The organism is Olsenella phocaeensis (assembly GCF_048189965.1).
Taxonomy (GTDB): Bacteria; Actinomycetota; Coriobacteriia; order Coriobacteriales; family Atopobiaceae; genus Olsenella_I; species Olsenella_I phocaeensis.
Genome location: NZ_DBEZHV010000011.1, coordinates 166044 through 221186 on the forward strand (window position 1 = coordinate 166044; position 55143 = coordinate 221186).

General features: G+C 66.6%; 58 protein-coding genes and 1 pseudogene (2 of these 59 running past the window's edge). 26 read left to right on the forward strand and 33 right to left on the reverse strand.

Translation table 11 applies throughout. From position 1 onward, the window contains the following. The 3 genes from ACMPH2_RS05785 to ACMPH2_RS05795 all read right to left on the reverse strand — a co-directional run. A protein-coding gene (locus ACMPH2_RS05785) for a type IV toxin-antitoxin system AbiEi family antitoxin domain-containing protein (protein ID WP_159430834.1) crosses the window boundary here: on the reverse strand, positions 1-321 show its 5' portion. The gene continues 285 nt to the left of window position 1, outside the view; only the first 321 of its 606 coding nucleotides appear in the window; the start codon lies at positions 319-321; its stop codon lies beyond the left edge, outside the window. Between the two features lie 191 nt (positions 322-512). Beyond that, the gene (locus ACMPH2_RS05790) at positions 513-935 is read right to left on the reverse strand and encodes a TOBE domain-containing protein (RefSeq protein WP_417118879.1); all 423 of its coding nucleotides are present in this window, start codon (positions 933-935) and stop codon (positions 513-515) included. Positions 936-1128: 193 nt separating this feature from the next. Further along, positions 1129-2118, reverse strand: a complete 990-nt coding sequence (locus ACMPH2_RS05795; RefSeq protein WP_417118880.1) for an AraC family transcriptional regulator — start codon at positions 2116-2118, stop codon at positions 1129-1131. Positions 2119-2266: 148 nt separating this feature from the next. Here ACMPH2_RS05795 and ACMPH2_RS05800 point away from each other — a divergent pair, with 148 nt between their 5' ends. The 4 genes from ACMPH2_RS05800 (at position 2267) to ACMPH2_RS05815 (ending at position 6106) form a co-directional block, all read left to right on the forward strand. Beyond that, positions 2267-2881, forward strand: a complete 615-nt coding sequence (locus tag ACMPH2_RS05800) for an MptD family putative ECF transporter S component (protein WP_009278825.1) — start codon at positions 2267-2269, stop codon at positions 2879-2881. Then, positions 2882-3586 (forward strand): energy-coupling factor transporter transmembrane component T, encoded by a 705-nt coding sequence (locus tag ACMPH2_RS05805; protein ID WP_417118881.1) that lies wholly within the window; start codon positions 2882-2884, stop codon positions 3584-3586. Further along, positions 3583-5061 carry an ABC transporter ATP-binding protein gene (locus tag ACMPH2_RS05810; RefSeq protein WP_417118882.1) on the forward strand — a complete coding sequence of 493 codons (1479 nt, stop codon included), beginning with the start codon at positions 3583-3585 and terminating at the stop codon, positions 5059-5061. Before ACMPH2_RS05805 ends, ACMPH2_RS05810 begins: the two co-directional genes overlap by 4 nt. A gap of 532 nt (positions 5062-5593) precedes the next feature. Further along, complete coding sequence (locus ACMPH2_RS05815; protein WP_417118883.1) at positions 5594-6106, forward strand: GNAT family N-acetyltransferase; 513 nt, start codon at positions 5594-5596, stop codon at positions 6104-6106. Between the two features lie 159 nt (positions 6107-6265). On the opposite strand, the gene ACMPH2_RS05820 is transcribed toward ACMPH2_RS05815, so the two are convergent. The 5 genes from ACMPH2_RS05820 to ACMPH2_RS05840 all read right to left on the reverse strand — a co-directional run bounded on the left by ACMPH2_RS05820 (position 6266) and on the right by ACMPH2_RS05840 (position 10601). Continuing rightward, positions 6266-7078: a class I SAM-dependent methyltransferase gene (locus tag ACMPH2_RS05820; protein ID WP_417118884.1), complete on the reverse strand. Its 813-nt coding sequence runs from the start codon at positions 7076-7078 to the stop codon at positions 6266-6268. Positions 7079-7286: 208 nt separating this feature from the next. After that, entirely contained in the window at positions 7287-7988 is a 702-nt protein-coding gene (locus ACMPH2_RS05825; protein ID WP_471752468.1) for a transglutaminase-like domain-containing protein, read from the reverse strand. After that, entirely contained in the window at positions 7985-8452 is a 468-nt protein-coding gene (locus ACMPH2_RS05830; protein WP_417118885.1) for a hypothetical protein, read from the reverse strand. The genes ACMPH2_RS05825 and ACMPH2_RS05830 overlap by 4 nt, the downstream gene beginning before the upstream one ends. 179 nt (positions 8453-8631) lie before the next feature. After that, complete coding sequence (locus ACMPH2_RS05835) at positions 8632-9897, reverse strand: sensor histidine kinase (RefSeq protein WP_417118886.1); 1266 nt, start codon at positions 9895-9897, stop codon at positions 8632-8634. Beyond that, entirely contained in the window at positions 9894-10601 is a 708-nt protein-coding gene (locus ACMPH2_RS05840) for a response regulator transcription factor (protein ID WP_009278816.1), read from the reverse strand. Before ACMPH2_RS05840 ends, ACMPH2_RS05835 begins: the two co-directional genes overlap by 4 nt. A gap of 235 nt (positions 10602-10836) precedes the next feature. Between ACMPH2_RS05840 and ACMPH2_RS05845 the strand changes: the two genes are divergently transcribed. Genes ACMPH2_RS05845 through ACMPH2_RS05860 form a run of 4 tightly spaced genes read left to right on the forward strand, consistent with a single transcriptional unit; the run spans position 10837 to position 13620 of the window. Further along, a complete protein-coding gene (locus ACMPH2_RS05845; protein WP_009278815.1) occupies positions 10837-11736 on the forward strand; it encodes an ABC transporter ATP-binding protein in 900 nt (299 codons plus the stop codon). Next, complete coding sequence (locus ACMPH2_RS05850) at positions 11736-12482, forward strand: ABC transporter permease (RefSeq protein WP_417118887.1); 747 nt, start codon at positions 11736-11738, stop codon at positions 12480-12482. Before ACMPH2_RS05845 ends, ACMPH2_RS05850 begins: the two co-directional genes overlap by 1 nt. Before the next feature lies 1 nt (position 12483). Next, entirely contained in the window at positions 12484-13218 is a 735-nt protein-coding gene (locus ACMPH2_RS05855; RefSeq protein ID WP_417118888.1) for an ABC transporter permease, read from the forward strand. Positions 13219-13278: 60 nt separating this feature from the next. Continuing rightward, entirely contained in the window at positions 13279-13620 is a 342-nt protein-coding gene (locus tag ACMPH2_RS05860; protein WP_062530677.1) for a YxeA family protein, read from the forward strand. Positions 13621-13708: 88 nt separating this feature from the next. Here ACMPH2_RS05860 and ACMPH2_RS05865 read toward each other — a convergent pair whose 3' ends face one another. Next, a complete protein-coding gene (locus ACMPH2_RS05865) occupies positions 13709-14266 on the reverse strand; it encodes a GNAT family N-acetyltransferase (protein WP_197414943.1) in 558 nt (185 codons plus the stop codon). A gap of 125 nt (positions 14267-14391) precedes the next feature. After that, on the reverse strand, positions 14392-15405 hold the full coding sequence (locus tag ACMPH2_RS05870) for a helix-turn-helix transcriptional regulator (RefSeq protein WP_062530676.1): 1014 nt from the start codon (positions 15403-15405) through the stop codon (positions 14392-14394). Between the two features lie 185 nt (positions 15406-15590). Here ACMPH2_RS05870 and ACMPH2_RS05875 point away from each other — a divergent pair, with 185 nt between their 5' ends. Genes ACMPH2_RS05875 through ACMPH2_RS05895 form a run of 5 tightly spaced genes read left to right on the forward strand, consistent with a single transcriptional unit; the run spans position 15591 to position 22062 of the window. Next, entirely contained in the window at positions 15591-16313 is a 723-nt protein-coding gene (locus ACMPH2_RS05875; RefSeq protein ID WP_083558384.1) for an energy-coupling factor transporter transmembrane component T family protein, read from the forward strand. Next, positions 16310-17851 (forward strand): ABC transporter ATP-binding protein, encoded by a 1542-nt coding sequence (locus tag ACMPH2_RS05880; RefSeq protein ID WP_417118889.1) that lies wholly within the window; start codon positions 16310-16312, stop codon positions 17849-17851. Before ACMPH2_RS05875 ends, ACMPH2_RS05880 begins: the two co-directional genes overlap by 4 nt. A gap of 26 nt (positions 17852-17877) precedes the next feature. Continuing rightward, complete coding sequence (locus ACMPH2_RS05885) at positions 17878-18504, forward strand: MptD family putative ECF transporter S component (RefSeq protein WP_417118890.1); 627 nt, start codon at positions 17878-17880, stop codon at positions 18502-18504. 2 nt (positions 18505-18506) lie between these two features. Then, positions 18507-20315, forward strand: coding sequence for an ABC transporter ATP-binding protein (locus ACMPH2_RS05890; protein ID WP_072500534.1), 1809 nt, complete (start codon positions 18507-18509; stop codon positions 20313-20315). Then, complete coding sequence (locus tag ACMPH2_RS05895; protein ID WP_417118891.1) at positions 20308-22062, forward strand: ABC transporter ATP-binding protein; 1755 nt, start codon at positions 20308-20310, stop codon at positions 22060-22062. Before ACMPH2_RS05890 ends, ACMPH2_RS05895 begins: the two co-directional genes overlap by 8 nt. A 98-nt stretch (positions 22063-22160) precedes the next feature. On the opposite strand, the gene ACMPH2_RS05900 is transcribed toward ACMPH2_RS05895, so the two are convergent. From ACMPH2_RS05900 to ACMPH2_RS05915, 4 genes are all read right to left on the reverse strand, one after another. After that, positions 22161-23255: a glycerol dehydrogenase gene (locus tag ACMPH2_RS05900; RefSeq protein WP_314640399.1), complete on the reverse strand. Its 1095-nt coding sequence runs from the start codon at positions 23253-23255 to the stop codon at positions 22161-22163. 170 nt (positions 23256-23425) lie between these two features. Continuing rightward, positions 23426-23653: a hypothetical protein gene (locus ACMPH2_RS05905; protein WP_417118892.1), complete on the reverse strand. Its 228-nt coding sequence runs from the start codon at positions 23651-23653 to the stop codon at positions 23426-23428. A 155-nt stretch (positions 23654-23808) separates the two neighbouring features. After that, positions 23809-24303: a type II toxin-antitoxin system VapC family toxin gene (locus ACMPH2_RS05910; protein WP_417118893.1), complete on the reverse strand. Its 495-nt coding sequence runs from the start codon at positions 24301-24303 to the stop codon at positions 23809-23811. Next, positions 24303-24701, reverse strand: a complete 399-nt coding sequence (locus tag ACMPH2_RS05915; protein WP_072500664.1) for a hypothetical protein — start codon at positions 24699-24701, stop codon at positions 24303-24305. Before ACMPH2_RS05915 ends, ACMPH2_RS05910 begins: the two co-directional genes overlap by 1 nt. A 415-nt stretch (positions 24702-25116) precedes the next feature. On the opposite strand from ACMPH2_RS05915, the gene ACMPH2_RS05920 reads away from it, so the two are divergent. After that, complete coding sequence (locus ACMPH2_RS05920; RefSeq protein WP_417118894.1) at positions 25117-25482, forward strand: YbaN family protein; 366 nt, start codon at positions 25117-25119, stop codon at positions 25480-25482. A 166-nt stretch (positions 25483-25648) separates the two neighbouring features. On the opposite strand, the gene ACMPH2_RS05925 is transcribed toward ACMPH2_RS05920, so the two are convergent. Together ACMPH2_RS05925 and ACMPH2_RS05930 are read right to left on the reverse strand one after the other, a co-directional pair. Continuing rightward, positions 25649-26326 carry an SdpI family protein gene (locus ACMPH2_RS05925; protein ID WP_417118895.1) on the reverse strand — a complete coding sequence of 226 codons (678 nt, stop codon included), beginning with the start codon at positions 26324-26326 and terminating at the stop codon, positions 25649-25651. A gap of 6 nt (positions 26327-26332) precedes the next feature. Next, positions 26333-26593, reverse strand: a complete 261-nt coding sequence (locus ACMPH2_RS05930) for an autorepressor SdpR family transcription factor (RefSeq protein ID WP_009278798.1) — start codon at positions 26591-26593, stop codon at positions 26333-26335. Positions 26594-26896: 303 nt separating this feature from the next. On the opposite strand from ACMPH2_RS05930, the gene ACMPH2_RS05935 reads away from it, so the two are divergent. After that, on the forward strand, positions 26897-27118 hold the full coding sequence (locus tag ACMPH2_RS05935; RefSeq protein ID WP_009278797.1) for a helix-turn-helix transcriptional regulator: 222 nt from the start codon (positions 26897-26899) through the stop codon (positions 27116-27118). 64 nt (positions 27119-27182) lie between these two features. Beyond that, positions 27183-27905: a HipA domain-containing protein gene (locus ACMPH2_RS05940; protein WP_082719518.1), complete on the forward strand. Its 723-nt coding sequence runs from the start codon at positions 27183-27185 to the stop codon at positions 27903-27905. 15 nt (positions 27906-27920) lie between these two features. On the opposite strand, the pseudogene ACMPH2_RS05945 reads toward ACMPH2_RS05940, so the two are convergent. The 6 genes and pseudogenes from ACMPH2_RS05945 to ACMPH2_RS05970 all read right to left on the reverse strand — a co-directional run bounded on the left by ACMPH2_RS05945 (position 27921) and on the right by ACMPH2_RS05970 (position 35019). Continuing rightward, positions 27921-28399 (reverse strand): annotated as a pseudogene (locus ACMPH2_RS05945) (YaiI/YqxD family protein). Positions 28400-29131: 732 nt separating this feature from the next. Continuing rightward, positions 29132-30298, reverse strand: coding sequence for an ABC transporter ATP-binding protein (locus ACMPH2_RS05950; protein WP_417118896.1), 1167 nt, complete (start codon positions 30296-30298; stop codon positions 29132-29134). Between the two features lie 3 nt (positions 30299-30301). Further along, on the reverse strand, positions 30302-31282 hold the full coding sequence (locus ACMPH2_RS05955; protein WP_062530645.1) for an ABC transporter ATP-binding protein: 981 nt from the start codon (positions 31280-31282) through the stop codon (positions 30302-30304). 1 nt (position 31283) lies between these two features. Next, positions 31284-32213: a nickel transporter permease gene (nikC, locus tag ACMPH2_RS05960; protein ID WP_471752470.1), complete on the reverse strand. Its 930-nt coding sequence runs from the start codon at positions 32211-32213 to the stop codon at positions 31284-31286. 5 nt (positions 32214-32218) lie between these two features. Continuing rightward, a complete protein-coding gene (locus ACMPH2_RS05965; RefSeq protein ID WP_314639142.1) occupies positions 32219-33235 on the reverse strand; it encodes an ABC transporter permease in 1017 nt (338 codons plus the stop codon). Positions 33236-33411: 176 nt separating this feature from the next. Beyond that, complete coding sequence (locus ACMPH2_RS05970) at positions 33412-35019, reverse strand: ABC transporter substrate-binding protein (RefSeq protein ID WP_417118898.1); 1608 nt, start codon at positions 35017-35019, stop codon at positions 33412-33414. Between the two features lie 373 nt (positions 35020-35392). Here ACMPH2_RS05970 and ACMPH2_RS05975 point away from each other — a divergent pair, with 373 nt between their 5' ends. Both ACMPH2_RS05975 and ACMPH2_RS05980 read left to right on the forward strand, forming a co-directional pair. After that, entirely contained in the window at positions 35393-35680 is a 288-nt protein-coding gene (locus ACMPH2_RS05975) for a type II toxin-antitoxin system RelB/DinJ family antitoxin (protein ID WP_009278789.1), read from the forward strand. A 2-nt stretch (positions 35681-35682) separates the two neighbouring features. Continuing rightward, positions 35683-35961 carry a type II toxin-antitoxin system YafQ family toxin gene (locus ACMPH2_RS05980; RefSeq protein ID WP_009278788.1) on the forward strand — a complete coding sequence of 93 codons (279 nt, stop codon included), beginning with the start codon at positions 35683-35685 and terminating at the stop codon, positions 35959-35961. 134 nt (positions 35962-36095) lie between these two features. On the opposite strand, the gene asnS is transcribed toward ACMPH2_RS05980, so the two are convergent. Continuing rightward, positions 36096-37502: an asparagine--tRNA ligase gene (gene asnS / locus ACMPH2_RS05985; RefSeq protein WP_072500098.1), complete on the reverse strand. Its 1407-nt coding sequence runs from the start codon at positions 37500-37502 to the stop codon at positions 36096-36098. 157 nt (positions 37503-37659) lie between these two features. Here asnS and ACMPH2_RS05990 point away from each other — a divergent pair, with 157 nt between their 5' ends. Then, the gene (locus ACMPH2_RS05990) at positions 37660-38139 is read left to right on the forward strand and encodes a GAF domain-containing protein (RefSeq protein WP_009278786.1); all 480 of its coding nucleotides are present in this window, start codon (positions 37660-37662) and stop codon (positions 38137-38139) included. Here ACMPH2_RS05990 and ACMPH2_RS05995 read toward each other — a convergent pair. Further along, a complete protein-coding gene (locus tag ACMPH2_RS05995) occupies positions 38136-38612 on the reverse strand; it encodes a pyridoxamine 5'-phosphate oxidase family protein (RefSeq protein WP_009278785.1) in 477 nt (158 codons plus the stop codon). The two genes, ACMPH2_RS05990 and ACMPH2_RS05995, sit on opposite strands and share 4 nt — an antisense overlap. Positions 38613-38758: 146 nt before the next feature. Between ACMPH2_RS05995 and ACMPH2_RS06000 the strand changes: the two genes are divergently transcribed. The 4 genes from ACMPH2_RS06000 (at position 38759) to ACMPH2_RS06015 (ending at position 41400) form a co-directional block, all read left to right on the forward strand. Next, a complete protein-coding gene (locus tag ACMPH2_RS06000; RefSeq protein WP_009278784.1) occupies positions 38759-39253 on the forward strand; it encodes a methyltransferase family protein in 495 nt (164 codons plus the stop codon). 150 nt (positions 39254-39403) lie between these two features. Continuing rightward, a complete protein-coding gene (locus tag ACMPH2_RS06005) occupies positions 39404-39943 on the forward strand; it encodes a flavin reductase family protein (protein WP_417118899.1) in 540 nt (179 codons plus the stop codon). 78 nt (positions 39944-40021) lie between these two features. Then, a complete protein-coding gene (locus ACMPH2_RS06010) occupies positions 40022-40831 on the forward strand; it encodes an alpha/beta fold hydrolase (protein WP_417118900.1) in 810 nt (269 codons plus the stop codon). Beyond that, positions 40822-41400 carry a methylated-DNA--[protein]-cysteine S-methyltransferase gene (locus tag ACMPH2_RS06015; RefSeq protein WP_471752469.1) on the forward strand — a complete coding sequence of 193 codons (579 nt, stop codon included), beginning with the start codon at positions 40822-40824 and terminating at the stop codon, positions 41398-41400. The genes ACMPH2_RS06010 and ACMPH2_RS06015 overlap by 10 nt, the downstream gene beginning before the upstream one ends. Before the next feature lie 146 nt (positions 41401-41546). On the opposite strand, the gene ACMPH2_RS06020 is transcribed toward ACMPH2_RS06015, so the two are convergent. Then, positions 41547-42272, reverse strand: a complete 726-nt coding sequence (locus ACMPH2_RS06020; RefSeq protein WP_009278780.1) for a B3/B4 domain-containing protein — start codon at positions 42270-42272, stop codon at positions 41547-41549. A 423-nt stretch (positions 42273-42695) separates the two neighbouring features. Here ACMPH2_RS06020 and ACMPH2_RS06025 point away from each other — a divergent pair, with 423 nt between their 5' ends. The 3 genes from ACMPH2_RS06025 (at position 42696) to ACMPH2_RS06035 (ending at position 46356) form a co-directional block, all read left to right on the forward strand. Next, positions 42696-43700: an alpha/beta hydrolase fold domain-containing protein gene (locus ACMPH2_RS06025; protein WP_009278779.1), complete on the forward strand. Its 1005-nt coding sequence runs from the start codon at positions 42696-42698 to the stop codon at positions 43698-43700. A gap of 112 nt (positions 43701-43812) precedes the next feature. Next, positions 43813-45198: a class II fumarate hydratase gene (fumC, locus tag ACMPH2_RS06030; protein ID WP_417118901.1), complete on the forward strand. Its 1386-nt coding sequence runs from the start codon at positions 43813-43815 to the stop codon at positions 45196-45198. Positions 45199-45201: 3 nt separating this feature from the next. Next, on the forward strand, positions 45202-46356 hold the full coding sequence (locus ACMPH2_RS06035) for an NAD(P)-dependent malic enzyme (protein WP_417118902.1): 1155 nt from the start codon (positions 45202-45204) through the stop codon (positions 46354-46356). 592 nt (positions 46357-46948) lie between these two features. On the opposite strand, the gene ACMPH2_RS06040 is transcribed toward ACMPH2_RS06035, so the two are convergent. From ACMPH2_RS06040 to ACMPH2_RS06075, 8 genes are all read right to left on the reverse strand, one after another. Further along, a complete protein-coding gene (locus ACMPH2_RS06040; protein ID WP_417118903.1) occupies positions 46949-47377 on the reverse strand; it encodes a 6-pyruvoyl trahydropterin synthase family protein in 429 nt (142 codons plus the stop codon). A gap of 9 nt (positions 47378-47386) precedes the next feature. Beyond that, on the reverse strand, positions 47387-49048 hold the full coding sequence (locus ACMPH2_RS06045; protein WP_417118904.1) for a regulatory iron-sulfur-containing complex subunit RicT: 1662 nt from the start codon (positions 49046-49048) through the stop codon (positions 47387-47389). Continuing rightward, positions 49027-50115, reverse strand: a complete 1089-nt coding sequence (locus ACMPH2_RS06050; RefSeq protein WP_009278774.1) for a DNA polymerase III subunit — start codon at positions 50113-50115, stop codon at positions 49027-49029. The genes ACMPH2_RS06045 and ACMPH2_RS06050 overlap by 22 nt, the downstream gene beginning before the upstream one ends. Positions 50116-50191: 76 nt before the next feature. Further along, positions 50192-50911, reverse strand: a complete 720-nt coding sequence (gene tmk, locus ACMPH2_RS06055; RefSeq protein ID WP_417118905.1) for a dTMP kinase — start codon at positions 50909-50911, stop codon at positions 50192-50194. Between the two features lie 51 nt (positions 50912-50962). Beyond that, positions 50963-53500, reverse strand: coding sequence for a DNA topoisomerase I (locus tag ACMPH2_RS06060; RefSeq protein ID WP_062530625.1), 2538 nt, complete (start codon positions 53498-53500; stop codon positions 50963-50965). After that, on the reverse strand, positions 53501-54298 hold the full coding sequence (gene tatC / locus ACMPH2_RS06065) for a twin-arginine translocase subunit TatC (protein ID WP_062530623.1): 798 nt from the start codon (positions 54296-54298) through the stop codon (positions 53501-53503). Between the two features lie 2 nt (positions 54299-54300). Then, positions 54301-54942, reverse strand: coding sequence for a Sec-independent protein translocase subunit TatA/TatB (locus ACMPH2_RS06070; protein ID WP_062530621.1), 642 nt, complete (start codon positions 54940-54942; stop codon positions 54301-54303). A 9-nt stretch (positions 54943-54951) separates the two neighbouring features. Beyond that, on the reverse strand, positions 54952-55143 hold the 3' portion of the coding sequence (locus ACMPH2_RS06075; RefSeq protein ID WP_062530619.1) for an STAS domain-containing protein. The gene runs 126 nt beyond the window's last position; only the last 192 of its 318 coding nucleotides appear in the window; its start codon lies beyond the right edge, outside the window; the stop codon is at positions 54952-54954.

Consider the following 55143-nt stretch of genomic DNA (forward strand, 5'->3'; position numbering starts at 1 on the left):
GGAAAACGTAATAGGCTCGGGCTTCAACTCGCCCAAGCCATGGAGCCATGCAGCAGTCCCAAGAGAGGCTACACAGCCGCTCTCGTCGAAAGGCCTGAGATGTGCGGGGGTCGCCGGATTCGTCGCGAGCCACGCGGCATACACGTCCTCCTCGCGAATCGAGGGAGCAGCCGCGGCCCTGAACACACCCCACGCAACAGGTTCAATCTGACCATGCGAGGCAAGGCGCGAAAGCGCCATCCTGTCAATTCCGAGCGATGTCGCCTGCGCAGAGGTAAACAGCCCCTTCTGCGAGGAGCTGATGTCGTTGATTATGTTCAAGGCATCCAGCACTTTCATGCTGCAATTGTAACATTAAAAAGTTACAATTGCAGCAACTTTTAGGCCCTTGCCTGTCTCCTGCACCCTCCTACGCTTAAGCAAAGCCTCCCCCTCCTGCATCCAGGAGGGGGAGGCTGTCCGAACCCTGCCCGAGGACGTCCGTCCCAGGCGCGTCTTACGCGAACCGCGCCCTAGTCGACTGCCACGAGGACGTCGGTCGCCTTGATGATGGCGACCGCCTTCATGCCCTCGGTGAGACCGAGCTGCTTGACGGCCTCGTTGGTGATCGACCCGGTGAGTCGGTTGCCGTCGGCGTCCTCGAGCGCCACGGAGGCGTTCACAGCGCCGAGCTGGGCCTTGACGATCGTGCCCTCGATCTGGTTGCGGGCCGAAAGCTGCGGGAGCTTCTCGGTCGCGAACATGACGTTCGTGGCCTTGATGACGGCCTGGCACTCCTTGCCCTCGACGAGTCCGAGCTCCTTCACGGCCTCCATGGTGATGTCGGACTTGATCAGGCTCTGGTCGCCGAACGAGATGGTCACGACGGCGTTGACGGCGCCCTCCCGCACTGCCTTGACGGTACCCTTGATCTGGTTGCGCGCGCTGATCCTCATGATGCCTCGCTCTCTCTCGAAAAACCGAATGCCACTTGGCGGCAAGGTGCCCGCCACTGCCCCGAATGCCGGACCGGCGGACGAGCGCCGGCAGCCCCGTGACGTGACACCAGCGTATCGCCTCGACATCGAAGGGCACCCGTCTGCGGAGCCTCCCTCCACCCGTCCTCCACCTCCGGCAGGTGCCGGGGGCTCAGCGATTGGGCTCGCCGCCCTGGCAGCGCCGGGCGACGACCGACTTCCTGAACTCGCTCGGGAGCATCCCCACCTCGCGCTTGAATACCGCCGAGAAGCGCCCCGCGCACGCGTAGCCGACGGCATGCGCTATCTGCCCTATGGTGAGGTCGTCCCGACGCATCAGCTGCTCCGCCTGGCTCATGCGTCGGCTCTGGACGTAGCCGATGACCGTCATGCCGGTGACGAGCTTGAAGGTCGACTTGAACTTGGTCGGGCTCATGCATGCCATGGCCGCGAGGTCGGGGACGCGCAGGTCCGCCGCGCAATGGTCGTCGATGTAGCACACCACGTCGTGTATGCGCTCGCAGTCGGCGGGACTGGCCGCCCTGCGGCTTCCGGGTGCCTCCCGCCTCGTCCTCTCGACGATGAGGCTCATCGCCTCGAGCACCTTGCCCCCGTAGAAGAGCTTGCTGCGGCCCTCGTCGCCCGGCCGGGGCCAGAGCCCCGAGAGCAGGGCCTTCATCTCGGGGAACTCGTCGTTGCGACCCAGCGAGACGAAGGCCTTCTCGACGTTGCGGAACTTCCCCTCGTACTCCAGGTCCAGGAAGCGCGCCGAGAACTCCGGGGTCACCTCGATCGAGACGCTCTGCACGGGGATGCCCCCATGGGCGACTCCCCTCCACGGGCCTCCCCCTATGCTCTGACCCCATATGCTGTTGGGCCTGAGCTTGCGATAGGGGCTGAACTCCTCGCCCGCGATCGACCTGAACCAGGTCACGGTGAGGTACCTGGGCGAATCGAAGTTCATCACGAAGTCGTCCCTTATGACGAAGTCGTGGATGCTGACGCTCCATGGCTCGTCCTCCGGGGAAAGGGAGTGGAACCAGCCCTGGCAGCGCTCGTTCCGCACCCGATACGAGCGCCAGAGCGGGCCGAAGCCCTCCGGCGAAGGCTCCCTGGAAAACCCCGCGGCAATCAGCGCCCGCTCCTGCAACGTAACCTTCACCGGTCGTCCTTTCCTCCTATGCCGATGGGACGCAAACGAGCGAGGATTGGACGGGAAACCCTCGAACATGCTGCCGCTTCTCCCGCCCTTGCATACACTCGCAAGAGAAAGTTAGTGTCATATAACATGATATGAAAGGACATACGTGATGGAGCAGGAGAATCTGATGGCGGGAGGCGGCGGCCTCGCCGCGCGCGACCTTGTCACTACGGGCATCTTCTCGGCGCTCTACCTCGTGTTCATGATGGTGGGGGGCATGTTCTTCGCCTCCAACCCCGTGCTCACGTTCTGGATGCCGGCCGCATCCGCGCTTCTCACGGGCCCCGTGTACCTGCTGCTCGTCGCAAAGGTTCCCAAGCACGGCCCGCTGGTCGTCCTGGGGGTCGTCGAGGGGCTCGTCGTGTTTGCGACGGGGATGTACTGGGGCTGGTCGGTGGCCTGCGTCGTCCTGGGGGTCGTCGCCGACGTCGTCGCGGGCGTCGGGGGCTTCAGGAACAAGGCGCTCAACCTCGTGGCCTTCGTCGTGTATTCCCTCTCGCCCATGGGGTCCTACCTCATGCTCTGGGTCGACCCGAGCGGATACGCCTCGTACCTCGTGGGCAAGGGGGCCGAGCAGGCATACATGGACACGATGTTCTCGACAGCCACGTCCTGGATGCTGCCGGCGATGCTGGTCGCGACCGTTGCGTGCGCGGTCGTCAGCGGCCTGGTGGGCATGCGCCTCCTGCGCCGCCAGTTCGCGAAGGCCGGGATGACGGCCTAGATGGGGGAAGCGCGTCACCTCGACCCGCGCACGAAGCTCGTGGCGCTGGCATGCATGGCCGCCTCCGTGGCCCTCGCCCCGAACATGGCCTGCGAGCTCCTGCTCATGGCGCTCGCAGCCTCCTTTGGGGCGGCCCTTGGCAAAGGCGGGACCAGCGTGCTTGCGCTGGCCCTGTATGCGGCCCTGCTCGTCGGTGCGCAGCTCACGCCGCTTCTGGGCAACGTGGCGCTGCGCACCCTGTTCGCCTCGTTCCTTCTCCTCCTGCGCAAGGTGTTCGCGTGCGGCCTGATGGCCTACGCCACGGTGTCCACGACGCACGTGAACGAGCTCATGGGCGCGCTGGCACGCATGGGAGCGCCGCGCAGCGTGACGATTCCCCTTGCCGTCGCCCTGCGCTATGCGCCGACCATACGCGAGGACTGGGGATTCATACGTGACGCCATGCGCATGCGAGGCGTGTCGCCAAGCCCCCTGGGGTTCGCGCGAGCGCCGATGCGCACCATCGACTGCGTCTACGTCCCCCTGCTCATGAGCGCAAGCCGCACCTCCGACGAGCTTGCCATGGCGGCGGTCGCACGAGGCATCGAGAACCCCGCGCGACGCACGTGCTACCTGCACTTTGAGATGAGGAGGCTCGACTTCGTGTTGGTTGCGGGCTTCGCGGCCGTGACGGCAGGCATGCTTGCGCTGAGGCTGGCATCATGATTGCCTTCGAACATGCCTCCTTCACGTATGGAGCGCCGCCCGGCCTAGGGCGGGCGGATGTCGAGGACGTGACGCTCTCCGTGCGGGACGGCGAGGTGGTCGTGCTCTGCGGTCGGTCGGGCTGCGGCAAGTCGACCCTGCTCAGGCTCGCCAACGGACTGGCGCCCCGATTCTTCCCCGGGAGGAAGTCCGGGAGCGTCGCCCTGGATGGCACCGGCGTCGACGAGCTCGCCACCTGGGAGATCGCCCAGAGGGCAGGCTCGCTCTTCCAGAACCCGCGCACCCAGTTCTTCAACGTCGACTCCACGGGCGAGGTGGCATTCGCGCTGGAGAGCGCGGGGTGGCGCGAGGACAGGATTCGCTCCCGTGCGGGCGAGACGTTCGACGAGCTGAGCATCGTGTCCCTTGCCGACCGCAGCATCTTCGAGCTTTCGGGCGGAGAGCGCCAGAAGATCGCCTTTGCGAGCATCTGGGCGCTGCGCCCCACGAACCTTCTGCTCGACGAGCCGACGAGCAACCTGGACCTGCCCTCGATCGACGACATGGCACGCCTCGTGCGCCATGCCAAGGAGAGGGGCTGTGCGGTCCTCGTGGCGGAGCATCGCCTCTCGTGGCTCTCGGACGTCGCCGACCGATACGTCTACCTGGATGGCGGCAGGGTCCAGCGCAGTATGGAGGCGGCCGAGTTCCTGTCGCTCGACGCGCGGGAGGTCGAGCTCATGGGCCTGCGCGCGCGGGAGGCGGGCGGCATGGTCATTCCGCCGGACGCGCGTGACGATGCGCCTCGCACGGGCCCTCCCCTGCTCGCGGCACATGGCCTCTCGCTCTCCCGCGGTTCCGTCCCCGTTCTGAGAGATGCCGATATCGAGCTGGATGGGGGCGAGGTCGTGGCCCTCGTGGGCAGGAACGGCGCGGGCAAGACCACCCTCTGCAGGTCGCTCTGTGGGTTCGAGCGCAAGGCGGAAGGCGTGGTGGCTGTCGACGGGGCAAAGGCCACGCGCAGGGAGCGGACGCGCATCTCCTCCATGGTGTTCCAGGACGTGAACTACCAGCTGTTCGCCGAGAGCGTCGCCAGCGAGGTCACGTTCGGGCTGCCCACGCGTCGGGCCAGGGACGTCGACGTCTCGCGGCTCCTGTTCAACCTGGGCCTCGGGGGACTTGACGACAGGCATCCCGCCACGCTCTCGGGAGGTCAGAAGCAGCGCCTTGCCGTAGCGGCCTGCGTTGCAGCCGACAAGCGCGTGCTCGTCTTCGACGAACCCACGAGCGGGCTCGACCTGGACGGCATGCGCCGCGTCGCCCGGCTGCTCAAGGCACTGGCGCAGCAGGGCCGTGCGATACTGGTCGCGACACACGACCTGGAGCTCATCGCCTGCGCCTGCACGCGCTGCCTGTACCTGGAAGGAGGCGTCGTGCTGCCCGTGCCCGCAGAGCAAGGTGAGCTTGGGCGGCTCGTCCACGTCGGCCGAACGTGACGGAACGGCCGAGGTGGCGCTGACGCGCAACCCGGGCGCAAGGCCGACAACGCCCAGCGCGCCTGCCGCGGCACCAACAACGTCAAACGCGTCTGCCGCAGCGCCGACGACGTCAAACGCGTCCGAAAACTTGACGACGACGTCAAACGCGTCTACTGCAGCTCTGACAACGCCAAACGCGTCCGTAAAATCGCCGACGACGTCAAACGCGTCTGGCCATCGACAAAATCCCTGGTCAGATTCTGTCCCCAGACGCGTCGGACGCTTTCGAACGAAATCCGGACGCGATGGACGCTTTCGAGCAATACCCGAACGCGATGGACGCTTTCGCAGAAGAGACACGCGCCTGCCGCAACGAACGACGCCTTGCTATAATCCGGCAGACAACACATCGGAGGACAGTACGCCGTAGCGTAGGGGGTCGTGGGTCCAGCGGACCCGCAGGCCGCCTGTCAGAGAAGATGCCGGGTGAGCCCGGGTGTCGCGCATTGACGTGTGCGGCACCCGGGCTTCTCACATAAGGGAGAAGACCATGGACGTCACGCTCGAGCCGCTGCAACCACAAGACACCGATGCGTTCGCCGCAGAGATGCAGGAGGCATTCCAGCTTGCCGTGGATGCGGTGAGCGACGACGAGCCCCTCCCCGTGCTGCCCAGGCAGGACATCGACGAGTCCCTCGCAAATCCAGGCGCAGTCGCCCTGGTCGCCACCTGCGAGGGAAGACGCGTTGGTGGCACGGTGCTGTTCCTCGACGAGAAGACTCATGAGCACGAGTGCGCCCTCCTCTATGTCAGGGCGGACGCGCACGGCAGGGGAATCGGAGCCACACTCTGGAAGGCAATCGAGAAGCGCTATCCCGACGCGCTCGCCTGGAAGCTATGCACACCCTACTTCGAGGTGCGAAACATCAACTTCTACCTGCGCAAATGCGGCTTCCACATCGTCGACCTGGTCAGCGACCCAGAGACGGGGTCAAAGCGCTCCGACGGCGAGAGGGACCTCATGTTCTCGTTCGTGAAGCGCCTCGACGGACGCTGGGAGTAGGCAGGGCGCATGCGACAAGGGAAGTCGCCCGGCCCTCTCGCAACGTTACGTCCTGAAATTTGATGTAAAACGCAAAAACTAGAACGTAAAAACGATTGATGCAACACTTTTAAGGACGTCAGCCACCGAGAGGACCGTGTCTCACGCTGCCCAAAGGGGTCAGGAAAGCCCCAGGTGGACCATCTTCACCATACCCAGCAGATCCGAGACGCGCATGCTCAGCTTGGTCGAGAGCCTGAGACCCACCTTGCTGACGTGGCAGTAGAAGTTCTCCTCCGCCAGGACGGTCACGTTGCCGCCCACCTTGGAAGCCAGCTCGCGAGCCGAGTCGACGTAGAAGAACATTCGGGCATCCTCGTGCCCGACCGTCTTCATGTACTTCTTTCGCATCATGAACATGCCGGACTTGCTCACGGCGTCGAAAAGAAGCTGAATGTCGCCTTTGCCCTGAAGCATGCGAATCAGGCCCAGAACCTGCTCCTCCTCGAAGTAGTAGAACAGCCCGCTCGCCGTGACCAAGAGCGGCGCGCCGGAATGCTCCCTCCTGACCCGCTCGAGCCAGTCCTCCTCGAACGCACCGCCTGCTATGTAGTGCTCGCGACCAGTCTCGGGCAGAATCGTCCTGCGGTAGTCGATGACGTGAGGCAGGTCCACCCCATACCACGGGGCATGACCGTCGTCGCGATAGTAGGTCGTCTCGAGACCGCAACCGAGCTGCACGATTACGCCGTCGGGCCTGTCCGCAAGGAAGTTGGCGATGAAACGGTCCATGTTCGCTGAGCGCACTGCAGAAGCCAGGTATGTGTACTGCGTCTGGGAGTCGTTCTCCACGACCTCCCGAGGAAGATGCGCCTTCAGCCCCAACGCCTTCCTGTCGTAGAGAATCGACCTGTGGTTCTCGCTTGCGTAGATTCTGCCGAGCATGGGAACGTAGAGGGTGTCCTCCACCACGCCGAGCTGCCTGTCTGCCATGTTCCCGGCACCTCTCTTCCCCACCGTCTTGGCCGTGCGCTGCGACCACATGCACATTCTAGATCTGGAATGCGCACTCTGCAGCAAACTCGCAGCTCAGAGGAGAGAGGCGTACATTCCAGATTTAGAATGCGCACCTCCCGCCCACTTGTCCCCTTGATCGGCAGCCATTACCAGAAGCTTGCCACCGTGGTAGCGCCCGAGAAGCTCAGGAATCCCGTATCTTCCTTATGTTGCGATTCATCAGGTGCCTCCCGAGGTGCCTGTACGCGAAGGCCTTGATTCCCGAGATCTCCTGCCGATGGTCCTGCAGCAGCTCGTCCGGAGAGTCAAACACCCCGAGGTCCTGGACGATGCCCTCGCTCTGTATGTACGTGTCGTTCCTGTCGAAGTCGACGGTCGGGTGCCGGAAGTCCCTCACCGCAACACCGTAGCCGCAGAAGGGGCCGGTGCAGCCCGCGAATCGCCCCTGCAACCCGGACAGGTACCCCCGGTCCAGGATGAAGCCCTCGAGCTCGTACCATCTGCCCTCGAAGTGCACCTCTACCCAGCTGTGCAGTATGTGCTGGGGCGCCCTCCTGTAGACGAAGCCGGTCATCGCCCCCTTCTGCAGCTGCTTGTCTATGGCAAAGCCATGGACCCGGCAGGGAATCCCACAGGCACGCAGCAGGGCCATGAGGAGGGTGCCCTTCGTGTTGCATTGGCCGTATCCGTCCTCAAGGACCTTTGACGCCGGGATGCCGTCGTCCACGTTGTATCCAAACGCGACGTCGTCCCTCACGAAGCCATAGATGGCCTTGAGGCGGTCGAACTCGCCGAGCTCCCTCCAGCCCCTGGCCTCTATCAGCTCCCGAATGGACGGGTTCGAGTAGTCCAGCATCGCCGTCTCCTGCAGATACCGACTCGTCACGCGCGCCCACCTCCCCGCTCGCAGGGGGACGACCCCTTCCTGACGGCAAGCGCACAGACGACCAGCACGACCGGGAAGACGACCCCCGCAAGCACCCCCGTCCGCAGGTCGTTGCCGAAGTGCTGGGACACGTTGCCGACGAGCGACGGCCCCACGGACCCGCCCAGGTCTCCCGCCAGGGCGAGCAGGGCGAACATGGCCGTCCCTCCCCTGGGCATGGCCCTCGACGAGATGCTGATGGACCCCGGCCACATGATGCCGACCGAGAAGCCGCACAGGAGGTCCGTCACCAGCTGCAGGAGGAAGAAGGCAGTCGAGATCAGCGCGAGCTGCGAAAGCCCGAGCCCGTACGTCCTATGGAAGGTCACGTAGAGGAGGGGTGCGAAGTTGGCGCAGATGGCCTGGGATACGAAGCCCAGGTAGCATGCCAGGAGCGTTCGTCCGTACGCCTTCTTTGGTGGCATGGGCCCCTCTCCCCCCGAAGCTGTGCAGCCGTCACTCCCCTATATCGTCCACAACTGCTGTCAAATTTGGGAATGCAATTCCCAAATTTGACAGGTGAGACCCGATTGTCGTCTGGCGGCAGCCGGGCGCAGCCTCACAGGGCCGACGGCGGCACCCCCGTCCCTCCCACCCGCACCCGTCATGCACGCCGTGCGACGATCGGAAGCTCCACGGTGCAGCTGCACCCGCCCCGCTCGTCGTTCGCGAAGCCCGCCCGCCCGCCATGGGCCGCGGCGATGCGCCGCACGATGACGAGCCCCAGCCCGTGCTCGGGCAGCTCGTCTCCCGGGCGGTGCCTGAGCGTGGAGAGCGTCTCTGCGCCAAAGCCGCGTCCGTCGTCGCTCACGGTGAGCACGCAGCGTCGTCCGAGCGCCGTCCCGAGCAGCCCGCCGCGCACGTCGAGCGACACCCTCACGTGACAGCCCTGCGGGTTGTGGCGGATGCTGTTGCCCACGAGGTTCGTCACCATACGCCTCAGCAGAGCCTCGCTGCCCCGCAGGCAGGCGTCCTCGGCCGCCGGGGACACGTCAAGCTCCAGCTCGCAGCCACCCGCTCCCCCGTCCAGGAAGCCTGCCACCACCAGGCGCAGGACCGCCGCAAGGTGCATCTCGCGGGCGTCGACCGGCTCCATGGCGTAGCGCAGGCGGTTCACCGTGTTGAGGTCAGAGAGCAGCTCCGCCGTCTCGCGGGACTTTGCCACGATGCGCTCGGCCCGTGCCCGGTCGGGCCCGTCGAGCCGCTGGCTCCCCGCCAGCTCGCTCGCGTCCGCGACGACCACCGCGAGGGGCGTCCGCACGTCGTGCGAGACCGCCGCCACCCACTCGTTGCGGGCGTTGTCGCGCTGCCTCCACGACCGGCGGGCAAACAGGCGCGCGAGCACGACGAGCACGACGAGGTCGGCAAGGAAGACCACCGGCAGGAGCAGGACGGTGGCGCCGAGCGACTTGATGCTCGAGCTCACGGAGTACTTCCAGACTGAGTTCCTCGGCGCGCCCACCACCACGAGCCCAGCTCCGTACCGCCAGCAGGACACGGGGTAGTCGCTCAGGTACCAGCGCGAGAAGGACGCGACGTCCGCCAGCGCGTACGAGGCGGGCACGTCCGCCGGGACGTCGAGGCCCCAGGCCACCTGGCCGCCCGCGTCGATGAGCAGGGCCCAGCAGCCGTGGTCGCGCAGCGCCTGCGTGACGTCCGCCGAGAGCGCGTAGCTCCCGTCCTGCCCCGTGAGCGCCCGGGACACCTCCTCCGCCTCCGGACCTACGCCCTTGGCGTCCGCGAAGTCGGACGCGACGAGGGAGAGGCCCATGATCAGGACGTTGACCGCCAGGATGGCCGCGGCACCGACGACGCAGGACGCGACGATGCCCAGGCCGCCCCGCACGCGTGCGTGTGCCAGCCCCCTCACCTCGAGCCCCCACCCAAGAGGCGATAGCCCAGGCCACGCACCGTGACGACCCAACGCGGATGGGAGGGGTCGTCCTCCACCTTCTCTCGCAGGCGGCGCACGAGAATCGCGAGGGCGTTGGCATAGCCGAACTCGTCGCCGTAGACGCTGCGGCACAGCTCGTCGGTCGTCACGATGGCGCCGCGACTCTCGAAGAGGCGCTTGGCCAGCGCGTGCTCCTTGGCCGTGAGGGTCGCCGTCACGACGCCGGCGCGTCGCACCTCTCCCGTGGCAAGGTCCACCTCCGCCTCCCCCAGCGCGACCGAGGGCAGCACGTCCTGCAGACGATAGCTGCGCCGCAGGACGGCCGCCAGGCGCAGCAGCAGCTCGGCCGGCAGGAAGGGCTTGGTCACGTAGTCGTCGGCCCCCAGCCCCAGGCCCCGCAGGCGGCTGGCGTCCTCGTCGCGCGCGGAGAGGAACAGCGCCGGCGCGTCGCTCGTCTCGCGGAGCCGGCGCAGCAGGTCGAAGCCGTTGCCGTCGGGCAGCATCACGTCGAGCAGGAACAGCTGGGGCGCCCAGGTGCTGGCGGTCGGCAGGGCCTCGGCGACCGTTCCCGCGCCGCGCGCGTCGCGATAGCCCTCGTGCGCGAGCATCGCGAGCAGCTGCTCGCGCAGGGTGGGGTCGTCCTCCACCACAAGCACCCGTGCCTCATGGATGTCACGCATGTCTCTACCTCCCGTTTTCTCGCATTCTATCCCAGCGGAGGGGCCCCTCCGCGCCATGCCCGCCGTCCCGCCCAAAAACGAAAGGCCCGCGAAAGCTTGGGGACAGCGGCGCGAAAGCGGCGCCGCCTAGCCTTTGTCTTGCGACGCGGGAGGAAATCGGGCCCACGAGAGGGTCCGCCCCACGTAAAGACGCGGCTCTCGCATCGCGCGGAGCACAGCCGAGAAGGGAGAGAAGATGGCCGAACTGGCAATCGCCACGAGCGGGCTCACCAAGTCGTATGGCGGCGTGCGCGTCGTGGACAACGTCAAGCTCAGGGTGCCGGAGGGGTCGGTGTACGGGTTCCTCGGGCCCAACGGGGCCGGGAAGTCCACCACCATGAAGATGATCCTGGGCCTCGTGCGCCCCACGGACGGCAGGGTGGACGTGCTGGGCGAGCACATGGAGAGAAAGAGCCGCCTGGAGGTCCTCGCGCACGTGGGCTCGCTCATCGAGAGCCCGAGCTGCTACAGGCACCTCACGGCCCGCGAGAACCTCGACGTCGTCCGCAGGCTCAAGGGGCTCCCCGCCTCCGCGATCGACGAGGCCCTCGAGACGGTGGGCCTGGCCAACACGGGGAAGAAGCTCGCGGGCCAGTTCTCGCTGGGCATGAAGCAGCGTCTGGGACTCGCGGCCGCATTGCTCGGCAACCCCCGGCTCGTGCTGCTCGACGAACCCACCAACGGCCTCGACCCCGAGGGCATCCACGAGATGCGCGCGCTCGTGCGAGCGCTGCCCCAGACGCACGGCACCACGGTCCTGGTCTCGAGCCATCTGCTCGCGGAGGTCGAGCAGATGGCCGACCATCTGGGCATCATCAGCCGGGGCCAGATGGTGTGGCAGGGCCCCCTCGAGAGGCTGCGTGCACGCGCCCGGCGACAGCTTGCCTTCCGCACGACCGACGACGCACGCGCTGCCGCACTGTTGGGGGCCAGCGCACAGGACGGCTGGCTGCTCGCGCCCTTCGCCGGGGACGAGGCGGTGGCACACTCCTCCCTCGCGCTCGCGCGCGCCGGCATCGGCGTCGTGCGGATCGAGGAGCGCAGCGAGAGCATCGAGGACCTCTTCCTCGCGCTCACCGAGGGACGGGGGCTGTGATGAGGGCTCTCTCGCTCGAGTTCGCGAAGCTCAGGCGCAAGAACGTGTGGCTCATCTGCCTGGGCGTCGCCGCGCTCTGCCTCATGTGGGTGGCGACCGACGCCGCACGCGCCGCCCAGGGAGCGCCGGACGGGACGGCGTCCCTGCTCTACATGACTCCTCTCGTGAACGCCATCGTCCTGACCCTGTTCGCGGCAGTCGTCTCGTCGCGCCTGTGCGAGACCGACCACGAGGCCCAGGCCCTGAAGGAGCTCCTGTGCCTGCAGCGTCCCGGCTCGCTCTTCGCCGCGAAGCTCGCCTGCAGCCTCGTGCTCATCACGGCCACGGTCATGCTGGAGACCGCAGGACTCGCCATGTTGGCATCGTACAAGAGCTTCGCCGACCAGCTGGGAATCGCAGGGCTCGCGGCCTTCGCCGCCTGCCAGATTGGCCCCACCTTCACGGTGGCCGCCGTCGTGCAGGCAGTCGCCCTGCGCTGGGAGAACCAGTTCGCCTCGCTTGCGCTGGGCCTCTCCCTCTCGCTCGCGGGCCTGTTCAGCCTCTTCTTCCCACCCGCCGTCCAACGCCTCGTACCCAGCGGCTACTTTGGCCTGCTCTCGTGCGTGCGCATGGACTGGGACAGCGTCACGCATGTGACGTCCTTCTACACCGTGCCCTTCGCCTGGGGGGACGCGGCCCTGCTTGCCGCCATCTGCGCAGCGGTAATCGCCGTCTCCGCCGCCTGGTTCTCGAGAAAGGAGCTCTAGCATGAGGACGCAACCCCTGCGCGCGGAGGTCGACAAGCTGCGCCGCGCGCCCATCTGGATCGCCTACGCGGTGCTGCCCCTCATCGCGGCGACGATAGGCACCTTCAACTACCAGCAGAACCTGGGGGTGCTCACACCCGGCTGGGAGAACCTCTGGGCGCAGCACACCCTCTTCGAGCTCTGCTTCTTCCTGCCCGCGCTCGTGGGCGCGGGCTGCTCGTGGCTCATGGGGCTCGAGCATGCGGGGAGCAACTGGAATCAGGTGCTCGCGAGCCCCGTCGCCACGTGGCGCGTCGTCGTCGCGAAGCTCGTGGTGGGCGCGGGCATGCTGGGCGTCGCGCTCGCCGTGACGGGGGCGTTGTTCGTGGCCTGCGGCAAGGCGGTGGGAATCGCGGGTCTCCCGTCTGCCAACTACGTCGTTTACCTGCTGCTCTCATGGATGGGTGGCGTGGCGGTCGTGGCGGTGCAGCTGCTCGTGTCATCGCTCGTGCGCAGCTTCGCGGCCCCCGTGGGAGTGGCGCTCGGCGGCGCCGTCATGGGCCTCCTGCTCACGGCCAAGGGCTGGGGCCTGTGGTGGCCCTGGGCGCTCATGCAGCTGGCGTCGAACAGCAACGGGAGCGGCGCCCTCTCGCCCGCCGAGCTCGTGAGCTTCGTGGCGGCGAGCGTCCTCTTCTCCGCCGCGGCAACCGCTGCCTGCGCCTGGGTGGTCTCGCGCGCCGCGGCTGTGTCGGAATAGGCACAGGAGATTGGCGAGCGCATCCAAAAAAACGAATCACGCAGAGAAAGGACCGGACCAATGACAAAGAGAATCGTGGCCATCGTGGCGAGCCTGCTCGTGGTGGGAGCCTTGGCCGCAAGCTTCTACCTGGCGAACACCGACAACGCCTCCACCTGGTACGTCCGGGTGGACGACGCGGTGGCGCAGGACAAGAGCGACGAGGGCGGAGAGCTCTGGGAGTACGCGCTCGACGCCTATGATGCCACGGGCTCGCACCGCCTGCTCAGCTTCACCGCAGGCAAGCGGCTCAGGGACGGCGCGTACCTCAAGGTCGGCTACCTGCCCGTACGCGAGGTGGTCTCGTGGGAGGAGGTCCAGCCGGAGCAGCTGCCGCAGCCGGCACGCGACCTCTTGGGCTGACTTCCCGATCTCCGCAGATTTTGAACCGAGCTAATTCGACGTATCCGCAGATTTTGAATGACAAAGCCGCGGCGGGAGAAGGGCAGCCCTAAGCTGGCGCCGAGCCATCCTCGAGGTCGGACGCCCACTCGTCACTCGTGAGCCTGCTCACGTGGCCCTTGCGAACCTCGTGCATGAGCGGAACGTCGATCTCATCGGTCGTCCGCTGGTGCCGGAAGCCGCACTTCTCCTGCACGCGTCGCGACCTGTCATTCCCATCGTAGTAGCCAGCCCACACGCATCGCATGCCAAGGTCCTCGAAGGCGTGCCGCAGGACCTCGCGGACGGCCTCCGGCATGAGGCCCTGTCCCCAGTACGGCTTGCCGATCCAGTAGCCCAGCTCGCACTCGTCGTCTCGTTCCGTCAAGTCGGTGCTGCCCTTGAGCTTCAGCGAGATGGAGCCTATCGCGCGGCCCGTGTCCTTGAGACAGGTCGCGTAGGTCTCCGGCACCCTGAGAACGCCACGTATCACCCGCAGGCTCTCCTCGACGCTCGCATGCGCGGGCCAGCCCGCGATGGGACCGACGTCGGGGTCCCTGGCGCACTCGTAGAGATCCGCGGCATCCCCGTCTTCCCAGCGCCGCAGCACGAGCCTGTTCGTCTCCATGGGAATCCCCTCGTCCGTCCCGGCCAGCATTCCATGGACCACTACATCATATGACGCGCCCCAGGCGTCCAGCTCCCCATTGCTACGACTTCCCCAGAACCTGGAGCCCGTCCAAGGTCCGGAGCCTATCGCCGGTCCCTGCGGTAGCAGGTGGGCGTGCAGCCGGTGGCCGCCTTGAACGCCTCCGAGAAGGCTCCCTGGTTGGAGTAGCCGACGAACCGGGCGACCTGACGCACGCTGAGGCTGGTGTTGGCCAGCAGCCCTCGGGCATGTTCCATGCGCACCTCTCGCACGCATTCCTGTGGCGTCCTGCCAGTCACCTTCTTGAGCGTCGAGATCAAGCTGGGCTCGCTGACGTGGAACGCCTGGCTCAGCGACCGGGTCGACAGGTCCTTCGCCACGTTCGACTTGGCATAGGCCAGGATGGCCGCACAAAGCTGCTCTGACGGAGCCGACGAGGCCTGAGGCCCACGCGGGCAGCATGAGGTCTCGCTCACGAGCAGTGCGAAGCACTCGATCACCTTGGCGCGATAGTACGCGGGCTCCATGAGCCTGCACAGGCGTGCGCTTCCCAGCTCGCCGAGCGCCACGGTGAGGGCGGGTATGTCACGCCGGCCGTCAAGCAGCGTCACGGAATGCAGGAGCTGCGCGGGCGTGACCCGAAGAATGCGGGCGAGCCGGGGAATCGCGCTCGGCAGAAGCGAGATGGAGCAGGAGCTGAACCGAGCGCCGTCCTCGACGACCTGCCGGAAGCGATGCCCCTTCCAGACATAGCCGACGAGTGACGGACTCTGCCGTTCGAGCCCCTCGACGAAGAACATCGGCATGTCCTCCATGTAGCAGCCAAGCCCGACCATATCGGTGGAGTGCCCGTCCATGACCGCCCGCTCGCGGAGCGAGACGCTCATCGAGACCACGATGATGTCGGAGTCTATGACGTGGTACCAGTACTCCCCCGAGCCACGCCCGGGGTCGATGATCCAGGTGTTCCCATAGGGACGGACCTGTCCGGGAGACACTAGCCCCCGTCGGATGGCCTGCGTCTGGTGGATGCCGTGGATGGTCTCGATCATGGGGTCGAACACCGCATGTATCCTGGCCAGGTTTGCCTCGTCGTCCCGCCCGGCCCCGAGGTCCATGTCGAAGCCACCATCTCCCGATGGAGACAGGTTCTGGTACCACTTGGTCGCGAATCTCGTTTCGGTGAGATGCAGGATGTTTTCGGTGCAGTTATCCACTCTTCCCAGGGGTCTCTCCGTCGTGTCTTCCTTGTCTATATTCGGTTAGATGAGGCTAACATGTCAGAACGAGAAAGGAAAGGCACGTGCGGGAGGAGAACGTCCGCCACCATCGCATTGACCCACGCGTCGCATTGCTCGTCCTGCTTCCACTGAACGTGGAGGTCACCCTGTATCCCCATCTTGGGTACCAGGTGGCATCGATGGGCGTCGTCCTTCTCCTCATGCTGGCATGTCGGCAGCCCGCCTCCGCGTTGAAGTGGGCGGTCGCCTACGCGTCGGCCTTCGTCCTCGCACACCTTCCCGGCATGACGGGATGGGGATGGCTCAGTTCGCCCGCCAGCATGTTTCTCATGTTCCAGCGCGTGTTTCCCGTCGCCGCGTTCGCGGCGCTCTGCCTCGCGACCACGCATTCGGGCGAGCTCGCCTGCGCCCTCCAGAAGATGGGCTTCCCCTCCAGGCTCGTAGTCTCGCTCTGCGTTGCGCTGCGCTTCGTCCCCACTCTGGCGCGCGAGTTCAGGGCGGTGGGCGAGGCAATGAGAGTCCGCGGGATGGCCTCTTCCCCACTGGCCGTGGCGGCACACCCCGCAAGAACCGTCGAGCGCCTTATGGTTCCCGTCATCGGACGGGTGGGAATCATCGCCGACGAGCTGGGAAACGCGGTGGTGGCACGAGGTGCGGACACCGCGAGGAGGCGCAGCTCGTATTACGTCCTGCGCGTACAGGCGGCCGACGTCCTGCTCCTGGTGGTCGAGTACGCCCTGTTCGCGGCCATGGTGCTCGCAAGGCTGGGGGTGGTTGCCCCATGAGCGTCGCCGTCTCGTTCGAGCGGTTCTCCTTCCGCTACGATGGTGCCGAGTCGGACGCACTCCGCGACATCGACCTGCAGGTCCACGAAGGCGAGCTCGTGGTGCTCACGGGCGAATCCGGTTGTGGAAAGACGACGTTGACCCGTGCCATGAACGGACTAATCCCGCTGGTCTACCAGGGAACCATGAGGGGGCGCGTCGCCATCGACGGCAAGCCCGTCACCGAATGGACCACGAGCGATCTTGCGGCAACGGTGGGCTCGGTGTTCCAGAACCCACGCAGCCAGTTCGTGAACTCCGACGTCGAGGCGGAGCTTGCGTTTGGCTGCGAGAACCAGGGTCTTCCGCGCGCGACGATCGCCGAGCGGGTGCACGAGAGCGTGAGGACGTTTGGGATAGGGCACCTGCTGCATTCCCGGGTCGAGGAGCTTTCGGGCGGACAGCGCCAGATGGTGGTCCTGGCATCCGTGTACGCCACACATCCCGACGTCTTCGTGTTGGACGAGCCGACCGCGGCGCTCGACGTGCCTTCCATGGAGCTCCTGGGCCAGGCGCTCGCAAGGCTCAAAGCGATGGGCAAGACCGTCATCGTGTCCGAGCACCGTCTGTGGTGGCTCTCCGACCTTGCCGACCGCGTCGTGGTCATGCGGGACGGAGCCATTGCCGGCTCATGGTCGGCCGCCGACTTTGGCGCCCTCCCATGGGAGACCCGGTCGGGGTGGGGCCTGAGGGCATGGCGAGTCGAGGAGATGGACGCGCGGGCATCGAGCCCCACTTCTTGCGAGAAGGTCTCCGCGACATCGGTCGGCGACAGACGGGGAGAAGGTCGCGTCGCGCTGGAGACGAGGGGCCTGTGCGTGTCGTATCGCCACCGCAGAAGGGTGATAGACGACTGCGACCTGACCATCCCCGCCGGAACGGCCATCGGCCTCGTCGGGGCGAACGGCACGGGAAAGACGACGCTCGCCCGATGCCTGTGCGGCATCCAGAGGGAGGCGGCCGGCACCGTCGAGCTCGCTGGAACGGCGCTCAGACCCTCTCGGCGCGCTGGATCGATCTACCTCGTCATGCAGGAGCCGGGCTACCAGCTCTTCGAGCACACGGTTGCCCGCGAGCTCGAGGAGGCCCAGAGGCGCGGCTTCGACCGAGATGCCCCCAAGGCGTTCTCCATGGAATCGCTGATGGAGGATTTTGGCCTCGCCGAGCTCGTCCAGCGGCATCCCCTGTCCCTGTCCGGCGGGCAGGGACAGCGCGTGTCGATCGCCGCAGGACTGCTATACGGCGCACGGGCCCTGGTCATGGACGAGCCGACCAGCGGGCTCGACCATCGCAACATGGACGTCATCGCCAAGCAGATCGGCCGGCTCAAGCGCCATGGCCTTCCGATCTGCGTGATCACTCACGACTACGAGTTCCTCTGCTCGGTCTGCGACGCCGTCGTCTCGCTGGACGGCGGACGTCCGTCGACGCCGATTCCGCTCAATCCGGAAACACTCGGGCGCATAAGAAGGCTGCTCGGTTTTTCATCGGTCCACTGAGGCTTCTATCAGAAAGGAAATGGCTCATGGCTGAAAGGACGATTGGTACACAGGCAAGGGACACGGGTCGGCTCACCGCGAAGGACCTCGTGTTCTGCGCGGCGTTCGGCGTTCTGGTGTTCTTCATAACGATGGGCTTCGCCATGGTGTGCAGCTTCGACTACCGCACTTGTTGGAGCGCCCATGCGGCCTCGTCCCTGGTCACCGGCATGGCATGGATGTACATCGTCCAGCGCGTGCCCAAGCGCGGCGCCATGATTGCCATGGGCGCGATCATGGCCGCGTTCGGCTTCGTGATGGGGATGTTCTGGACGGGGCCGGCGGGGATCCTCGTTGGCTGCCTTGCCGCGGAGCTCATCCTGGGCAATCCCAAGACGCGTGGCAGGGGCAGGATCCTGGCGTCCTTCCCTGCGTTCGTCCTCCTGTTCTGGCTGGGCCACATCTCCCTGGTCTACATGATCGGTGGCGACGCGTATGTCGCCCAATGCGTCCAGGCGGGCATGGCGGAGGAATTCTCCCGGAACATGGTCAACTTCATGTACGGCCCCGGAATGGTCGTCACGTGCATCGCCACGGTCGTCTGCGCGACGCTCGGCGGTTTCATCGGCACCAAGGTGTTCGCCAAGCACTTCAGGCAGCTGGGAGTGAGGTAGCCATGACCGACATCTCGCAGGAGCATCGGGACCAGGACAGGGCGGGGCGGGCGGCGATCAAGCTGCTGGCGGCGCACATCAAGGGTCGCACCGTCCTCGCCCAGCTCTTCACGATCCTGTCCGCCCTGCTGGCATTCGTCCCCTACCTCGCCCTGGTGCGGTTGGGCGAGACGTTCATCGCCGCCCAGCAGGGCGTGCGTCCGCTCGATGCCGACCAAGTGAGCGACATCGTCATGCTGCTGGTGACGGCCTTCGTGCTCAGGCTGACGTTCTACCTGCTGTCCCTCACCATCACGCACTTCGCGGACATGAGGCTGCGCTTCGTCATCCGCCGCAAGATCGTCGAGCGCCTCAGCCGCGTCCCTCTCGCCTGGTTTGGCAGGACGGGATCGGGCAGGATACGCAACGCCGTCCAGGACGACACCAAGACCGTCCATACCGTAATCGCCCACGCGCCGGTGGACATGCTCAACGGCATCCTGACTCCCCTGGTGCTCCTGGCGTTCATGTTCGTCATGAACTGGCGCCTGGCCCTTGTCGGGATCGCAACCCTCCCGTTCTACTTCGTGCTGTACGGCTCCTCCATGAAGGACATGGGGCCCAAGACGGCCGAGATGAACAACAACCTCGCAAACGTCTCGGCAACCATGGTGGAGCTCGTCTCGGGAATCAAGGTCATCAAGGCGTTCGGCAAGAGCGGTGAGTCCTACCGCAACTACGCCGAAGCCGCGCGGGCGTTCGCGGACTCGTACTGGGAATGGTGCGCCCCGATGATCGGTCGCTGTGCCGTCGCCGCCGAGTTCGTCTCCATCCCGGTACTGCTGCTGGTGAACCTGGGAGGAGGGGCGCTGCTCCATGCGATGGGGCTCGCGACGCTGCCCCAGATCATCGCATGCACCCTGATCGCCCTGGTCCTTCCGAATGCCATGATGAGCGTCGCGAACATCACCTGGTCGTACCAGCTGGCCGGCTCTGCGGCCGTCAGGCTGGTCGAGCTGATGGACACGCCGCCGCTCGAGGAGCCGGAGCATCCCCATGAGCCCGACGGAAGGCCCCGGGTCGTCATCAGGGACGTCTCGTACTCCTATGGCGAGACCCAGGCGCTCAGGGGCGTCGACCTCACGCTCGAGCCAGGAACGGTGACCGCGCTCATCGGCCCCTCCGGGTCGGGGAAGTCGACGCTGGCGACGCTGGTCGCCCGATTCGACGACCCCTCCCAGGGCTCCATAGAGCTCGGCGGCGTTGACCTGCGATCCCTTTCGCCAGACGTGCTGTATCGCAACGTATCGTTCGTGCTGCAGGATGCGATGCTGCTCAATGCGAGCATCGCGCGCAACGTCTCCCTCCCAAGGCCAGAGGCGAGCCTGGAGCAGATACGGGACGCTGCCAGGGCCGCCCAGATAGACGACTTCGTCATGTCGCTTCCCAAGGGCTATGACAGCGTCATCGGCACCGACTGCGAGCTTTCGGGCGGAGAGGCGCAGCGCCTGTCCATCGCACGCGCGATCCTCGCAGATGCGCCGGTCCTGGTCATGGACGAGGCCACGGCCTTCGCCGACCCCGACTCGGAGGTCGAGATACAGCGGGCCCTCGGCGGCCTGGTCGGGGGGCGCACGGTCCTGGTGATTGCCCATCGCCTGAACTCCGTGGTGGGAGCCCATCAGATAGCCGTCATGGAGGAGGGCAGGATCGCGGCCTTGGGCACGCACGAGACCCTGCTCGACAACGACCACTACCGGGCGCTGCTGGCTCAGGGCGGGTTCGCCCCGACTTCCAGCGCGAAAGAGGGGCAGGGGGATTGCCATGAGTAGAAACCGGAGCCTTCTGCGCCGATTCCGCCGGTACATGACCGACGCCGATGCCGCCATGAACAGGCGTGGCACGGTGGCCTACGCTGCGGCAGGCGTCTTCACGGGACTGGCATTGTGCACGATGATGCCGGCGGCGATAGCCCTCCAGACGGCGAAGGCGCAGTGGGGCCTCGGCTTCGCGGCATGGATGATCGTCCTAGCGGCGCTGGCGGCCCTCTCCTGCGTCCTCGACTACCAGGGCTGCAAGCTCGGATACACCGCCGGCCTGGGGTACATGCGCATGCTGCAGAGGCACATCGGCACAAAGGTCGCCTCCCTGCCCCTGGGCTGGTTCTCGGCGTCGAGCGCCGGCAGGCTGAGCCGCATCGTCACGCAGGAGATGATGTCGAGCGGACAGGCGGTCGCCTACTTCATCGGCCAGCTCGTCCGCAACCTGTGCGCCTGCGTGGTGTTCGGCCTGGGCACCTGGGCATGGAACTGGCGGCTCGGCCTCATGGCGAGCATCGCGATTCCCGTGCTCTTCATCCTGCTCAAGCTCGGACAGAAGTGCATAGAGAACTGCTACGCGGACGAGACTCCCGCAGAGGAGGCCCTCGCCTCCCGAATCGTCGAGTTCGCCCAGTGCCAGGGTGCGCTGCGCGCCTGCCATGCGGGGCCAGGCTACAAGGAGCTCGCCGACAGCTTTGTCGAGGCGCAACGCAAGTCTGTACGTGGGCTCTGGTGGGGCGTGCTGGGCAACCTGGTCTCGGGAATGGGACAGCAGACGCTGGTGTTCGCCATGATCCTGCTGGGAAGCTCCCTGTGCGTGAGCGGCATCGCCACCCCACTCGAGGCAGTCGTCATCATAGGGGTTGCCCTGCGCTTCTCTACCATGGTGTCGGACGTCTCGGCGGCGCTCTTCGGCTTGGAGGAGCGACGCCAGACCTTGGACGGCATCGACGAGGTCATGGACGCTCCCGAGATGCCGACGCCTGCCGTCCCCGGCACCTTCCCCCACGACGCGAGCGTCAGCGCCGATCACGTCACGTTCTCGTACGTGCCGGGCAAGCCGGTGCTCCGCGACGTATGCTTCTCGGTTCCACCATCGGGCATGCTCGCCATCGTGGGACCCTCGGGCTGCGGCAAGACCACGGTCATAAAGCTCATCGCCCGCTTCTACGACACGGCAGCCGGCGCCATGCGCGTCGGCGGCGTCGACGTGCGAGACCTCACCACGGAGGAGCTGTTCAAGAACGTCTCCTTCGTCTTCCAGGACGTGTACCTGTTCAATGACACGCTGCGCAACAACGTCCTTCTGGCGCGGCCGGACGCGAGCGATGACGAGCTCGAGAGGGTCGCCGACCTGGCGGGCGTGACCGAGATCGTCAAGCGCCTGCCCGAGGGATGGGACACCCTCTGCGGCGAGGGCGGCCGCGCGCTCTCGGGAGGCGAGCGCCAGCGCGTGTCGATTGCCCGCGCGCTGCTGAAGCAGGCTCCCATCGTCCTCTTTGACGAGGCGACGTCGGCGCTCGATGCCGAAAACGAGGCGAACATCATCCGGTCGATCGAGGTGCTTCGCAGGTCCTCCACGGTGATCGCTGTCGCCCACAAGCTCGAGACCATCAAGATGGCCGACCGAATCGTCGTGCTGAACGCTCGGGGAACCGTGGAGGAGTCGGGGACTCATGACGAGCTTCTCGAACGAGACGGTGCCTATGCGAACTTCTGGAACAAGCGCATCCTAAGCGCCCGATGGAAGCTGGTCTGACGGCCTACGCGCGCGTCCGTTCAGCAACGGGCCCGGGCACCCAAGGGTGCCCGGGCCCGCATCACGAGCGTCAGCCTGGCGTCCGCCAGACCAGGGGGCTACTCTCCCCTGAGGGCCTTGCCCATCGCGTCGGTCGCGACAATGGCGTCGTGCAGCTCGTCGGGGGTGACGTCGCCGGCGAGGTTGTGGATGGTCTCGCCCGGCACGCAGGCCGCCTCGGCGATCTTCCAGATCTGCTCGTCGGTGGTCACGCCCAGCTCGGCCAGGGTCGTGGGCAGGCCGACCTCGAGGCAGTAGTCCTGGACGTCCACGAACTCCTCCTCGGGAACGCCCTCGAGCACCAGCTGGACCAGCGTGCCGAAGGCGACGCAGTTGCCGTGGGGCGCGCTGTGGCCGCCCAGCGAGGTCAGGCCGTTGTAGAAGGAGTGGGCCGCGGCGCAGTTAACGTTGTCGGCGCCCACGCCGGAGAGGTACACGCAGGCCTCGACGACGTTCTCGAAGGCAGGGGTGACCACGTGGTTCTGGCAGGCAACGATGGCCTGGGAGCTGTAGTCGCGCAGGGTCTCGTAGCAGAGCTTGGCCAGCGCCATGCCCGCGCGGGTGATGCCGGTGCCCTCGAGGCTCGGGGACTCGGTGCGGATGGACGCGCGGCCCTCGAAGTAGGTGCCCAGGGCGTCACCCATGCCCGCCACGAGGAAGCGCACGGGTGCGTCGGCGATGACCTGGGTGTCGACCATGACAGCGGCGGGGTTCTCGGGATAGAAGAGGTACTTGTCGAAGCTGCCGTCGTCGTTGTAGATGACGGAGAGGCCGGTGCAGGGCGCGTCGGTCGCGGCGACGGTCGGGATGATGACGACCTTCTTGCCAGAGTAGTAGGCGGTCGCCTTGGCGGTGTCGACTGCGGAGCCGCCGCCGACGGCAACCACGGCGTCGATGTTGTCTGCCTCGACGATCGCCTGCATCTTGGCGATCTCGCCCTTGCTGGAGATGCCGCCGAAGACCTCGTAGCGACGGTAGTCGTCGGCGTCGCCGAAGCTCTGCTCGATCTTGTCATGGCAGGCCTTGTAGCCGCTGTTGGAGCACACGAACAGCCAGCGCTTGCCCATGTAGCCCATCTCCTCCTGGAACTTCAGGAGGGCACCCTTGCCCTGGACGTACTTCAGAGGCTCACGCATCGCACGCAGACGCTTCATGACAATCCTCGATTCAGTCATGGCGGATGATGTCGCCGACGCCGTCCGGCGGCCGGCAGCAATACATGTTAGGGCAACAATTGCGGGCGACTTGCCGCGTTCGGCAACTTTATGCCCCGGATTTATTCACTGGCTTGGACAAGGGGACCTCGTCTGCCTGGCGGAGTCCCCTAGAGGCGTGCGGCGTAGCTCGCGATTGCCGCCCTGACCTTCTCCATCTGGTCCTCCTTCACGACGTCCAGGTAGGTCGGCGTCACGGAGGCGAGGTAGGCCGCGTCGAAGGTTCCCGCGTCCTGGCGGGCGAAGCCCTCCTCCATCAGGCGCTCGGCATCGTCGCGCCTCTCGTCCTTGACCATGCCCATCACAAAGTCGTGGAACATCTTCTGCGGCATGTTCATGCGCGTCCTCCTTGGGGCCAGTCCTCTCGCTTGCCTGCGGGCATCCATTCTCGCCCAAAGCCTCGTGTCAACAAATGCCATCCGGCAAGTTCACGTCAAAGCCCGAGCGCTTGGACGGATTGGACTGCTCCGCCGTCATGCAGGCTTTGCCGAGGCTATGCCTCCAGCGCCTGAAGCAGGGAAAGCAGTCGGTCCGGGCTGGCGCAGGGCACCACCGCGTTCTGGATCAGCGCCTTGTCCTCTGTGACGAGGTAGCTCGCGTGAATGCGCTGAGCTGCGGCCATGATGAGGTCATCCTCGAAATCAGGGTGCACCACCTGCAGCTTGTCTGCATACCAGCAGTCAGATGCGTCGAGCCCCACCGGCATCGCGAGCTGACGCATGTTCCTGACGCACGCCCATGCCGCATTCGTTGCCGCGAACGCCGCAGATTCCGTGAGCTCGCCGTCCGCCCTGCGAGAGCAAATCTTGAACTCAGTCTTCAGCAGGTAGAAGATGTCTGCTGCTGACGAGACGGAGAAGTACAGCTCCAGCTCGCGCTCGAGGGCAAAGGTAATGAGGTCTCGCGCCGCGTCATGACCAGGACGACTGCCCAGGTAGTTGTTAATCCAAACGTTGGTGTCAAGGAGGAGCCTGCTGGGTCGCTGCATTATTCCGACACCTTTGGCGCATCCGCATCCGGGCCGGCAGCATGGCCTAGCCGCTCCCGCGCCGCTCGTTCGCGTAGCTCCTCAAGCGGGGTCGCATCAGAGAGGCAGAACTCAACCGCCCTGGCAGAGAGGCCCGAATTGCGAACGATGTCCCATCCTTCGTGGAGCGCCGCAAGCCGGTCAGCCACACCGGAAGAAGCACTTCCCTCCGTCTTGGGAGGCAGGAGGCTCGCACCAGAAAGAACCTCTGCCAGCAGCTCCGGTTCCTCCTCATGTCTCACGGCGAGCTCCCACAGGCCTCGGACCGCCTTGGTTGGCGTGAGACCAGCCTTCATGAGGACCTTGTCCCCTCGCTCCTTCAGCAAGGCGTCAATGCGAGTGTTCATCTGGACCACCATGACATCCACCTTCCCACCTCACCTCGCACTGTGACAAATGCTCGTATAGCAAAGATAGCATATGTATAGCGCAGGCGCTCTGGTCGAGGAGTCAGGAACATCTGAGAAACAGGGCCCGCAAGGTCGCGCGCCGGACATGCCCGCGCGGATGTGACCACGACGAACGTGCATGCGCAGGCGATTCGAACTTCACCCATCGCGGCGCGACTACACCGTGATCTCTATCTGGTTGCCCTCGAAGTTACCGCATCCCGCGATGTCAACAGGCCGGAGAACCGCCGGTCCGTGCCCGAGCGACGCCCGGACAGACCCAGGGCGCCCGGCATCGTCGCCCGCATAGGCAAATTTGGAGAACTCACGCGCATGCACTAGGCTTCTGTTTTGTTAGCCAAGGCATACACGCAGAGGGGAACCCATGAGGTACGTCTACATCGCCGTCGGATGCGTCACGCTCGCCCTGGGGACGCTGGGGGTCGTCCTACCCATCCTGCCGAGCGTCCCGTTCTTCCTCGTGACCCTCTACTGCTTCTCGCGCAGCTCGCAGAGGCTGCACGACTGGTTCGTGGGCACGGGCTTCTATCAGAAGAACCTCCGGAGCTACGTGCAGGAGAGGGGCATGAAGCGGGCCGCCAAGCTGCGCGTCATGGCGATGGTCACGCTGCTCATGGGCATCGGCTTCGTCATGATGCACTCGCTCTGGGCCCGCGTGGTCCTGGGCGTCATCTGGTTGGGGCACGTCGTCTACTTCATGGGAGTGGTCAGGAGCCTGCCCGAGGAGTAGGTGGGGCTGGCCCCGCCACTCCTCCGGGCGGGGTCGCAGGCAAGGGCGTCGTTCAGAACTCGCCCGAGATTGCAGGATCGTGCGCTCTCAGGCGAGTTCTGAACGATTCGGTTCCGACGTGGTCGCCAGTCAACGCGACCAGGACCCTCTCCCCTGCCCGCCTCCCCTACCGCAGCCTCCCCACGAACACCAGGTACGAGTACAGGTACAGCCAGGCCGTGCCTCCCAGGATCAGCGCGACGAGGAGACCAACGAGCAGCTCGCCGCCAAGCGCTCCCGCGAACAGAGCCAACGCGAGCATCGCCGCGCCCCACACCACGCTGACGATGCCGCCCATGCGCTGGGTGCGGTCCCAGTTGTGCTCGTCTGCCAGCGCCCAGGGGGTCTTCACACCGAAGGTGTAGTTCTGGCGCACGCGCGGCATGTAGTTGCCCAGGGCCACGAACAGGACGCCCAGCCCCGCGAAGGTCAGGCTCCCGACCAGGCCGCTCCCCTCGGGGATGAGCCCGAAGACCGTCGCCTCGGTGACCCAGCTGAACGCCATCATGTACAGGCTGAACCCGCAGACGAAGCCACGCCACACGCCCCAGGAGCGCTCATAGCCCTCCCGACGTGGGTCGATGGACGGTATCACGCGGAACAGCAGCAGGAACAGGAACGGCAGCGCCGCCAGTACGAGCGCCATGTACCTGGGCCCATAGCCGTCGGCCGCGCCGGATGCGCCCCAGTGCGTGGGGACCTGCTCCGGAAGGCTGGGATACACCAGCAGATGCGCCACGAAGTTGACGAGCGCGACCGCAGCCAGCACATAGACGAAGCGCCGCGAATGCCTCTTGACCGCCATTGCGACCTACCTCTCTCCAAACGAGTAGAACCACTCCATGACCTCTTGCAGCACAGTCATGTTGAGGTGATAGACGATGCTCTGGCCCTGTCGCTCCGAGCTCACCAGGCCCGCCGAGCGCAGGATGCCCAGGTGGTTGCTGATCGAGGGCTTCGAGATGTCGAACTGCTCGGCAATCTGCCCCGCGCTGAGGTCACCCGCACGCAGGAGCTCGAGGATGCGCCGCCGCGTCGGGTCCGAAAGCGCCTTGAATGCCTCCCCCGCCATTGGCTCTTACCTCCTCGTTTTGATATTTATCCAAATGACTAATTACTGGACGAGAGTATGCGCGCGACGCGGCCCGAAGTCAAGCGGGAACGCAAGTCGCACGAGGGCGTGAATGGCACGAATGCGTAAGTGGCACGAAAAGGCGTTGCGGCGTCCTGGAACTCCTGGGAACATCGTCGTCTGGGCAGACGAGAATCAATGCGTACGCACTAAATTCAGCTCTTCTCGCCTGAATTGATGCGAACGCACAAAATCTATTAGCTTTCGTTATAATTGATGCGAGCGCATTCGAGAGGAGCGGCGATGCCAGAGACGCGCGTCACCAACGCAAGGGACCTCGGCGCCCTCATAAGGTCCACGCGCAAGGAGCAGGGCTTCACCCAGGCCGAGCTCGCCGAGGGCTCGGGCGTGGGAATCACCTTCGTCTCGAAGCTCGAGCGCGGCAAGGGCAGCTCGGAGTTCGACAAGGTGACCCAAGTCGCCCGCATGCTCGGCATCGACCTGTTCGCGCGGACGAGGGGGTAAGTCATGCCAACACATGGAAATAAGCTCCGGATTCTGCGCCATGGCGGATCGAGCACCCTGGTAGTTGGAGAAATCGACCTCAGCACGCGACAACTCGAATACTCACGCCCATACCTCGCCGATTGTACCCAAGGTCGAGCTCATCGCCTTGGGAAGAGGCCGACTCGCCATCTGCGTCGAGCGGTTTGATCGACAGACAACGGTCCTCGAGGACGGAAGGCTGGCGGTGCGAAGGCTCCACCAAGAAGACCTCGCCCAGTCGCTGGGAATCTATCCCGGGTCAAAGTATGCGGAGCTTGACCCAAGCAGTGCGAGCGCCATAGCGCACCTGCTGCGGAATCACTCCTCTCAGCCGCTTAGGGACATACAGGGCCTTGCCCGCATCATGCTGCTCAACTATCTGGTAGGAAACTGCGACAACCACCTCAAAAACCTCTCGCTCATGCACGAGGGGGCATGGACAAGGCTCGCTCCGGCCTATGACATCGTTCCGACCACGCTCTTCGATCGCTTCAGCAGGCAGATGGGGATGCGAATCGGACGCCACGGCATAATCGACGAGGTCATACCCGAGGACTTCGTGGAACTGGCGAACGAGCTTGGCATCAGCGAAGAGCTCCTACGCCGCACTGCCAGGGAACTGTGCGATGCACTTCCTCGAAGCATTGACGAAGAGGGAGAAAGGCAGGCCCGAACAGGGTTCGAAGCGCTCGCCTACGACGCCGAGAATCTGATCGCAGACATGCTTCCCAGGAAGGCGACATTGGAGAGCTTCGCGCAACGATAACGTGGATGTGGTTTCCTACTCCAGCAGACCCTCCAGGTTGTGGCGGAAGCGCGCACGGTCCTCCGAAGCGAAGGCCGCCGGTCCCTTGGTACGGCCACCCGCACGGCAGACCTTCTTCTTCTCGTACCGGATGAAGAGCTCCATGTCTATGGTCGCCCTGTCGAACACGCGACCGCGCACCCCGATGGCGGGGCGCCCCTGCCCAGGACCATCGCCGCCAGGCCGATGTCCTGGGTCACCACAACGTCCCCCGGCTCCAAGCGCTCCGTAATGGCGAAGTCCGCACTGTCCGCCCCGACGGAGACCGCGAGCACGTCCACCCAGAAGCCGCGACGGGCGTGAGCGACGTCGCGGGGGTCGTCTCGCCTGACATGTCGCTCCAGGTTCTGCGTGCTGTTGCCGGCGATTACCACGGGCACGCCGCGCCTGCGCGCCACGACAAGAGCGTCGGCCGTCATGGGACACGCGTCCGCATCGATGTACAGCGTGGTCATGCGGCTCCTCTCGCCTGGGCGTGCGGGATGGGCGTGCCGTCGGGCCGTTGCGGGGTGGCGTGCCGTCGGGCCGTTCTTTACTGGTGGGAGTTTCCCCAACGAGAGAAAACCTTAGCAGTAAAGAACGCGGCACATCGCATGGTGCGGCGACCTGCGGGTGGCGCGTTCTTTGCTGGCTTTGCTTGCGGGCGTCGTGTTCCCTACTGGCTCTCAGCGACGAAATCTCGCCATCCAAGGCGAGAAAAGAACGCCGACCGCTGCATTTGCCCACATGAGCTGCGGCGGCGTGTTCTTTATCGCCCGCATCAAAGCCACGATGCTTCGATTCGCCCGAGTAAAGAACACGCCGGAGTAACTGGTCGACACGAGTGCGTCCAACGCGTCTGAATGACAAGCAAGAACGTCCAATACGTCTGAACGACACGCCAGTACGTCGCACGCGTCTGGGTGACACGTGAGAACGCCAAACGCGTCTGGACGTGGCGCGCCAACTGGGAAAACGTCAGACCATTAGGCGCGTTGGACGCTTTCGGCGAAACAACGCGCGTATTGGACGTTGTCGCGGGCGAGAGACGCGCCGGGCGCTGTCGGCAGCCGCACGCACGCGCCCAACGTCGCCACCAGCCGCACGCGCCCACGCACAAAACGGGCGGGCCGGCACATCGCCAGCCCGCCCGCACTAATCACCTCGTCACCCATCCACACTCCGGCCAAGGGCGCCCCGGCAGCGACCTACAGCCACCTCTCCGGGAGCTTCTCTCCCTTGGCGGCCGCCTCCTCCGGAGTGTCCGGATCGAACGAGACCGGGTCGGCGTTGGCATCCGCGCCGCCCATGCCGTAGGTGGGGCGCGCCGCCTCGTACTGGATCTTGCGCGCGGTCCTGCGCACGTCGGCCTCGGGCATGTTGTCGTAGCGGTGGCAGGCGCAGCGGTGCCCCGCAACGACCTCGCGAAGCTCCGGCGCAGCGACGTCACAGGCTCCCACCTTGGCGAAGCAGCGGCTCGCGAAGCGGCAGCCCGCCGGCGGGTCGATGGGGCTGGGCACGTCTCCCTGCAGGATGATGCGCTTGCGCGAGAGGTGCGGGTCGGGCGACGGGATGGCTGAGAGCAGCGCCTGCGTGTAGGGGCAGAGCGGCTCGTGGTAGAGGTCGTTCTTCTGGGCGACCTCCATGAGCTTGCCCAGGTACATCACGCCCACACGGTCGGATACGTGCTTGACCACGTTGAGGCCGTGCGCGATGAAGAGGTAGGTGAGTCCCAGGTCCTCCTTGAGGTCGTCCAGGAGGTTGAGCACCTGCGCCTGGATGGAGACGTCCAGCGCGCTCACGGGCTCGTCGCAGACGATGAGCTTGGGATTCACGGCCAGGGCGCGCGCGATGCCCACGCGCTGGCGCTGGCCGCCGCTGAACTCATGGGGATAGCGCCTCTTGAGGTCGGGTCTGATGCCCACGCGCTCGAGCAGCTCGTCCACGCGGGCGTCGATGGCCTCCGCGGGCAGGATGCCGTTGGTGACGATGGGCTCGCTCACGATCTGCTCGACGGTCATGCGCGGGTTGAGCGAGGCGTAGGGGTCCTGGAAGATCAGCTGGATGTCGCGGCAGAGCTCGCGACGGCGCTGCTTGCTGGCGTCGGTGATGTCCTCGCCCTCGAAGTAGATTCTGCCGCCGGAGGGCTTGAGCAGGCCCACCAGCATCTTGCCGATGGTGGTCTTGCCGCAGCCCGACTCGCCCACCAGGCCGAAGGCCTCGCCGCGGTGGATCTTGAACGACACGTCCTCGACCGCGCGCACGTAGGAGGTGGGACGCCCGAAGAAGTTGGTCTCGGCTACGAAGCTCTTCGAGAGGTTCTTGACCTCCACCAGGACGTCGTCGCGCGTGGGATCGCTCTTGGGGTCTGCCATGGGCTACTCCTCCCCCTCTTCGTACAGGAAGCAGCGGACGCTGCGGCTGGGGTCGCCGGGGTAGGGCCTGAGCTCGGGGCGCTCGCGGCGGCAGCGCTCCATGCAGCGGTCGCAGCGGTCCGAGAACGGGCAGCCCGAGGGCATGTCCAGCGGGTTGGGCACGGTGCCCTTGATGGTGTAGAGGCGCTTGGAGTCGTCGTCCTCGAGGCGCGGAATCGAGTTCAGGAGGCCCAGCGTGTAGGGGTGCAGGGGCCTCTCAAACAACGCGACCTTCTCCGCCTCCTCGACCACCTCGCCGCAGTACATGACCACCACGCGGTCGGCCACCTCCGAGACGACTCCCAGGTCGTGGGTGATGAAGAGCACGGCCATGTCGAACTCGTCGCGCAGCTGGTAGATGAGATCAAGAATCTGCGCCTGGATGGTCACGTCGAGGGCCGTGGTGGGCTCGTCGGCGATGAGCAGCTGGGGGTTGCAGGCCAGCGCCATGGCGATCATGACGCGCTGGCGCATGCCGCCCGACATCTGGTGCGGGTAGTCGCGAGCGCGGTCCGCGGGAGAGGGGATGCCCACCACGCGCAGCATCTCGACCGCACGCTCCCAGGCCTGGTCCTTCTTCATGGGCGTGTGCGTCTGGATGGCCTCGACGATCTGGTCGCCCACGCGGTAGACGGGATTGAGCGAGGTCATGGGCTCCTGGAAGATCATCGAGATCCTCTGGCCTCGGACCTGCTCCATCTCCTTGTCGCTGAGTGACAGGAGGTCGGTGCCGTCGAAGCTGATGCTGCCGGAGGCCACGTGTCCCGGCTTCTGCAGGAGCCCCATGATACTGAGGGAGGTCACGCTCTTGCCGGAGCCGGACTCGCCCACCACGGCCAGTATCTCTCCGCGGTCTATGGAGAAGCTCACGCCGTCCACGGCACGGACGGTGCCCTTGCGGGTGGGGAACTCGGTGACGAGGTCCCTCACTTCGAGAAGTGCCATGCTAGCGCCTCCTGCTCTTGGGGTCGAAGGCGTCGCGGATGCCGTCTCCCAGCAGGTTGAACGCGAGGACGGTGAGGGTGATGGCGAGGCCCGGGAAGATCATGACGTGGGGAGCCTGGAAGATGTAGTCGCGGCCGCGGCCCAGCATGTCGCCCCACTCGGCCTGGGGTGGCTGGACGCCGAGCCCCAGGAAGCCCAGGGCGGCGGCGTCGAGGATGGCGCCCGAGATGCCCAAGGTGGCACGGACGATGATCGAGGGAGCCACGTTGGGCAGGATGTGACGGAAGATGATCTTGGCGTCGGAGTCGCCTATGACGCGGGCGGCGCTGACGTAGTCGTTTGCCTTGACCGCGAGGACCTGGCTGCGCACGATGCGCGCGTACTCGGGGATGGACACCAGGCCGATGGCGATGACCGCCTTGTCGATGCCCTTGCCGAGCGCCGCCATGAAGGTGATGGCCAGGAGGATCGAGGGCACGGCGAGCATGATGTCCATGAGGCGCATGATCACCGTGTCGGCCCTGCCGCCCTTGTAGCCGGCGATGGCGCCCAGGGTGACGCCCACCACGAGCGACAGCGCGACCGAGATGAGGCCGACGGTGAGCGAGACCTGCGCGCCCACCATCATGCGGGCCAGGATGTCGCGGCCCTGCTGGTCGCAGCCAAACCAGTGCGCGGCGCTGGGCGCGGCGAAGGACTGGGTCAGGTCCTGCTCATAGGGGTCGTACGGGAGCACGCCGGGGGCGATGGCCGTGACGACGGCTATGAGCACGACGAGGCCGATGAAGACCAGGCTGGCCATGGCCGGGCCGTTGTGGCTCAGCGAGTACCAGACGTCCTTCCAGATGGACTCCGCCTTCTGCGGCCTGGCGGCGTCGACGCCCTTCGTGGGCCCCATGGGCTCCCGCCCGGAGTCGAGTGTCTTCTCCACCAAGATCACCCCTCTTCCTGCGAGTACTTGATGCGCGGGTCAAGGTAGGCGTACACGATGTCCACGATCAGGTTGATGACGACGAAGATCACGCCGATGAGAAGCACGGTGCCCTGGACCACCGGGAAGTCGGACTTCAGGATGGAGTCGACCACGTACTTGCCGATGCCGGGCCAGGCGAAGACGGTCTCGGTGAGGAGGGCGCCGCCCAGGAGGCTGCCGAACTGCAGGCCGATGACGGTGGTGACCGGCAGCATGGCGTTGCGCAAGGCGTGATGGCGGTCGACGCTGCCCTTGGGCAGGCCCTTGGCGCGGGCGGTGCGGACGTAGTCCTCGCCCAGGGTCTCGAGCATGCTGGAGCGCGTCATGCGCGTGATGATGGCCATCGAGTAGAGCGAGAGCGCGAGGGCCGGCAGCACGATGTGCTGCAGGGCGTTGCCCAGGGCCTCGAAGTCGCCGGAGAGCAGCGTGTCAAGGATGAAGAGGCCCGTGCCGCCCACCGGTGCCAGAAGCGGGTCGATGCGCCCGCCCGAGGGCAGAACGTGCAGGGTGCCGGCGAAGAGGATGATCATGAGCACGCCGGACCAGAAGATGGGCATCGAGACGCCCACCAGCGCCACGAAGGTGCTGAGGCCGTCCACGAAGGAGCCCTTGTGGACCGCCGCGAGCACGCCGAGCACGATGCCGAGCACGGACGCCACGATGATGGCGACGATGGCAAGCTCGACGGTGGCCGGGAAGCGGCTCATGATCTCGGTCGTGACGGAGGTGTGGGTGTAGTACGAGGTCCCCAGGTCGCCGCGGAGGGCCGATCCCAGGAAGTTGAGGTACTGCACCACGATGGGGGCCGTAAGCCCGTTCGCCTCTCGCCAGGCCTGCATCTGCTCCTGCGTGGCATGCTCGCCGAGCACGACGCTGGCAGGGTCGGCCGAGAAGACGCGCATGATCAGGAAGACCACGATCGAGAGGCCCAACAGGACGGGAATCGCCTGCAGGACGCGCTTGATCACATATCTCAGCACGTGTCTTCCTCCTCTCTCTTCTCATCTGTTCGCTCTTGTCGGGTCCGGCGACATGCGCCCCTCCGCGCGCGCCACCAGAAGCGCGACTCGGACCGGGCTCGCGTCCGGCCCGAGTCGCAGCGTTGCCTCGGGATGTCCCTCGGCCTTGGATGGGGGCGTCTCTCCCCCGTCCAGGGCTAGGCAGACTTGGTGCAGTTCCTCAGGAACACGACCGCCGTCGGGTGGTAGACGTAGCCCTCGACGTTGGCCTTGTGGCCCAGGAGGTTCTGAGAGTGCGAGATGGGCAGCCAGACCTGGTCCTCGGCCACGATCTGCTCGCACTGGTGGTAGACGTCGTCACGCTCGGAGCCCGCCGGAGTCGAGAGGCCCTTGGCGATGAGCGCCTTGTACTCGTCGTTGGAGTAGCGTGCGACGTTCATGGCGGTGTCGTCGACCGAGAGGAGGTTCATGAAGTTGTCGGGGTCGCCGTTGTCGCCGTTCCAGCCATAGAAGCAGACGTCGTAGTTGCCCGCCTGGACGGCGTCCTTGTAGGAGGTCCAGTCGAACTGGTCGATGGTCATGTCGACGCCGACCTTGCTCAGGTAGCCCTGGACGGACTCTGCGAGCGCGGTGCCTCCCTTGCCGTTGTAGGGACGCGACACCGAGTAGGTGATGCACTTGACCTTGGTGATGCCCAGGGCGGCGAGCTCGGACTTGGCCGCGTCTGGGTCGTATTGGGTCTGCTGGATGTCGGAGTCGTAGGGGGCCATCCACAGGGGCATGACGGAGTTGGCGTAGGTGGCGTAGCCGTTGTAGAGGCTGTCCACGAGCTCCTGGACGTTGACTGCCTTGGCAAAGGCCTTGCGGGCGTCGGCGGTCTTGAAGGTCTCGCTCTGGGTGTTGAAGGCGAGGTAGTTGATGTTCATGCCGTCGGTCTTGTAGACCTTGTCGCCGTTGTTCTCGACCTGGCTCACCACGGCCTCGTCGATGCCGCTGATGATGTCGGCCTCGCCGTTGGCCAGGGCGGTGACGCGCGAGGCGCTCTCGGCGATGAAGCGGAAGACGATGTTCTTGGCCTTGCCGGCGTTGTCCTTGTCCCAGTAGTCCTCGTTGCGCTCGAGCTTGATGTCGGAGTTCTTGGTCCAGCTCACGAACTTGTAGGGACCGGTGCCGACGGGGCTCTCGTTGAGCTTGCCGCCCTCGGCGGCGGTGGGGCTCACGATGGGCGAGGCCATGCACATGGCGAGGTTGGCCAGGAAGGCGGTGGAGGCGGCGCGCAGCTTGATGACGAGGGTGGTGTCGTCGGGGGCGTCGATGGAGGCGATGCCGTTGCCGTCGGCCTCGGAGCCAAAGGTGAAGGCGGCGTAGGGCATGTCCTCGGTACGCTGGGGCTCGAGCTGGCGCTCGATGGAGGCCTTGGCCGCAGCGGCGTTGAAGTCGGTGCCGTCGTGGTACTTCACGCCGGTGCGGATCTTGAAGGTGTAGGTGAGGCCGTCGTCAGAGACCTCGTAGGACTCGGCGAGGCCTGGCTTGACGGCGCAGGAGTCGTCCTCGTACTGCAGGAGGTTCTCGTAGACCTGGACCATGACCATGGCGGACTCGCCGTCGTCGACCATGGCCGGGTCGAGGCCGCGGGGGTCGGAGGCCTGGGCGAAGGTGATGGTGAAGTCGCCGTTGGCGGACTTGGAGGAGCCGCCGGCGCGCTGGCTGCCGCAGCCGGCGAGGGCGAAGGCGCTGCCCGCGCTGACGGCCGCCATGGCCTTGACGAAGTTCCTTCTGGAGATCTGTGCCTTGGTGCTAGCCATGTGTACTCCCTCTCTGATGCACAAAGCCTGATATGGCGTCTTGGCCCACCGAGCCGCCGCCCCTCGCGGCTGTGGCTGCGGCGTAGCGGCCTGTGCGTATGTTTGCATCAGAAATGCAAGGGAGTGATTAAAATGGCGATTTTGAGAAGAAAAGTTTCTTGATACGTAACCAGTTGGACACTTTGCGTCCTTTTTGCGGCTGCCACCGACGCACGGCCCCTCGTCAGTGCAGGTCGGCCTCCGGCGAGAGGGACGATGGGTCGTGGCGTTGTGAACTCCAATCCTAACCATTTTCTTCAGATATCGATAAATGCCTTTGTGTGGAGTACAATCGAATTTAATAGATGACATTGGCTTATAAGGAGTGAGGAATATGGCAGGAACTTTGGCCAATGCGGCACTCTCCACCAAGGTCACGTCTGACGAGAAGACGCTCTTCACCCAGATATGCGACTCCATCGGGACCTCCCCCAGCAACGCGCTCAGGATGTTCGTCTCGGCCTTCAACCGCAGGGGAGGATTCCCCTTCGACCCCTCCAACCCCTACGGCCTTCCCCGCACCACGCTCAGGGCGATGGAAGACGCCGAGCAGGGACGCGTCACGGGCCCGTTCGAGTCAAACGAGGAGATGTGGGCCTCCATCTTCGACGACGGAGAGTAGCCGTGCTGAGCCTGGCCTATACCTCCCAGTTCAAGAAGGACGTTCGTCGCAGACGCAGGCAAGGCGCGGACCTAGAGAGGCTCGGCGAGGTGATCACCCTCCTGCGCAAGGGAGAGGTGCTTGGGGAGCGCTTTCGTGACCACGCCCTCGCCGGCAGGCTTGGCGGGCACCGTGAGTGCCACATAGGCCCGGACTGGCTGCTCGTCTATCGCATCGACGATACGCGCCTCATACTGACCGCCGTTCGCACCGGATCGCACGCCGAGCTCTTCGGCCTCTGAAACGCCCGGCCCCTGCCTTGCATGGCAAGGGCGGGGCGAAGGCTCCCGTCCAAATGGTCGAGCGGCCCCGTCCACGTTGCCGCAGGGCGGGGCCGCTCGAATGCCGGTCTATTCGCGCGTGGGGGACGGGAGCCTTAGAACTCCGCGTTGCCCACCGTGCGGGGGTGCGGCAGGACGTCGCGGATGTTGTCCACGCCGGTGAGGTACATGACCAGGCGCTCGAAGCCCAAGCCGAAGCCGGAGTGGTGGCAGCCGCCATAGCGGCGCAGGTCGCAGTAGTAGCGGTACTGCTCGGGGTCCATGCCCAGCTCGCGGATGCGGCCCTCGAGGACGTCGAGGCGCTCCTCTCGCTGGGATCCGCCGATGATCTCGCCGATGCCGGGAACCAGGCAGTCCGCAGCGGCCACGGTCCTGCCGTCGTCGTTGATGCGCATGTAGAAGGCCTTGATGGCAACGGGGTAGTCGGTCACGAAGGTCGGCCTCTTGAAGTGCTGCTCGGTGAGGTAGCGCTCGTGCTCGGTCTGGAGGTCGGCGCCCCAGCTCACGGGATACTCGAACTTCGTGCCGGCGGCCTGGGCATCCTCCAGGATCTTGATCGCGTCGGTGTAGCTCACGCGCGCGAAGTCGCTCGTGGCCACGTGCTCGAGGCGCTCGAGCAGGCCCTTGTCCACGAAGCGGTTGAACATGTCCAGCTCGTCGGGGCAGGTCTGTCGCACGTAGTTGATCACGTACTTGAGCATCTGCTCGGCCACGTCCATGTCCTGGTCGAGGTCGCAGAAGGCCATCTCGGGCTCGACCATCCAGAACTCGGCGGCGTGGCGGCGGGTGTTGGAGTTCTCGGCGCGGAAGGTGGGACCAAAGGTGTAGACGTCGCCGAAGCTCAGGGCGAAGTTCTCGGCCTGGAGCTGGCCCGAGACGGTGAGGCTGGTCATCTTGCCGAAGAAGTCCTGGCTCCAGTCGACGCTGCCATCCTCGAGCAAGGGCGGGTTCTTGGGGTCCAGGGTGGTGACGCGGAACATCTCCCCCGCACCCTCGGCGTCGCTCGCGGTGATGATGGGCGTGTTGACGTAGACGAAGCCGTTCTCCTGAAAGAAGCTGTGGATGGCGTAGGCCGCCACGCTGCGCACGCGGAAGATTGCCCGGAAGAGGTTGGTGCGGCTGCGCAGATGCTGCTGGGTGCGCAGGTACTCGCGGGTCTGGCGCTTCTTCTGCATGGGATAGTCGGGGGCGGAGGGGCCCTCCACCACGACCTCGGAGGCCTGGAGCTCGAAGGGCTGGGGGCGGTCGGGCGTCAGGCTCAGCGTGCCGCGCACGACGAGGGCGGAGCCGACGCTCTGGCCCACGAGCTCGTCGTAGCGCTCGCCCAGGGACTCGCGGTTGAGGACGACCTGCAGGTCCTTGAAGCAGCTGCCGTCGTTGAGGGTCACAAAGCCGAAGTTCTTCATGTCGCGGATGGAGCGGACCCACCCGGCGACCGTCAGCTCCTGGCCGCCCAGGCGGTCCATGTCTGCGTAGAGCGTTGCGATCTTTGTGCGCCTCACGAGCTTCCCCCTTGGGTTGTGCGATAAGTAGCTTGGTGACGGACGCCTGTGGGAGAGGCGCCGGACGCGTCAACCCATTGACTGTATCGCAAGTGGAGCCGCACGCACGCGGGGCACGGGCCGCCACGACAAAGGCCCATCAGGACGGAGGACCACCATGGAACACGTGAGCCACGCGGAGCGACCCGACTACGGGCTACTCGCCGAGCAGGTCAGGGCCCTCGCGGAGGAGGACCCGCGCTGGATGCCGCTGCTCTCCAACGCGTCGGCGCTCATCTACGAGGCGCTGCCCGACGTCAACTGGGCGGGCTTCTACCTCATCCCGGAAGGTGAGGGCAGGCTCGTCCTGGGGCCCTTCCAGGGGAAGGTCGCCTGCGTGCACATCGAGTTGGGCCGGGGAGTCTGCGGGACCGCCGCCGCGACGGACGAGCTCCAGCTCGTGGAGGACGTCCACGCCTTCCCGGGTCACATCGCCTGCGACGGCGCGAGCGCGTCCGAGGTCGTCGTGCCGCTGCACGCGGACGGCCGGGTCGTCGGCGTGCTCGACATAGACAGCCCGATGCGCGGCCGCTTCCTTCCCGAGGACGCCCGCGGACTCGAGCTGGTCGCGCAGGCGCTGGAAAGCTGCGCGCGCTAGCCGCGCACGTTGCTCTTGCCGCTCACGCGCTCGATCTCGAGCACGGTCACCGAGGTCTTGGGCAGCGCCGCGGCGATGTAGCGGATGCCCGCCTCCATGTGGCCGGGCGCGTACTTGCGCAGCAGGGCCATGAGCCCCGCGCGCTTCTCGTCGTCGTCCGCGGCGGGACGCAGACGCCCGAACGCCATGGCGGAGGCGTACCTCGTGGTGAACTCCGCAGGCTGGACGTCATCCTGGGCGACCACGGTGATGCATGCCCTGCAGCCTGCGCCCAGGTTGGTCAGGCGATGGCCGCCCTTCATGGAGCCGTGCAGGTAGATGCGGCCGCCCTCGAGCGCGAAGCTGATGGGCACGCCATAGGGCTCGCCGTCGGGGTCCACGGTCGAGAGCACCGCGTTCGACGCGGACGCGAAGAGCGCGAGTGCCTCCTCGCGGCCCAGCTCCCTCTTCGCACGTACCATCTTGAACTCCATGGCGCTCTCCCCTCTTGCCGTGCGCAGTCGTGCCCATTTGCATGGCAGTCAGTCTGCCAAAAGGTATACCCCGACGGCCCGTGCTACGATGTCGTCAGAAAACAGTTAGCCAAAGCTAATTAGTGGCAAGCGGGCAAGGGAGACACATGGGCGAGAGGGACCACCTGCCCCTGTTCGGGGTGGGGCCGGCATACGTGGCGTGCATCCTCCTGACGACGGCTGCGGGAATCGCGGCGACCAGGCTCGGCATGCTGCCACGCGCAAGCGTCCTCGAACTCGAGCTGCCGCTCGTGGTCGCGGGTGCCATCCTCGCAGCGCTTGCCGTGGCCGTATGGGTCATGGGAGCCGTCGTGTCCAAGATCGACGCCCACGTGGAGAGAAACGAGCTCGTGACCACGGGCGTCTACGCCTGGGTGAGAAATCCCATCTACTCCGCCTTCCTCATCGCCTGCCTCGGCGCGATCCTCGTCGCCGGGAACCTCTGGCTCCTCGTCCTGACACCCATCCACTGGCTCGCGCTGACCCTGCTCATGCGGCGCACGGAGGAGCGCTGGCTTGCCGAGCTGCACGGCAGCACGTACCTGGACTACTGCAGGCGGGTTAACAGGGTCGTGCCCTGGCCCCCTCGTCGCAGGGCGTAGCCCAGGGTCGCGGCGCGGCGACTCCGCCGCCCCGCCAGCTGCCGCAAAACGCATGCGGACTCGCAACGTTCGAGGCGTACACTCCTCCCAAGGAACGACCACCCCGCCCCACGAGGGTCGCGGGGCCACAGCCCGGCGATTGGAGCCATCATGGAGAAGCGCCACATCGACCCCTACGAATACGCGAGCGCCATCACGAAGGCCAACGCCCATGGCATCCTGCTCACCACCAAGGCCGAGGGCGAAGTGGACACGATGGTCATAGGCTGGGGGCTCATCGGAACCCTCTGGGGCAAGCCCACCTTCACCGCCTTCGTCCGCACGAGCCGCCACACCCATGCCCTGCTCGAGAAGAACCCCCAGTTCACCATCAACGTCCCCCTCGACCGCCTGGGCAAGCGCATCTTCGCCGTCGCCGGCACCAAGAGCGGCCGTCATGTGGACAAGGCAGCGCTGCTCGGGCTCACGCTCGCGAATGGGGGCAAGGTGGACGTCCCCGCGATCGCCGAGGCGCCTATCACCCTGGAGTGCAAGGTCGTCTATAGGCAGATGATGGACAGGGGCGCCGTGTCCGAGGCTACGCGCGAGCGCTTCTACCCCGCAGACGTCACCGACGTCGATGCGAGCGGGAGCTGCTACTACCACGAGATCTACTACGGCGGGATAGTCGACAGCTATGTCCTGGAGTAGCACTGGGACGACGAGGGGGCACGCCACGGGCACCACGCCCAGTCCGCAGTTGCCGGCAGGTCCCGAGGGGAGAGTCACGTGAGGCTCGACGAACTGGGAGACCCCAAGGCACCGACGATACTCATGGTGCCCGGTTCGTTCTGCACGGGCGATTCGGAGCTGCCCATCGCTCGTCGGCTGTGCGACCGCTTCCACGTCGTCACCGTGACCCTCGACGGGCACGTGAAGGGCGGAGGGGACTACCTCTCGAAGGAGGCATCGACCGAAGGCATGGTCTCGTGGCTGCACGGACGAGGCATCGACCACCTTGCCATGGCGCACGGGACCTCGATGGGCGCGATCAACGTGCTTGACGTCGCTCGGGAGGGCTCGGTCTCTGCCGACGTCTGGTTCTACGACGGCGGACCCTTCTTCGACCTGCCAAGGCCGGTCGAGACCCTCATGCGACGGCTGTTCCGCCGCGTGCTGGGAATCGGGAGGAGGCCGGACGGCACGCCATGGAAGATCGACGTCGACAAGGTGCTGGGGGGCAGCGTGCTCAGGCACTTCCTGGGAGATGACGCACCGATGTACCGGGAGATTCTCGGCAACTGTGCGGAGGTGTGCACGTTCGTCTCGGACGCCACGCTGACCAACGAGTGCAGGACCTTCTGCGAGTGCAGGCTGCCTGAGCTGCCGCCCGACGTGGTGCGCCGTAGCGTGTTCGTCTGGGGCAGCAAGGAGTCGGCACGCGCATCGCGCAAGAGGGTCCAAAGTACGTACCCGGATGCGGAGTTCATTGACGCAGAGGGCTACAACCACTGCGGCCTCCAGTGCGTCAAGCCCGACGAGTACGCCCGTTTGCTGTCGGAGAAGATCGCACAGGGAAGGAGAGGGCCATGTCGTTGACATACCTGCTCGAATACGAGTCGCCCATCGGGACAGTCGTGCTCGCAAGCGACGGCGAGCGCCTGTGCGGCCTCTGGTTCGAGGGACAGAGATATTTCCAAGACAAGCTCGACGTGCGGCTGGGACATCCAGGGGAGCATCTGGGCGAGAGGGACGTCATACGAGGCCCGCAGGCCCGGCGCACACCGGGCATCTCCGCCGCTTGTGACTGGCTCGACGCGTACTTCGACGGCACCCCTTCCCCCACGCTGCCTCCCTTGGCCCTGAGAGGGACCCCGTTCCAGGAGGAGGTCTGGCGCGAGCTCGAGGTCATACCATGCGGGACGCTGACCACCTACGGCGACGTCGCACGAGCGATTGCTGCCAGGAGGGACGACAGGACGAGGGTCTCAGCCCGGGCAGTGGGCGCGGCAGTCGGCCACAACCCCATAAGCGTCATCGTACCCTGCCACAGGGTGATCGGCTCGACGGGCAGCCTCACCGGCTACGCGGGCGGCATCTGGCGCAAGACGTGGCTGCTCGAGCACGAGGGCGTCGACCTGAGCCGGCTCAAGGTCCCCGCGACATGAGACGGACAGACGGCCCAGAGCAGCCGCCGAGGGGGCTCGAAAGGCGATGCCAGGCGGCGCGACCATAGCACGCGCGCACAGACAGGCGGGGCGGACGACATTCGCGCGTCCACCCCGCCATTCTCGCCCAGCCCCCTGATCAGGCCCTATGCCTCGAGCACGAACTCCGGGTTGTCTCGGGTGACGATGCCCTTGTTCTGGACCGTTGCGCCCAGGAGCTCCTCCAGCTGCTGGGCAAGCTCGTCGATGGCGGCCCTCAGGTCGCCCGCGCGCTCCGGCTGCAGGTTCTCCATGATGAAGACGCAGTGCGGGGTCTGGTCCGTCACCTCGGTGCGCTGGCCGTCACGCCAGTTCCAGCAGCGGCACACGGCGCCCGCATCATCGATGTAGGCAAGCTCGCCCGGCAGCGTGGGGTCCGACTCGTCCTCGCCGATGGGCAGGTACTCGTCGCCGCCCTCGGTCACGGCCAGGCGGAAGGTACCCTCGAGGGCGTCTATGTTCTCGGCGCCGATGGGCAGCGCGTACTTGAGCGAGATGGCGTTGGAGAGGTCGACGGAGGGATTGATGTGGCCAACGGGGTTGTCCTTCAGCACGCGCTTGAGCAGGTTCTCGACCGAGCAACGGGCGCCCTTCTTGGTCTTGAACCTGCGGTAGGCGTCGCGCCACACGGCCACGACCTCGTTCTCGCTGATGGTGTTGCTGGTGAGCCAGTCGCTTGCCTTGAGGTTGGCGCGGTCGAGCAGGCGCGCTGCCTTCTTCGCCGCCTCCTCGCTCACCTGGTCGGTGGGCAGGATGCCGTCCACGGCAACGATGCCGATGGATGCTTCGGGGAAGAGCTCCCAGAACGAGTCCTCGGCGACGAACTTCTTCATGCGTCCCTCCTTCTGCGCGGCCGGGCGGCGGCGCACCTGATGTCTTGCCACTGCGGGCATCCTAGCACGAGTGCTGCATGACACCCTCCTAAGTAGGAATATTTTCTCTCGCCTAACCATCTATTCACAGATAATATGCCATACATATGCAAAATTAAGCGGTAGAGAATGAATAGGCGCAACAAGTTGAGAGGGGTAAGCGCCTGCTAGGACGGCCACCCCTCACGGACGTGACGCAAGGAAGGGTCCTCCCAGGCCCAAAAGCTGCATATTGGTCGCAGGACCCAGGCTGGCACGGACACCAAGGCGAGTGCCGGCACTAGAATGGTGCCCAGGGCAGGCCCGCGCCCCGGGCGGGGCGACGCGGCCCCACCCGCGCAGGCGAAGGCCGAGGCCCACTTACCGGGCAAGGCAGGAGGCAGCATGTCCAAGCAACTCAGCGGCACGGCGACCAAGGCCCTTGCCGTCGCGGCAGCAACGCCCGTCGCGCTGTTCGCCGCCTACTCGGCGGTCTCGCACCTCTACTATCGCAGGTCCAACATCGCCACCGCCTCAGAGGTCTACAACCGCGTGACCTCCGACAAGAACCGCATGGCAGACCCCATAGCCTGGGACAACTACATACTCGCCCACGCCGAGAGCAACGAGCAGCGCTACTCCCTGCCACCCCTCGTGGGGCTGCGCGTCTCGGTGGAGGACAGCGACTTCGAGGGCATGCAGACCTTCGTCCTCAACCGCCGCAACCTCAACGACCGCGCGGTCGTCTACCTGCATGGCACGTGCTTCGTGAACCAGCCCACCATCTATCACTGGCGCTTCCTCGACAGCCTGGCCCGCCGCACGCGCGCCGAGGTCGTGGCGCCCATCTACCCGCTTGCGCCCGTCCACGGCCACGACGAGGCCTTCGCCGCCATCGAGGGGCTCTACCGCTCCATGGTCGAGAAGTACGGCGCTGACTCGGTGACCCTCATGGGGGACGCCTCCGGCGCGGGCATCGCCGCCTCCTTCTGCCAGCTGCTCCCCGAGCTCGGGCTGCCCCAGCCGGAGCGGCTCGTGCTCATCTCGCCCTGGGTGGACGCCAGCCTGGCCAACCCCGACGTCGCCGCCTATGAGGCGGCAGACCCCATGTTCGCCCTCCAGGGCCTGCGGCGCATCGCCCACACCTGGGCCAAGGGACTGGACATCAACGACCCGCGCGTGAGCCCCATCAACGGCGGCGTGCGCATGCTTCGCAACGTGATGGTCTTCACGGGCACGAGGGAGCTCTTCCACCCGGACGCAGTCCTCTTCCACCAGCGCGTCAACGCGGCGGGCATCCACTCCGAGCTCCATGTGGGCTCGGGCCTCAACGCAAACTACCCGCTGTATCCCATCCCCGAGGCAAACCGGGCGTTGGAAGAGATCGTCTCGGCCGTTTCGATGGACTAGCACCGACACGAACGGGCACGGCGAGGGGGGCGGACGCACGGCGAGGCGCCGCTCCGTGGGGCAGGCCGGCAGCACGCGACAACGGACAAGCAAGACGGGCAGAGGGAGGAACGTGGACGGATATCGCATCGAGCACGACTCCATGGGAGAGGTGCGGGTTCCCACGGACGCACTCTGGGGCGCCCAGACACAGCGCTCGTACCAGAACTTCCGCATCGGGACCGAGACCATGCCCCCCGAGCTCATCCATGCCTTCGCGCTGGTCAAGAAGGCGGCGGCCCAGGCCAACGTCGAGCTTGGCTGCCTCGAGCCCAACGCCGCCACCGCGATCGAGGCCGCCTGCGACGAGCTGCTCGAGGGCCGTCACGCGAACGCCTTCCCACTCAAGGTCTGGCAGACGGGGTCCGGCACCCAGACCAACATGAACCTCAACGAGGTCCTCGCCCGACGCGGCAACCAGATCGCAGGCGAGAGGGGCCTCGCCCTCTCGGTCCCGCTGCACCCCAACGACTCCGTCAACCGCAGCCAGAGCTCCAACGACACCTTCCCCACCGCCCTGCACGTGGCGGCCGACCTGGCCGTGACGCAGCGCCTCATCCCCGCCGCCGAGCGCCTGGTGGCGACCCTCGCGCGGCTCGAGCGCCAGAACGAGGGCATCGTCAAGTGCGGCCGCACCCACCTTCAGGACGCCGTGCCCATAGCCTTCAGCCAGGAGATATTTGGCTGGCGCGGGCTCGTGGAGTCCGCCGTCGAGGAGCTGCGCGCGAGCCTCCCGGGCCTGCGCCGCCTCGCCCTGGGCGGGACCGCCGTCGGCACGGGTCTCAACGCACCGGCGGACTTCGACAGGCTCGTGGCGGCCAGGCTCGCCGAGCTCACCGGCGAGCCCTTCCAGACCGACCCCAACAAGTTCCACGCGCTCACCGCCAAGGACGCCGTGGTCTTCTCGCATGGCGCCGTCAAGGCGCTGGCGGCGAACCTCATGAAGCTGGCCAACGACGTGCGCTGGCTGGCCTCGGGCCCGCGGCTGGGCCTGGGCGAGATAAGCATCCCGGCCAACGAGCCCGGCAGCTCCATCATGCCGGGCAAGGTCAACCCCACCCAGTGCGAGGCGCTCACCATGGTCGCCGTGCAGGTCATGGGCAACGACGCCGCAATCGGCTTCGCCGCGAGCCAGGGCAACTTCGAGCTCAACGTCTTCATGCCCGTGATCGCCCACGACTTCCTGCAGAGCGTGCGGCTGCTCTCGGACGCGATGGCGTCCTTCGACGAGCACTGCCTGAGCGGCCTCAAGGCCAACCGCGAGCGCATGGAGCGCAACCTCCACGACTCGCTGATGCTCGTCACCTGCCTCAACCCGCACATCGGCTACGAGCGGGCCGCACAGGTGGCGCACAAGGCGTACGAGGAGGGGACGAGCCTGCGCGAGGCCTGCGTGGCGCTGGGCTTCCTCAGCGCGGAGGAGTTCGACCGGGTGTTCAAGCCAGAGGAGATGGTCTAGCAGATGAACGAGACGAGCGAGCGCAGTCTGAGGCTGCATGAGGAGCTTCACGGCAAGATCGAGGTCATCGCGCGCGCCGAGGCGCGGACGGCGGAGGACCTCGCGCTCCTGTACACGCCGGGCGTGGCAGAGCCCTGTCGCCAGATCCAGAGGGACTACCAGAGGAGCTGGGAGCTCACGCGCCGCGGCAACCTTGTGGCCGTCATCACCGACGGCACGGCCGTCCTGGGCCTGGGGGACATCGGTCCCGCCGCAGGCATGCCCGTGATGGAGGGCAAGTGCCTGCTCTTCAAGGAGTTCGGCGACGTCGACGCCATCCCCCTCTGCGTAGACACGCACGACGTGGACGAGTTCGTCCGCACGGTGCAGCTCATCAGCAAGAGCTTCGGCGGCATCAACCTCGAGGACATCGCCGCGCCGCGCTGCTTCCAGATCGAGCGCAGGCTCCAGGAGCTCTGCGACATCCCCGTCTTCCACGACGACCAGCACGGAACCGCCATCGTCACGGCCGCAGGCTTACTCAACGCCGTGCGCCTGACGGGCAAGCGCATGGGCGAGCTCAGGATCGTCATGAGCGGCGCGGGGGCGGCGGGCATCGCCATCGCCACCCTTCTCATCCACATGGGCTTCGGCGACGTCATACTCTGCGACCGCCAGGGTGCCATCTACGAGGGGCGCGACGGGCTCAACCCCGCCAAGGATGAGGTCGCCCGCATCTCCAATCGCGCACGCGAGTCCGGATCGCTCGCGGACGTCCTGCGCGGGGCAGACGCCTTCATCGGCGTGTCGCAGCCGGGACTCCTCACGAGCCAGATGGTCGCGACCATGAACGAGGGCATCGTCTTCGCCTGCGCCAACCCCACGCCCGAGATCATGCCCGCCGAGGCGCTTGCGGGAGGTGCGAGGGTCGTGGCAACCGGCAGGTCCGACTTCCCCAACCAGATCAACAACGTGCTGGTCTTCCCCGGCATCTTCAAGGGCGCCCTCGCTGCCCGCGCGCCCAGGATCACGGAGGAGATGGAGGTCGCTGCGGTGCACGCCATCGCCAGCCTGGTGACGGACGAGGAGCTCAGCGCGGAGTTCATCATCCCCAGCGCGCTGGACAGGCGCGTGGCAGACGTGGTCGCCACCGCGGTCGCCGAGCGCGCGAGGTCCTAGCCGTTTGGTGCCAAGGGGTTGTTTACGCCTCGGTACCGACAAAGTTTGCGCCCCGGTAGCGACAAATAGGGAGGCTCCCGCCAAGCAGTGGACTGTCGAGGCCTGCGGCGAGGAAGGGGCCTCCCGTGTCGCGGCATCCCAGCGCAAGGCCGGCCCCGAGGGTGCGACGGACTCTGGTCGAGCACGTCGATTCGGGACAGCGGGACGCCGAGGCCTCCCGTCTATGCCACTCGTCGTCGGCGTAAACAACGTCATGGCGCACAACAGCTAGGACGAGCCGGGGGTTAGCCGGCTGGGGTCAGCTGCGGTGTCTTTCGCTTTCAGGGTCCGCGACTGATCCAGTCGCAGCCCCTCTCCACCGCCCAAGCGTCGAGTGCGCAGTCTGAAGGCTTCAGCTTGCGCACTCGGCTTCCGGCCACCTGGCCCTTCGTGGCGAGAGGGGCGGTCTTCGCCGTCGAGTGCGCAATTCCGGCCTTTAAGCTTGCGCACTCGCGAAGCAGCAGGCCTTAAGCTTGCGCACTCGGCGGGGATTCCAGGCGGGAAGACCGAACGAAGTGCCAGGCGAGAGAGACGCGCTACCCGAGACGAAACCCTACTCCACGAAGTAGGAGGCGCAGTTGAGCGGGGTCTCGTACACGTCGACCTGACTCACCGGCATGCCCTCCTCCAGGAGGCGGTCGGCGAAGTAACGGGCGAGGTTCTCGGCCGTCGTGCGGAAGGGAAGGACGCTGAGCGAGAATCCCTCGTCCTCCTCGAGTGCGCGGATGGTGCCCGGCTTGAGCGAGCCCTCCTCGACCAGGAAGCTGTGGTCGAGCTCGGCCACGAGCGAGCGCAGGACGCGCTTGAAGACGCCGAAGTCGATGACCATGTCGCGCATGGTCCCCTCGTCCTGCAGGCTGGGCTGCCTCAGGTAGGCGACGACCCGCCAGCGGTGACCGTGGAGGTTCTCGCACTTGCCATAGTAGTCAGTGAGGAAGTGGGCCCCGTCGAAACTCGCCTCGGTCTTGAGTCCATACGGCATGTGCGCCCCCTACTCGCCGGAGGGCGCGCTTCCGCCCTTGCCCTCGGATCCGCCCTGGCCGCGGCCCCTGCCGCCGCGGCGACGGCGACGGCGGGCCTTCTCGGCCCCGTCGGATGAGCCGCCAGGTTCGCCGGACCTCTGCTGCAGGCGCTCACTGGGGCCTCCCGGCTGCCGGTCCTGGCCGCGCCGGCGCGGGCTCCTGCCGCCGTTGGGCTGCTGGGCCTGCTGCGACGCCTGCTGCTGACCGCCATGGTCTCCCGGATGGCGCTTGCGCCTCGTGGACTGCGTGCCGCGGGGCCTCTCCCCCGCCTTGGGCGCCTGCTGCGTGGCCTGCTGGCCACCGCCCGCCTGGCCCTCGCTGCCGTCCGAGGAGTGGTGGCGCCTGCGACGGTGGTTCGTGGCGGGCTGGGACGCGCCGCCGCCCTGGGCCTGCGTGTGCTCTGCGGCGTCACGCCGCTGAGCCGAGTCGCCCATGCCCGCCCCGGGACGCTTCTTGCGGCGACGTTGGCGCGGTGTGGTGGCCGACCCCTGCTCGGGCCCGGCATCCGCGGCGTCGTCCTGGTGCCTCCTGCGGGGGCGGGGGGCATCCTGTGCCGACGAGCGCGGGCCCGCAGCACCCCTGGCGCCGCTTCCGGACTCCCCCGCGCCAGGCTCCTGCCTGCCGTGACTGCGGCGATGCCTGGTCTTCACGAAGATGTCCGACGAGTCGAAGCCCTGCTCGACGCCCACGCCGTTGGCGCGGTCGAGCTCGGCGAGCGCCATCTGCACGTCGGGAGACTCGAGCCTGTCAAGCGCCTCGCGAGTCACGGTGTCGGGCCTGCAGGGGCAGTGGAGCTCCTCGCTCTTGCGCACCGCGGCCTCGCTCGCCTGCATGCCCGAGAGCGGCACGCGGATCTGCTTGCCGTTCTCGAGCCTGAGGGCGATCTGCTCCTTGGGCGTGTCGTACTCCACGATCTTCGCCTTGCCCAGCGGCGTGTCAATGACGGCGTTGCGCTTGGGCGCGCGTGACTTGAAGTCGCGGTAGGCCTCGAACTCGTAGCGCAGGCAGCACATGAGGCGCCCGCAGGCGCCGCTGATCTTGGTGGAGTTGAGGGGCAGGTCCTGCTCCTTGGCCATGCGAATCGAGACGGGCTCGAACTGGTGGCCGAAGCGCGCGCAGCAGAGCTCCTGGCCGCAGTGGGCGTAGCCGCCCACGATCGCCGCCTCCTCGCGCACGCCGATCTGCCTCATATCGATGCGACCGTGCAGCTCGCGGGCCAGATCGCGGATGAGCTGCCTGAAGTCCACGCGCTCGTCGGCCGAGAAGTAGCACACCACCTTGTCGCCGCCGAAGAGGTGCTCCACACCCACGGGCTTCATGTCCAGCCCGGACTCGTGGACGAGTCGTCTGAAGGTGACGAGGTCCCTCTCGCCCTGGTCCGCCAGGCGGGAGGCGTGGTTGAGGTCCTCCTGCGTGGCGATGCGCAGGACCGACTTGAGGCGGGACTCGCCGATGGTCTGGGCGAGCTCCTCCTCGCCCAGCTCGCGCGCGTCCATGGTGGCGAGCCCGATCTCTTGTCCGCGCTCGGTGGCGCAGATCACGTGGTCGCCCTCCTGGGCACCGGTGCCCGCGGGGTCGAACCAAAGGTCCCTGGACGCATACTTGAACTTCACCGGGATGACGGTGGGCATGCGAGTGCCTCCTTGGCAGAGAGAAGCATGGCCTCAAGGGCCAGCTGGGGGTTTACGTTGCGGGCGAGCTGGTGCCTCGCCTCGAGGACCGCGTCGAGGGCCCGGATGACGCCCTCGGTACCCGCGCCGCTCGCGATGCGGTCCACCACGTCGGCCGCGTCTTCGTTCACGATTGCCTCCCGGGCGCCCTCGCAGCGCAAGAGCACGTCCCTGAGCAGGGATTCTGCGGCTGCCAGGGCCTCCATCATACCCGAACGCTCCTTGGCGGTGAGCTCTCGGCGCTGGTCGAGCTCGAGCTGGCGCAGGGCGGCGGTGCTCAGGTAGTCGCTGCCCTCCCTGAGCGACTCCTCCTGCTCCACGCGCAGGCCGTCCAAGGGGGCTCCGACCTCGGCCACTATCCTGCGAGCGGCGACGAGCACGTCCCAGGAGTCATCGCGCCCCAGCTCACCGAGGCTGCGCACCACGAGGCGACGCAGCTGGCGGCGCTCGGGCGAGGCCAGGAACTCGGCGGCGCGGTCGGGGGTCCCGGCGACGGAGAGGGCTATCCTCGCCTCGGCACCGCTGGCGCCGTCAATCGCCGCGAGCGCCTGGAGGGCGTCGTCCTCGCCCAAGATGCGGAACGGCACCTGCTGGCAGCGCGAGACGATGGTGGGCAGGACCGCCGCGGCAGAACGCGCGATGAGGATGAAGTACACGCCCGAGGGCGGCTCCTCTATGGTCTTGAGCAGGGCGTTTGCTGCAGCGTCACGCAGGAGGCCGGCATTCTGGACGATGTAGACCTTCGCCTTCGCCCGCACCGGCGCCAGACAGACGTCGTCCAGGAGCTCGCGCACCTGAGACACCAGGTAGCCGCCGGCGCTTCCCGGAGAGACCAGACGCACGTCGGGATGGGTGTGATGGGCCACGCGGATGCACTCGTCGCAGCTGGCGTCGCCGCCGTTGGGGCAGACGAGGCACTGCGCGAGGGAGAGGGCCGCCTCCTCCATGCCGGAGCCGGGGGCTCCCAGGAAGAGGTAGGCCTGGCTCAGCCGTCCCTCGGCGAGGGCGGTGGAGAGGAACGCGCGCACGCGGGGCTGCTGGCCCAGCCCCTCCAGCGCGGGGGGGACGGCCGGCTGCAGCGGGTCCCTGCCCTGGGCGGCCAAGCTACTCTCCTCCCTTGGGGAGGGGGACGTTCAGGTCCTCCAGGTCCCGCCCCGAAAGCGCGGGCAGGAGCGCGACGAGCTCGCCCACGAGCCGTCCCAGGACCTCGCGCTGGCTGCCTCGCGCGTCAATCACGCGCACGCGCGCGGGTTCCTCCGTGGCAAGGCGCAGGTAGGTGTCGCGCGTCCTCCTCTGGAAGGCGAGGCCCGCCTCCTCCATGCGGTCGACGCCGCCACGGGTCGCGCGCTCGAAGCCCAGAGCGGGGTCGATGTCCAGAAGCAGGGTGAGGTCAGGCGAAAGGCCGCAGCTCCCCAACTCGTTGCAGCGCCTGACCAGGCCCTCGTCCAATCCGCGCCCGCCGTGCTGGTAGGCATAGGTGGAGTCGTAGTAGCGGTCGCAGAGCACCACGGCCCCCCGCGCGAGGGCGGGCACGATGACCTGGCGCACGAGCTGCGCCCGCGAGGCCTCGTAGAGCAGAAGCTCGCATTCGTCCGCCATCATGTCGTTGGCGGGGTCGAGGAGGATGGAGCGGACCTTCTCCGAGACCTGGGTCCCGCCGGGCTCGCGCAGGCTCACGACCTCCAGGCCGACCCCCTCCATGAGGCGGGCGAGGAGCGCCGCCTGGGTGGACTTGCCGCTCCCGTCGATTCCCTCGAGGCTGACGAAGGCGCCTCGCGCGGGTACGGCAGGGGCCTTCGCGGACCCGTAAGTTGCTTGGCTCATGAGGCTCCCCTCCCGTCCTGCCGTCGTCACGCCCCTCGTCGTCCCTCTCTCCTAGCCCTTCTTGGCCCTGCTCCCGCGCGCGCCCGAGCCGCGCGTCGTTCCCGAGCCACGCTTGGCGCCCCTGCCACGGGCGGGCTTCTTCTCCTTGCCCGGGCAGTCCATGTTGACGCAGATGCGCCAGGGGCCGCGCTGGGTGACCACCTCGACGATGGGCGCGCCGCAGTGCTCGCAGACCTCGCCGGTGGCATGGAGCTCTCCGCGTTGGGGCAGCGGGTAGCTCGTCCCGCAGACGTCGTAGTTGCTGCAGCGGATGAAGCGCTTGCCCGTGCGCTCGCTCTTGTGGGCGATCAGGTCGCCGTGGGTGCCCGCAGCCTTGCAGGTCGCGCACTCCCCCACCACCAGGTCGGGCTCGCGGTTGGTCTCGCAGGCGGGGTTGACGCAGACCTCGTAGGACTTGGAGCGGAAGGGCGTGCACCTGATGCGCGGCGCGCCGCACTTGGGGCAGACGCCGGCCTCCCCCTCGATGGGCGCCACCTTCACGTTTGAGGGCACGGGATAGGTCACGTCGCAGTCGGGCCAGCCCATGCAGCCGATGAAGCTGCCGCGGGTCTTGGCCGAGCTCTTCATGACCAGGTCGCGGCCGCACTTGGGGCAGGTGCCCACCTTGGCGTCGGCGGTGACCGCGTCGGCGATGGCGTCGCCCAGGTCGTCCTTGTGCTCGATCAGGGCGTCGATCATGCCCGCGAGCAGCGCCCTGGAGTGCGTGACCACGCCCTCCTGGGTGTCGCTGCCCTCGGCCACCTTGGTCATGTCGGCCTCGAGCTCCGCCGTCATGTCGGGGCTCGTCACGTGCGGCGCGTACTGGGTCAGGGCCTCGATGACCGCCATGCCCAGCTGGCTGGGCTCGACGGGGTCGTTCTTGAGGTACTTCACGTCGTAGAGACGCTGGATGATCGAGGCGCGCGTGGACTTGGTGCCCAGCCCGCGCTTCTCCATCTCCTGGATGAGCCGGCCCTGGCTGTAGCGGGCGGGGGGCTCGGTCTGCTTGGCGTCGAGGCCCATCCCGACCACGTCGCAGACGTCGCCCTGCGCGAGGGCGGGCAGCTGCTCGTCCTTGCGCGAGCCGAAGGGGTAGATGGCGCGGAAGCCCGGCTTCACGATCACGGTGCCGCTAGCCTGGAAGGGCTCGCCGGCGACGTCGAAGCCCAGCTTGGTGCTCTCGCTCAGCGCGGGGTCCTCGAGCGTGGCCAGGAAGCGCCGCGCGATGAGGTTGTAGAGCCTCCACGCCGGGCCCTCCAGGCGGTCGGGGTCTGCCGCCGCGGTGGGATAGATGGGCGGGTGGTCGGTGGTCTCCTGCTTGCCGCGGGTCGGATGAAGGGGACCTCCGGCCAGGAGCTTCGTGCAGGTGGGGCGATACTGTGGCACGGCGCTCAGCGCCTTCACGACCTCCTTGAGGTCCAGTGACTTGGGGTAGACCGTGTTGTCCACGCGCGGGTACGAGATGAGGCCGTCCATGTAGAGGCTCTCGGCCAGACGCATGGTGCGCGCGGGAGAGATGCCCTCCGCCGCGGCCGCGGCCTGGAGCGAGGTGGTGTTGAAGGGCGCGGGCGGCCGGGTGGTGTGGCTCTTCTTCTCCACCTTGGTCACCGTCGCCTCGCGGGCGTCGCGGACGCGTTCGAAGGCGGCCTTTGCCGCCGCCTCGTCCTTGAAGCGGGCCGTGGCGTGCGACACCTTGAAGCGGGCGCCCTCGTCCGCGCTACCCTGGGGCGCGAGCTGCCCCGAGATCACCCAGTAGTCCTCGGGGACGAAGGCCTCGCGCTCGCGCTCCTTCTCCACGACCAGCGCCAGCGTGGGCGTCTGGACGCGGCCGGCGGAGCGCACGTTGCCAAAGCCACCGAAGCGGGCCATCGTGAGGTAGCGCGTCAGGACGGCGCCCCAGATGAGGTCGATGTACTGGCGGCTCTCGCCGGCGTCCGCGAGGTCCTGGTCCAGCTCCACGAGGTTCTCGAAGGCGTGGTCTATCTCGGCCTTGGTGAAGGCGGAGTAGCGCGCGCGGCTCACGGGCGTGTCGGGCGCCACCTCGCGCATCTGGCGCAGGGCGTCCGACCCGATGAGCTCGCCCTCGCGGTCGAAGTCGGTGCCGATCACGATGGAGTCGGCCTTCTTGGCCAGGTTCTTGAGGGCGCGGATGATGCCCTTCTCGGCCGGCTCCTTCTGGATGGGGGTCCACACCAGGTACGGCAGGCTGGCAACCTTCCAGCCCTTGACGTCGACGCCCTCCTTGGTGAAGGGCTTGCGCACCTTCTCGTAGGGGGGGCGGGCCAGGTTGTCGGGAATCCGGGCGGGAAGGACCTCGCCCTCCTTGGTGACGCCCACCCAGCCGTCCTTCTTGCTGTACCTGAGCTCCACGGGGAAGTCGGGGCGCATGATGTGGCCGCGCAGGCCGATGGTCACCCAGTCCTCCCCGTCATGCGAGAAGCGATAGACGGGCGTGTCGTAGACCTTGTCGGCCTTGGGCTTCCCCGTGGTGCAGAGCAGGCGTGCGATCTGCTGAGCGGCGTCGTTCTTCTCGGTGACTACGAGCTTCAACTAGGCGTCCTCTTCCTCGAGCTTGTGTTCCTGGTACTCCTCGCGGCTCCACTTGAGCGACTCCTTGCCGTCGCGCGCGATGAGCACGTAGCGGGCGACGGCCAGCGCGACCTCGTACAGGCCGATGAGCGCGGCGAACATCAGGACCATGGTGACGGGCGAGGCGTCGGGGGTGACGACGCCCGAGAGCACGAGCAACGCCACGTAGATGGTGCGCCACTGCTCGCGCAGGGTCTTGTAGGGGACCAGGTGCAGGACCGAGAGGTAGAAGATCACGAGCGGAAGCTGGAAGGCGAGGCCGAAGCCGATCTCGAGCAGCATCATGATGTTGAGGTAGTCCTCGGCGTCCGCGATCACGCCCGCGAAGTCTATGGCCTGGTCGACCATCCACCCGATGGCCGCCTTCTGGATCACGAAGTAGCAGAAGAGCATGCCCAGGAAGAAGAGGACGACCATGGCGCCCACCGTGGGCACGACCCACTTGCGCTCGTTCTCCTTGAGGGCGGGCAGGAAGAAGCCCATGGCCTCCCAGACGATGATGGGCGTGCAGACGATCACGCCGAAGAACATGGCCACCTTGAAGCGGATGGTGAAGCCGCCCAGGACGGTGAGGACGGTGAGCGTCGTCCCCTCGGGGAGCGAGGAGCGGATGGGGTCCATCATCATGTCGATGAGCGTGGGCGTGGCGGCATAGACCACGACGGCGGTCACGAGGACCGACACCACGACGATGGTGAGGCGGCGCCTGAGCTCGCCCAGGTGGTCCATGAGCGGCATGCGCGCTGGTCCGATAGGCATCTCTAGACCTCCTTGGGTTCCGCCGCGTCGGCGTCGGAGCCTGCGTCCGAATCGGGGACGGGAACGGTCGTGCTGGAGTCAGCGTCCCTGCGCTTTCGGGGCCTCATGGCATAGAGGGCGGCGGCGGAGGTGTCCGGCTTCGCGGGCGCCTCCTCGGGCACGGCCGGAGCGTCCTCGGACGTGGCCGTCGCCTCGTCGGCGCCGGTGACCGTCGCGCCCTCGCCCTTGGTCCCGTCCGCTGGCGAGACGGGCGCGGGCTCCGAGGGCACGGGCTCCTCCTGAGCCGACGCGGCCCCCTTCTGGGCCGCGGCGCGCTCCGCCTCAAGGCGGGCCTTGCGCTGGGCGAAGGTCTCGGTGCTGCGACGGGAGGGGACGTCCGCGTCCTCGTCGAGGTCGGAGTCCTCGTCGAGGGCGGAGCGGCGGGCGTCGCGCGCCTTGCTCGCCTGGGACGGGTCGCCCATGGCCTCGTTAAGGGGATCGATGACCTCTGCCTGGACCACGGAGGTGAAGCCCTCCTGCGCCTCGCGGAACTGCCTGATGGCGCGGCCGATGGTTCGTCCCATGCCCGGCAGCTTGTCGGGGCCGAAGAGCAGGAACGCAAAGAGCACGATGATCGCGAGCTCGGTCTCTCCTATGCCAAACAAGATGGCCCCCTACTCCTGGGTTCCCGCTCCGAGCTCCTTGTCGACGCCGAGGAGCGCGAGCACGCGGGCTATGTTCTTCTGAAGGTTGGTCACGCTGAGCGTCGCATTGGCGTCGGCGCTGCGGTGCGCGGCACCGACCAGCACGCCAATGCCGGTCGAGTCTATGTAGGGCACCTCGGAGAAGTCGACCTCGATGGACGC

Bases quoted from the DNA above. Each gene is read 5' to 3' on its own strand.
- ACMPH2_RS05865 (WP_197414943.1), bottom strand. From the start codon at position 14,266: ATGGAGACGAACAGGCTCGTGCTGCGGCGCTGGGAAGACGGGGATGCC.
- ACMPH2_RS05920 (WP_417118894.1), top strand. From the start codon at position 25,117: ATGAGGTACGTCTACATCGCCGTCGGATGCGTCACGCTCGCCCTGGGG.
- ACMPH2_RS05915 (WP_072500664.1), bottom strand. From the start codon at position 24,701: ATGGTGGTCCAGATGAACACTCGCATTGACGCCTTGCTGAAGGAGCGA.
- ACMPH2_RS05910 (WP_417118893.1), bottom strand. From the start codon at position 24,303: ATGCAGCGACCCAGCAGGCTCCTCCTTGACACCAACGTTTGGATTAAC.
- tatC (WP_062530623.1), bottom strand. From the start codon at position 54,298: ATGCCTATCGGACCAGCGCGCATGCCGCTCATGGACCACCTGGGCGAG.
- ACMPH2_RS05870 (WP_062530676.1), bottom strand. From the start codon at position 15,405: ATGGACCTCGGGGCCGGGCGGGACGACGAGGCAAACCTGGCCAGGATA.
- ACMPH2_RS05830 (WP_417118885.1), bottom strand. From the start codon at position 8,452: ATGCCACCAAAGAAGGCGTACGGACGAACGCTCCTGGCATGCTACCTG.
- ACMPH2_RS05840 (WP_009278816.1), bottom strand. From the start codon at position 10,601: ATGCGTGACATCCATGAGGCACGGGTGCTTGTGGTGGAGGACGACCCC.
- ACMPH2_RS06040 (WP_417118903.1), bottom strand. From the start codon at position 47,377: ATGCCGTATGGACTCAAGACCGAGGCGAGTTTCGACGGGGCCCACTTC.
- ACMPH2_RS05810 (WP_417118882.1), top strand. From the start codon at position 3,583: ATGATTGCCTTCGAACATGCCTCCTTCACGTATGGAGCGCCGCCCGGC.
- ACMPH2_RS05850 (WP_417118887.1), top strand. From the start codon at position 11,736: ATGAGGGCTCTCTCGCTCGAGTTCGCGAAGCTCAGGCGCAAGAACGTG.
- ACMPH2_RS05925 (WP_417118895.1), bottom strand. From the start codon at position 26,326: ATGGCGGTCAAGAGGCATTCGCGGCGCTTCGTCTATGTGCTGGCTGCG.
- ACMPH2_RS06045 (WP_417118904.1), bottom strand. From the start codon at position 49,048: ATGCCCACCGTCATCCCGGTGAAGTTCAAGTATGCGTCCAGGGACCTT.
- ACMPH2_RS05890 (WP_072500534.1), top strand. From the start codon at position 18,507: ATGACCGACATCTCGCAGGAGCATCGGGACCAGGACAGGGCGGGGCGG.
- ACMPH2_RS06035 (WP_417118902.1), top strand. From the start codon at position 45,202: ATGAACGAGACGAGCGAGCGCAGTCTGAGGCTGCATGAGGAGCTTCAC.
- ACMPH2_RS05995 (WP_009278785.1), bottom strand. From the start codon at position 38,612: ATGGAGTTCAAGATGGTACGTGCGAAGAGGGAGCTGGGCCGCGAGGAG.
- ACMPH2_RS05855 (WP_417118888.1), top strand. From the start codon at position 12,484: ATGAGGACGCAACCCCTGCGCGCGGAGGTCGACAAGCTGCGCCGCGCG.
- ACMPH2_RS05930 (WP_009278798.1), bottom strand. From the start codon at position 26,593: ATGGCGGGGGAGGCATTCAAGGCGCTTTCGGACCCGACGCGGCGGCGC.
- ACMPH2_RS06020 (WP_009278780.1), bottom strand. From the start codon at position 42,272: ATGAAGAAGTTCGTCGCCGAGGACTCGTTCTGGGAGCTCTTCCCCGAA.
- ACMPH2_RS05820 (WP_417118884.1), bottom strand. From the start codon at position 7,078: ATGGCAGACAGGCAGCTCGGCGTGGTGGAGGACACCCTCTACGTTCCC.
- ACMPH2_RS05880 (WP_417118889.1), top strand. From the start codon at position 16,310: ATGAGCGTCGCCGTCTCGTTCGAGCGGTTCTCCTTCCGCTACGATGGT.
- ACMPH2_RS05905 (WP_417118892.1), bottom strand. From the start codon at position 23,653: ATGAACATGCCGCAGAAGATGTTCCACGACTTTGTGATGGGCATGGTC.
- ACMPH2_RS05955 (WP_062530645.1), bottom strand. From the start codon at position 31,282: ATGGCACTTCTCGAAGTGAGGGACCTCGTCACCGAGTTCCCCACCCGC.
- ACMPH2_RS05935 (WP_009278797.1), top strand. From the start codon at position 26,897: ATGCCAGAGACGCGCGTCACCAACGCAAGGGACCTCGGCGCCCTCATA.
- ACMPH2_RS05950 (WP_417118896.1), bottom strand. From the start codon at position 30,298: ATGGCAGACCCCAAGAGCGATCCCACGCGCGACGACGTCCTGGTGGAG.
- ACMPH2_RS05790 (WP_417118879.1), bottom strand. From the start codon at position 935: ATGAGGATCAGCGCGCGCAACCAGATCAAGGGTACCGTCAAGGCAGTG.
- ACMPH2_RS06015 (WP_471752469.1), top strand. From the start codon at position 40,822: ATGTCGTTGACATACCTGCTCGAATACGAGTCGCCCATCGGGACAGTC.
- ACMPH2_RS05990 (WP_009278786.1), top strand. From the start codon at position 37,660: ATGGAACACGTGAGCCACGCGGAGCGACCCGACTACGGGCTACTCGCC.
- ACMPH2_RS05900 (WP_314640399.1), bottom strand. From the start codon at position 23,255: ATGAAGCGTCTGCGTGCGATGCGTGAGCCTCTGAAGTACGTCCAGGGC.
- ACMPH2_RS05975 (WP_009278789.1), top strand. From the start codon at position 35,393: ATGGCAGGAACTTTGGCCAATGCGGCACTCTCCACCAAGGTCACGTCT.
- tmk (WP_417118905.1), bottom strand. From the start codon at position 50,911: ATGAGCCAAGCAACTTACGGGTCCGCGAAGGCCCCTGCCGTACCCGCG.
- ACMPH2_RS05805 (WP_417118881.1), top strand. From the start codon at position 2,882: ATGGGGGAAGCGCGTCACCTCGACCCGCGCACGAAGCTCGTGGCGCTG.
- ACMPH2_RS05970 (WP_417118898.1), bottom strand. From the start codon at position 35,019: ATGGCTAGCACCAAGGCACAGATCTCCAGAAGGAACTTCGTCAAGGCC.
- ACMPH2_RS05895 (WP_417118891.1), top strand. From the start codon at position 20,308: ATGAGTAGAAACCGGAGCCTTCTGCGCCGATTCCGCCGGTACATGACC.
- ACMPH2_RS05860 (WP_062530677.1), top strand. From the start codon at position 13,279: ATGACAAAGAGAATCGTGGCCATCGTGGCGAGCCTGCTCGTGGTGGGA.
- ACMPH2_RS06025 (WP_009278779.1), top strand. From the start codon at position 42,696: ATGTCCAAGCAACTCAGCGGCACGGCGACCAAGGCCCTTGCCGTCGCG.
- ACMPH2_RS05845 (WP_009278815.1), top strand. From the start codon at position 10,837: ATGGCCGAACTGGCAATCGCCACGAGCGGGCTCACCAAGTCGTATGGC.
- ACMPH2_RS05800 (WP_009278825.1), top strand. From the start codon at position 2,267: ATGGAGCAGGAGAATCTGATGGCGGGAGGCGGCGGCCTCGCCGCGCGC.
- ACMPH2_RS06005 (WP_417118899.1), top strand. From the start codon at position 39,404: ATGGAGAAGCGCCACATCGACCCCTACGAATACGCGAGCGCCATCACG.
- ACMPH2_RS05815 (WP_417118883.1), top strand. From the start codon at position 5,594: ATGGACGTCACGCTCGAGCCGCTGCAACCACAAGACACCGATGCGTTC.
- ACMPH2_RS05885 (WP_417118890.1), top strand. From the start codon at position 17,878: ATGGCTGAAAGGACGATTGGTACACAGGCAAGGGACACGGGTCGGCTC.
- ACMPH2_RS06000 (WP_009278784.1), top strand. From the start codon at position 38,759: ATGGGCGAGAGGGACCACCTGCCCCTGTTCGGGGTGGGGCCGGCATAC.